Consider the following 57,671-nt stretch of genomic DNA (forward strand, 5'->3'; position numbering starts at 1 on the left):
ACCGACTAAGTGATCAATGCGATAGGCTTCGGCTGCGTTAATCGATCCCATTTGAATTGCTGTCAAAGGGTCAACGCCATTGGCAATTGCCATACGAATTAATTTATCCATATGTCCATTATTCACAATATCCGACGCAATGACATCATCAGTGCAAAAGCTAACACGACGTGATAAACGTGGGTTTAAATGAGTGATAACTTTAACATTCTCTTCAAGAAAATGAGAAATGGATGATTCACGAATGATCACATTCATACCTTTGCGAATTTTTTCCATCATTTCGGTATGATCATAACTTTCGTGGTCAAGGCGAACTCCCGCGCATAGAATTGAGTTTAACTTATGGCCTCGCGTCATCGGTGCACAGCCAAAAATAGGTAAACGGTTAATGCGTGCATACTCAATTGCTTTCATCACATCACTATGCTGGTTCTCAATAAATTCACTTACCGTTTCCCAAACGCCAAATACTTCAGGCCATTTCTGCACTTCAGCATGGGTTTTAGCGGTAACATTAAAGCCGACGTTGCTTTGGGGTAGCGTATAAGGTGTTAAAAATGGTAATCCCCAAAATACTTTAAGTGGCGTGTTATCAATCTCTTGTAAAATCTCTTGAATACCGTCAAGACCAGCGGTAACAATATACTGATCTAAACCAGAAATAATACTAGTTGTGCCATGAGGCAATACCGCTTTAGCGAAGCTGGTCATGGATAATTTACTGCACTCAATATGTAAGTGACCATCAATTAAGCCGGGTACAATGTATTTACCTTTTGCATCGATGGTTTTAGTTTTCGCGCCAACATAACCCGATACATCGCCCGTTGCAACGATGCGTGATTTATAAATCGCGACGTCAGCTTGGTATATTTCGGCTGAATTTACATTCACTAGCTGACCATTAGTAATCACTAAATCAGCGGGAATTTTAGCCGCGCCAGCGTCAATCATTTCACAGATATCTTCTTTATACATCGAAGTCATAATAGTGTGTCCTATTGTTTATAAACTAAATTTTTAAAGTAAAATATAGCGGGCTAGAAATAAGATAGCCATCACGATCGTACATGCGGTTAACTCTTTGAATTTGCCTGTAAAAACTTTCATTGATACGAAAGTAATAAAGCCCGTTGCAATCCCTTCTGTGATAGTAAAAGTAAATGGCATCATGATAGTACAGACAAATGCTGGTACTGATTCGGTTAAATCATCCCATTTAACTCTAGCTAAATCAGACGCCATCAAGACGCCAATATAAGTTAATGCACCTGTTGTTGCATAAAGTGGTACCATTTTTTCCAGCGGAGATAAAAAAATTGAGCATAAAAATAAGATCCCCACACCAACGGCCATCATACCTGTTCGACCACCAACAGCCACACCTGAAGCGCTTTCAACATAAGCGGTGACCGCGGAGGTTCCCATGGCAGCACCGAGTGCTGAGCTGGTACTATCGACATAAAGTGAACGTTGTTGATTAGGATAACGGCCATTTTCATCCGCGAGCCCTGCTTTATCGGTAACTGCAATAAATGTACCTGATGATTCAAATAAATTAATTAGCATCACTGAAATGATAATGCCGACCAATGATATTTCAAAAATATTCTGAAAGTTTAGTTGCCCGACAACCCCTGAAATATCAGGGGGAATACTGATTACACCATGGTATATAACGTTAGGATCGATTGCCCAACCAATTAGCGTCACAACAATAAATGAGATTAAAATCGATGAGTTCCAACCGCGTTGAGCCAGTATAACTACCAGTAAAAAACTTAGGCAGCCAAGCATAAATGGAATTGACGTCGGGTTACCTAATTTAACCATAGTATTAGGTTCAGCGACAATAATGCCAGCATTATGTAATCCAATTAACGTAATAAGTAAGCCACAACCACTGCTTACACCGATACGAATAGAAAAAGGAATATTGGCAATCATCCAATAACGGAGGCGAAAGACGGAGAGTAAAAATAGTCCTGCCGCTCCAAGGAAAATAAGGGTCATACCTGTTTGCCAAGTTAACCCCATAGAGCCGACAAGAACATAAGCAAAATAAGCATTGATCCCCATGCCTGGTGCTAGTGCAATCGGTAATTTTGCAATAATTCCCATTGCCATACAGGCAACACCGGTAATTAATGCGGTGGTTACAAATACGGCTTGTGAGTCCATGCCTGTGTCACCAAGAATCTTAGGATTAACAAAGATGATATAAACCATGGTAATAAAAGTGGTAAAGCTAGCAACAAGTTCAGTTTTTAAAGAGGTTTTTTTTTCCTGAAATTGAAAATAGCGATCTAAAAACGATCGATTCTTGATCGACGTCGAATAAATTGTCTTCACGGAAAAACTCCAGATGATTGGATTAGAAATAAGTGTTGATAACTGTAAAGAGGTTTACAAATCATTTAATCTAATTGAGGTAGCATATAGGCACTTTGGCGCGGCGTACGCTAATAATAGTCGCTATAGCGGGATGAATTATAGCAATAGATCCGAAATATATTCAACCGCAATTATAAAAAATAATTTATTTTTATAATTGTAAAGGCTAAATAAGAATTAATACTTATTATATCAAATAGTTAGCAAGCTAAGTATTGACAGTAATTATAAAGATCTTTCAACAGCGCCAATTTTTTTGGTTGGTGCTGGTACTGTAGTGCTAAGTTTTCAAGGGTCACTAAATAATGGTGAATGACTTCGCTATTTAGTTTATCTCGACAATGATCCTGCCACTGAATTTTTTCATTATCACTTAATTGTTCAGGGTAATTGCGCCCTTTATATCTAAAAAAAAGCGCTTTTAATCGATTATCATGAGGATTAATCGTTAACGAATTTAACTGATCAAGATCCGTTTCGCGGATTTGCTCCGCTAGCGATTTATCATGTTGATCAAAAAAACCTTGATAGATCAGTCCGTCAACATCAAGATCTGTTTTATAAGTCGGTTGCTCAGAGAAAACGAGTTGAATTTTTTGTTGAAGAAGCTCTCTAGCTGCAATAATTTTGCTTAATGCTTGCTGGCAATTAGCTAAATTTATTGATAGACGGTTAGCATTTTCTGACGATAATGTATTTACTGGTGCGATAACTGGGCATTTATTGATATGAATTAATTTTAGTGGAATACGAGATTCACCATCGGTTAAATCTTCATTTTTTGTATATAGTTGATCTTTTATTTGCTCTACATCTAATGATAGAAGCAGATCAATATCGCCAGCCAAATCACATACAATAACGGCATTATTTTGACTAGGATGCCATAAAATAGGTACAACCAATGTGGTGTTACCTCGGTGAGCGCCTAGCATACCAGATACATGAACTAATGGTGTCATGTTTACAATATCAATTAAATTTATAATATTATTTTTATTGCGCAGTTGGAAAAAATAGTCAAATAATTTAGGCTGTTGTTGCTTAATGAGTTTAGCCATCTCAATTGTTGCATAAACATCAGACATCGCATCATGAGCTTGTTGATGACTGATATTATTGGCGGTAGTTAAGTGTTCCAAACGAAAACTAGCATAACCATCTTTATTGGTGGGCCAATTAATACCTTCAGGGCGTAAAGCATAGCAGGCTCTAACAATATCTAATAGATCCCATCTTGAATTACCATTTTTCCAGCTATACGCATAAGGATCATAAAAATTACGATAAAAAATATTCCGTGAAACCTCATCATCAAAGCGAATATTATTGTAGCCAATAATACAAGTATTTGGCTGACTAAATGCTGCATGAATTTTTTGTGCAAATTCAGATTCGCATATGCCTCTTTTAATCGTTTCTTGTGGCGTAATTCCTGTAATAAGTACCGCTTCTGGATTAGGTAAGTAATCTGTTGCCTGCTTACAATAAATGATTAATGGCTCTTCAATGATATTTAGCTCGTGATCAGTTCGTATTCCCGCAAACTGAGCAGGGCGATCAAAAGCAGGATCTGTCCCGAACGTTTCATAATCATGAAAGTAAAAGCTAGGTTGTGTAATATCGCTCATAAATGTATTTAATTGGGCTTGTTTATTTGTATAAACCTTTATTTATAAGGTTTGTTTCACTATTTTTGCTTTAAGTTTTTTTGCTATTTTGTACACATTGAGTACATAATTAACTTTTAGATTGTGTACAGATTATAATTATGGTTCTTAGCGATACTAAATTAAGAACGATATCAAATAAACCATACTCAGGATCACCAGAAATAATAGATGGCGATGGATTAAGCGTTAGAATAACACAAAAAGGAACTATTGCGTTTCAATTTCGTTATGATGTAATAAACTAACTAGATTAAAACTTTTAATAAAAAGTCAGATTGTTGACAAACCTCGATATTATTCGGGGTTTATTTTTTTATTTTAGCCATAAATACGATTTTTAATTGAAATTTTATTAAATCCATTCAAAAGTGACCTAAAATAGAGCAATAAAAATAGCTTTAGCGCTATTTTCTTTATATTTTGTGCTGTTGCGGCTAACAAACACTGCATTTGCACCTTAGCAAGCCCTCTAAATCTCGCATAACGATGTCCATGATGTTGTTTGGCGTCAGCAAAACTTCGTTCGACGGTCTCTTTTCGTCTCGCATAAACTTTTTTACCCCATTTACTTAGACGAATATCATTCGCTTTTTCTTTATCGGCTTCCCAGATATGGCGAGTGATTATTTTCAAACTATTTTTACTTTGTGTACACTGTGATAATAACGGACACTGCTTGCAAACACATGCTTTAGAATGATAATGACGGTAACCTTCTCGACTTGTTGTTTTATAAATCAGTGATTGCCCATTGGGGCAGGTATAGGTATCGCGTTGACTATCATAAATAAACTGCCGTTTTCGTATGGCATTCGCGCCATGATTCGGCCTGCGATAACCGATTACGGGATATATCTGCTCAGCTAACAATAAATGGCAAATAGGGGCGGTAAAATACCCCGCATCAAGACCCACACCAACAGGCGCAAAGTTAAACCGAGTGACCTGCCGTTTGAGCCGAGCAAGATAAGGTTGAGAATCATGAACATTTCCCGCCGTAACATGCGTATCGGTAATTAGATTATGTTTACCATCAACCGTTCGGTGGTCAAGATAAAAGAACCCTTTAGGTTTGCCTTCCCGATGCATAAAACCGCTTTCTCGGTCGGTGGTGCTGATTTTAACGGCTTTATACCGTGTTTCCGTCCTTGGCGCTAAGGCTTTTTTCCATGTGTAGCCCGCTCTTCCTCAATCGCGTTATTTAACTCATTAATATATTGGCTCGGCTCTATAATACGCTTTTCATTACATGCTTTTCCCTTATTGGCACTGGCTTTAAGATGCGTGCTATCCGAATATAAGATACGGCCGCTAATTAAGCCTTTCGCGATAGCTTGCTCGACAATATTATCAAAAATCTGTTGATAAATGTCACTATCATTAAATCGACGTCGACGATTTTGGCTTAGGGTTGACGCGTCAATCACTTTTTCGGTTAATCCCATCCCCAAAAACCAACGATAAGCTAAGTTAACCTGTATTTCTTGCACCAATCGCCGCTCACTGGGAATGCCGAAAAGATAACCTAATAACATAATTTTGAATAATCTGACGGGATCTTCTGCCGGGCGTCCATTATCCTTACAATAAAGGGACGCCACTGCATCACGAATAAATTCGAAATCAATAATCTTAGCAATTTTACGGACAAGGTGGTTTTGAGGAACAAGGGCTTCGAGCGATATTTTTTCTATTTTTTCAGGGGTTGCTGGTGTCGGTTTTCTAAGCATCGGGACATACCTTTGATAGTTACACACCACACTATTAGATCAAAAAACTCGCTAAAATGAAGTGACCCCCAATAGTTGGACAACCAATTACTGGGGGTCTTTTTATGTCAAAATACAGTCGAAATTTAAAAATTAGCATTGCTAATGAATTCTTATCAGGAGTATCATCGGAAATACTTTCGAAAAAATATTCTATATGTTCTAGCCAAATAAGGTATTGGGGGCAAGTGGTCGCGATTCATAGTAATGACTCTTTTCAACCAACATCGCATTTACGTGATGCGCAAGCAAGATTACAAGCGCTGGAGTTAATGTGGGCAAATGACTGGTCTCTCAGGTACACGAGTGCCATGCTTAATTTAGTCTCGCCAGGGATTTTGTCAGCTTGGCTTAATAGATACCGTGAAAAAGGATTCGTCGAGCTTGCACATCAATCTAGAGGAAGACTATCCATGAAGCCATCACGTATTGCATCGACTCATTGTAATGATGAAAAAACAGTTGAAGAATTAAAAGAAGAGATAACTTATTTACAAGCGGAAAACGCTGTTCTAAAAAAGTTGGAGGAGCTAAGACAAACAAAACGTCAACAAACAAAGAAAAAACGTTAGTTGTTTTAGCACTTAAATCTCAACATCCTTTAAAGTATTTGCTGTCAGTAACACAGCTGGCAAAAAGTGTATTTTATTATCATGTTAACAGGTTGAAAGAGCCATCTCCTTATGAGAAGGAATTAAAGCGTATTGAAGCGATTTACCATGAACATAAAGGACGTTATGGTTATCGCCGTGTTCATTTAGCTTTAATGAATGAAGGGAGTCAGCTCAATCATAAAACAGTACAGCGATTAATGGGAGAGCTTAATCTTAAATCGACAGTAAGGGTCAAAAAGTATCGCTCTTATCGTGGTGAGATAGGTAAAGCAGCCCCCAATCATCTTAAAAGAAAATTTAACGTTTCAAAACCGAATAAAAAATGGGTAACCGATGTCACAGAATTTAAAGTAAGTGAACAGAAAATTTATCTATCGCCCATTATTGATTTATACAACCAAGAAGTGATTGCTTATAGTATAGCTAAAAATGCACGGTTGACTTTAGTCACCGATATGCTTAAAAAAGGACTGTCACGATTAAAAAACAAACAAAGGCTCTTACTACATAGTGACCAAGGCTGGCAATATAGAAATCCCATTTATCAGAAGCAACTCGCTGATAATGGTATAAAGCAAAGTATGTCGAGAAAAGGAAATTGCTTAGATAATGCTGTTGCTGAAAACTTTTTTGGACTATTAAAATCAGAAATGTATCATGGGCAACATTTTAAAGATGCCGATGAATTGATTGAAAAAATAGAAGAATATATAGAATACTACAACACGAAACGGATTAAAGTTAAATTAAACGGCCTGACTCCGGTAGAATACCGAAACCAGGCCTTACGAGCTACTTAACCAAAGTGTCCAACTATTGGGGGTCACTTCAAAAAAGCGAGTTCTTTGTCAACAATCTGAAGCCTACTAAGTAGGCTTTAGCTAATTAATGTGACGGATAGTTGTAAAAAATGCTTCACAACAATTGGTATTACACCGTTAAATAGCATTGGTTTTAACCGTTAATAACGTTCACTAATCTATCTGATAGACTATTAAATACATTTACAAACATGTGAGAAACAACCCCGTCAGGTGCAAAAATAACCAATATGACGGCGGAGGAGGCTGCTGCCAGAATTGCATACTCAATAGCAGTAACGCCAGTTTCATTTTTTACAAATTTACGAATGAAATTACTTAATTTCATTTTTACTCCCTTCAATAATAATTGCTTAATTTTCTTTACGTAACTTAACGATTTAAAGTCATTAAGTCATAATTGATATTATATATAAAGCAAATTATTTCAATGGGTTATAGGTTATCAATAAATTGTTATTAGTCGTTAAACTTTATCAATGCGGATTATTGCTATAGATAATCTATTTTGTATAATTTAATTTTTTATTATTAAATTCATTTAGTTATAATTTTTCTATACAATAAATTACTAGTTTGGTTTTAGGATTTTACTTATTTATAAAATGATTTTGTATAAAATATTAAAATTAAATATTATATCTATTTGATAAATAAGTTGATTCTAATCAAAATAAATAAATCTCTATCATATAAGTTATAAATTATAAGCTACTCAATTACGATTTTTGTCTCTAAAATTCAATACATAAATCAAGTGCAAGAAATTGCATATCCAACACAAAATTATTAACTATCCAGCGAAAGTGACCAGCATAGTGTTCTTTGGTGCAGATTTAATTGATCTAAGACAATATTATCTAAAATTATTGAAATATATTAATAATATTTGCTTAACTTAATAATTAATATATAATTTTCGCGGATACATTGAATAGGAAATTGTAGTGTTTAAGAAATTATTTTTTATATTAATATTTGTTTTTATTTTGAATGGGTGTGAGAAGGGGAATGAAGTTACCGCTGATTATTTGGTTGGTAACTGGGTTTGTACTGAAACTTTGAACGATGTTGCTTACTACGATGGCGATAAGCTAGGCGAATTTGAGAATAATACGCAAGAAAGAAAACATGCTATATCTTATGCAAAAGATGGTGATATGATAACGCTTATTAATCTTGATGATAACGGCAGTAACTCAATCATTTTTAACTTCAAAGTTAAGCAGGAAGGTGAATTTAAGGCGTTTGATGGAACGGCCGGAAGTGATCACCGTAAAATGGAAGTTAAACCTCGACATGAATACGTTTTTATGGCAGATAATGAGCATAAGTCTATATCAGGATTAACTTTCCGTGATGCGTTATCACAAAAAAATATGATAGAGTCACATTACGAAGAAGTATGTAAAAGGGCTTCTAGCTAATGTACATCGAGCCTACAAAAATTGTCAAACCACTTTCGAGTGGTTTTTTTACGTTTAAATTATTTGACGCAATAAAGCGCAAGTGATTTTATAGATATGGCGTAAGCAGTTTTATAATTTATTTAACATTAGTTAATCGACCAAGTTGTTAAGTGCTGTCAAGATTAACTAGCGGTAACATACCATTTATTGCCTTAATACGGTTGGAGATATTCCAATAATAAATAATAATGCTATGATATGATTAATTTTTTTATTAGGGGAAACGTTATGAAGTGTAATTTATGTTTGGTTTCTGTACAGCATTTATCTAAGGCAACCATCGCTTTTTTTGTAGGGTTTTTCTGTTTATTAGTCGGTTATGACAATATTATTGATTTCAATACTAACTATCAATTTGTCAATAGTGTTTTATCTATGGACAAAATGGAGCCTTTTTTTTCAGATAATCCCACTCTAGAAGCCAGAGCGATTGTCAATCCTACATTTCATTTATTTGCTTATTGGGTGATTATTATTGGTGAGCTTTTTACTGGTTTAATTTGTATGAGTGCTTCACTCTATATGTTTGCTTCAATTAATAAACCTCGATTTGTTACAGGGCAAGTTATTTATTTAGTCGGTGCAACATTTGCCGTTTTATTATGGTATTTTGGTTTTGCTGTAATAGGCGGGGAATATTTTTCAATGTGGGCAAATAAAATGAATGGGCAAATGAAAGCGTACACATTTTCGATGTTCATTTTAATTACCGCAATTTATGTTTATATGCCTGAACTAAAGAAAATAGCAAAAAATGATTTACCAAATGGCTAGTCTATTAAGTAAAGCTATAGCAAAAATAAAAAAACTCGCATTAAACGAGTTTTTTTAAATACTTTATTTGCTACCGTACTCTTTAATAATTTCTTCTGCTGTTTTGCCACCTAACTTCGATTTTAATAACTGAAGAAGTTTCTCCTCGTCATTATTTGAATCTAAGCTAGCAACAAAAGCAACTTTTACTATTGATTGTTGAAATACATTTCTTTCTTGGCTATCTAACTTTTCAGACATCTCTTTTATTGACTGTTGCATAGCCGATTTAGATGAAAAATCAATAGTCTTACCTGAATCACCACAACCAACTAAAACAAAGCTAACAACGAGTACTGCAAGTAATTTCTTAAACATTTACCACTCCAGAGTAAATTTTCATTATGCAAAATTGATTTTTACATTAAAACTGCCTATTTTGCAATTATTTTACATGATTTATATAAATATTTTTTACTGATAAAATAAATAACATAAACTAAAAACAACAAAATTTTTTATTTGGATTACCCAGAATGTCATATTAATTGATACTTCTACTACTTCAGTAAACTAATATAAATTTCAACGCGACCATCTGGATAATATTTTTCAAAATCAACATCATAAGCTCGTATAATTTTATGGTCTTGCTCTAAGGCCCAGATATGCTGCCATGTTTGGTAAATTTTATCTTCATGATTGCTATTTACTTCAAAAACTGCATAACTATCAATAGGATTTGGATTAATTATTGCAGAAAAATGCTTTATTGGATGATCTACTGCAATCGATAAGGTATAGTCTCCGCGATAATCATTTTGGTAGTGATGATAAATACCATAGACGCAACCGCTATTATCGGTGAGTTTAGCTTGGGCATCTTGCCACAGGGCTTTAATTTTATTAATCATATTTTCATCAGTAAAATTATTAGTGACAACCGAATTTACAGCAAAAAACATAATATTCTCCAATAAAATAAATAGTTAATTATTATGGCATAGCCATAGTTGATTACCTTTTAGTAAATTGTGTGATTCATCTTTACAATTTAATGTCTATTACGGTAATTAACTGACCAAAATTGCCTAATTTGCCAATTGCCAGAATGAAGCAATCAACTTTTCATTAAGGCGCCGTTTTTGAGCGCAGATCCCAATATCAAAAGGTTCAATTAAACTTGAAGACCATTCAATCACTCGTTCACGTATTCTTTCTGGACTATTTTCCATTACAACTTTAGGTAATAAAGCGACACCACAACCTAATGCCACCATTGATACAATCGCTTCATGTCCTGCTACCGTTGCATAAATTTTAGGCGATTGTATCTTATTTTGTTTAAACCATTGATCGGTGCGATGACGGCTTGGTCCGTGCTCTGGTAAAATAAATGGAATATTACGCCAATCAGGCTGTTTTTTATGTAATTTATCACTAAATGCGCTTCGCAAGCGAGGAATTAATAGCACCATTTCTATTTCCCCCAATTTGGCAAAATCAACACTTAACGGTAGTTGTTTCGGGTGACCAGCAATCGCTAAATCCGCTTCATTTGATTGTATTTTACTCACAGCATCAGCCGCGTCGCCAGTAGTAAGCTTGATTTCCACTAATGGATACAGCACTCTAAATTTATCTAAAATATCAGGCAAATGGCTATATGCCGCGGTGACGGAACAAAAAATACTAAGCTCTCCCGTTAATTGTTGATTTGAATGATTCAAATTTTGTTGTAATTGCTGGTAACTGAGTAACATTTGTTTGGCAAATAACTTTAGCTGTTGACCTGCATCGGTAATTTGTACCGACCTGTTATCACGAATAAATAGTTGTTGGCCTATACTCTCCTCTAAGCGTTGAATTATCCTTGATAGAGTTGAAGGGGTAATATGCATCATTTTAGCCGTTAAACCAAAATGGTTACTTTCACATAGGTTTAAAAATATTTTTAAATCACGAATTTCCATGTTATTAGCTTAGTTATGTTGCAATATTTGCAATGTATTATTCTGAATATATCAATTTTAGCAATAAAAAAAATAAAGTATAGTAGAACTACATTAATCAGTTGATTAACTCAGCAATATTCAATTTTTATTTTAAGGAAAAAAAATGTCAAATTATTTTAATACATTAAGCTGGCGCGAAAAGTTGGCACAATTAGGTAAATGCCGTTTTATGGAACGTAACGAGTTTGCACAAGAAGCTGATTTTTTAAAAGGTAAAAAAATTGTGATAGTTGGTTGTGGTGCGCAAGGATTAAATCAAGGTCTTAATATGCGTGACTCAGGGCTTGATATTTCTTATGCGCTACGTAAAGAAGCGATTGCTGAAAAACGTGCATCATGGAAAAAAGCGACAGAGAATGGCTTCAAAGTCGGTTCATATGAAGAGTTAATTCCAACCGCAGATCTCGTTATAAATTTGACACCAGATAAACAACATTCTGCAGTTGTAAAAGCCGTTCAACCATTGATGAAACAAGGTGCGGCATTTGGATATTCGCATGGTTTTAATATTGTTGAAGTCGGTGAGCAGATTAGACCTGATATCACAGTTATCATGGTGGCACCAAAATGTCCAGGAACAGAAGTTCGTGAGGAATATAAACGTGGCTTTGGTGTGCCAACACTTATTGCTGTTCACCCAGCTAATGACCCTAAAGGTGAAGGTCTTGCTATTGCAAAAGCCTGGGCTGCGGCAACGGGTGGTCACCGCGCTGGTGTATTAGAATCTTCATTTGTTGCTGAAGTTAAATCTGACTTAATGGGTGAGCAGACAATCCTATGCGGTATGTTACAGACGGGTTCACTATTATGTTTTGATAAATTAGTTGCAGAGGGAGTTGATCCTGCTTATGCTTGCAAATTATTGCAATTTGGTTGGGAAACGATCACCGAAGCGTTAAAGCAAGGTGGTATCACCTTAATGATGGATCGTTTATCCAATCCAGCTAAATTACGTGCTAACGTTTTAGCTGAAGAGTTAAAAGTATTAATGTCTGATCTCTATCGTAAACATATGGATGATATTATTTCAGGTCACTTTTCTGCAACGATGATGGCTGATTGGAATAATGATGATGCTAATTTATTAAAATGGCGCAAAGAGACAGGTGATACTGGTTTTGAAAAAGCAGCAGAGTACCACGGTAAGATCGATGAACAAACTTATTTTGATCAAGGTGTTGTTATGGTTGCAATGGTGAAAGCAGGTGTGGAGCTCGCCTTTGAAGCAATGGTTGAAGCGGGCATTCTTGAAGAGTCAGCCTATTATGAATCATTACATGAGTTACCATTAATTGCCAACACCATTGCACGTAAACGCTTGTATGAAATGAATGTGGTTATTTCAGATACGGCAGAGTATGGTAATTATCTATTTTCCAATGTTGCCGTACCACTATTAAGTGAAAAGTTTATGCCACTATTACAAACAGGTGATTTAGGTAAAGCGATCCCAGAAGGTAGCGTAGACAATTCACAATTACGTGATGTTAATGAAGCTATTCGTAATCACCCAATTGAAAAAATTGGTCATAAACTTCGTAGTTATATGAAAGATATGAAAAAAATTAACGTTGCAGGCTAAAAATAGAGCCATTGTCGTTAATGCCAATAAAATAATTAAAAGAGCCTAATACGCTCTTTTTTATTATTGCTAAACAGCCATGAAGCGATGGGTAAAGCCCATTTAATTATCATCGATAGCCAATCAATTTTATTGACATAAGATTTCGATCTAATCGATCACTGCACAGCTATTCACCAAATTTTCTATTCATATATAGATCCCTTTTTATATTTATTTAGCAAAGATTTTACTTACCAATAAAAATGCTACTTTTTTATACTCAATTATAGACTGAGTATTTCGGGTTGCGTGTTGTAGCAAGACGTCAATTAATATTTTCATTTATAAAAAAGAGATTTTATTTAATCGATTATTGAAGATCTTTCATTATTTAAAAATGATCCTAAAAATTAAATTTAGATCTATTTTTAATTTTATTATATTTTTTAGATCTAATATTAATTCTTTTAAAAATTAGATGATTATAAAAAAATAATTTACTAAATTTATTTATTTTTTTTTTTTAAATGTTATATTAATTATTAGACACAACAGTGTTAAAGGACAGTAGTATGAAAAATAAAATAACGATTAGACCAAGTGATAATTGGCGCTGGTATTTTGATAGTCAATATGATTGCTTGATGTTAGAAATCGCGAGTGATATGGTTTTTCGTTCCCGTTATCCCGCAAAAATGTTAACGCCTGATGCATTTAATTCCTGCCAATTTTCGGTTGATGATGCCAGCGCGTATTATCAATTTTATGAAAACTGTTCAGAGCTTAATTTGAGTGAGCCGCAAAAAGTTGAATTAGTCTTAAATGCTATTGTTGCGACTAATTTTTTAAAGCCACAAATGCCAAAAAGTTGGTATTTTATTCAACAACCCATACTATTCACCCCGACTTTCGCTGAAGTGGTTGAAGCTCAGACCCAAGACAGTGGGCAACGAATTAACCTTTTAGTCGTTGAAACGGGAAGCTGTGCATCAGTCTGCTTAATTGCACAAGATGACATTAAAATGGTTGGAAAAACATTTAATATGACTGATATTGTCAAAGTAATGAATGACCGCTTAGTATCAAAAAATAGCACCTTAGTCGAAGGTGAACATGATAATGACGATGAAAGCGAATCAGTAGTTAATCTATTTCATAAAGCGTGTTCCTAATCTTATTTTCAATAAAAATGATTCCATTATAATCAGTATCGATTATTCAACGGGTTATACCGTTTATGTTATACTCACCCCAACTATCTATATAATTCCTGCAATGTAATCTATTTTTTAAATTAAAAATGGGAAATTGAAATTAAATGAAAAACTATATTAGTTTTAATGATAATGGTATTTTCTTGATTACAGCGATCATCAATTCAGCTATTTGCTATAGCTTATTTGGTTTAGTCGGTCTAACATTCGGAATTCTTACTGTCTTGTTTGCAAATATTGTTTATCAAGCTAAAGATGATAGCGGTAATATTTTTTATATGGCTTTTTTATTAACACTGATTATTATTGGTGGCGCAATTGGCTTTATTTTAAAATTATCGGTCCCTTTTTACTTATTTCTATTTTTATTTTCATGTTTTTATTATGTTAGTTTTAACAAAGATGCGTACATTGATCGTATCATTCCCTTTTTTGTGATTTTTTCTTGTATGGGTACAACATTGCCTGCCGTAAGTATAGAGTTGCCTCTCGCTTATTTGACTGGTGTTATCGTTAGTTTATCAATCTTAACTATACTTAAGCATAAAAAATATGATAGCGATGCGTTTAAAAATGGCCTATTTGCTAAAGGTTTATATTCCAGTTCTAATCGACTTGGATTACGAGCCTTTATCTATAGCTTATTTTTATTTCTTAGTTTAGCAATACCGGATTATTTAGATTTGTACCGAGCATATTGGGCCCCTCTAACATTTATTGTATTACTTCGTCCGAAAGAAGTTGAAATTATAAAAAAGACCTTATCTCGTTTTCTAGGTAGTTTTTTGGGCGCATTATTTATCTTTTTAATGTTTCATTTTGTACTGTTTAAAAGCACGTATTTTGATATCGCACTCTTGCTTTTTATTATTTTTTTATTACCCACTTTTTTGAAATTAAATTATGCAGTTAAAACTTTTGCTATAACTATTTTTATTCTACTCCTGCTGGAAGAAGCAGAGTTTTGGCATGACCCAACTTATTTATTACCATACTCGCGAGTCTATGAAACCTTAATTGGCGGGGGAGTTGCGATTTGTGCTAGTTTGACTTTAAACTTAGTCCGAAAGTGAATGAGTCTATCACGCTTTACGTACGAATTTTAATTTGATCTGCTTAGTTTTAGGAATGCAGCTGCATGCCAAGATACGATTGTTTCGCCTAATAGCTGATTGCGTCATCGGCGTCACGTCACCTTCGGTGAGGATCATTTGGCAACGACCACAAACGCCAGTACGGCAAGAGTAGGGGAGATTAATACCATTTTGTTCTAGCTGTTCAAGAAGAGGTTGTTGATTATTTCCGACAAAGGATGTTGATTCTACTATAATTATGCAGGGTTTTGCTTGGCTAATATCGTCTAATGGAAATGATTTGATATAATTTTTAGCGGTTTGTCGCTGCAGTACCTCAACAGGATCATTGATTGATACCTTACCGCTATTGCGGGCGATCATATTGATGCCAAAATCAATTTCACCTTGTTCGTCTAATCTAAAATAACGCAAAGTTTTAAGTGGCTCATTATCAGCAAAAAATTGATGATTACTTAGATCAACGCGAGTCATCACACATCGAGCACAAGGTTTGACCAAATCAAAAATAATGTCGCCAATTTTTATTGTTTTCCATCCATCTTCAGCAAACGGCAGTGCTCCATCGATAATAATATTCCCACGAAATTGTTCAATAGCTAGTTTTTGTGGGCATTGCTGTTGTAAGTAATTAAATGAAGCTTGATTGATAAGTAAAAATGGGTAGCCGTCAGCAAACGCGAGTGGAGTATTAGGGTAACGCTTCACCGTTCGGTCGCTTTGTTTACCAATCCAACGTAGTTGCACATCTTTTTGTAAAAATTCGCTTAGAAAACGGTTAACATTAATTGATGCAATATAGGCAGTAAAGTGACATCCCCAGACTTCAGTTGGTTCACTCGTTGCTGAAAAATCAGCATAATTGACTTGCACCTTTTTTTTCTGATTGTCGCTAATTAAAATCCCATCATTATTTATGGTGACATTTAATTGTAAGAGTTGTGGAGCTTCACGCGCAGTAACAAATGAACCATCGGGCTCACTTACCATAAAAATACGGTCATACTTAAGCCCTGCTAAAAGCACATCACTCTCTTTTAATGCAATGCTTTGCATGGACTTAACAGGATGAATATAGAGTTGATTTACAAAAATCATGATGCCCACAAAAGACTAAATTAAACCGCTATTATAGATCGAATTAATAGTAAGATACATCAACAATGTTAAGGTTTAAGCGAAGTCGTTTTATTTGTTGCGTTATTATTGTATGGCGACAAATTGATATGGTTTTATATCTTTTTTGATTAAGTCATAGACATGACATTTATTTTAGTGTAAATTACCTGCATCTCATAGAAGACTCCTCTCTATTTATCCACATAGTTGAATATTTTAGTGCTCAGCATCAGTGGAAAATATAATGTTATTAGTAAATAATCTCAGCGTTTATTGTGCTTTTTCTTACATTAAAGAGATGACATGCAAAATTATTCAGTGTGCTTATTCGTATATTATTGATTAGCACGTACATAAACAAAAATAAACTATACATACCAACATCATCCTCAAGAACTTATTAAATTATGAATCTAACTGAACTGAAAACAAAATCTGTATCTGAGCTTATCGCGCTCGGTGAAAAAACGATGGGTCTGGAAAATTTAGCTCGTCTACGTAAACAAGATATTATTTTTGCAATTTTAAAACAACATGCGAAAAGTGGTGAAGACATTTTTGGCGATGGTGTATTAGAGATTTTGCAAGATGGCTTTGGCTTTTTGCGCTCGGCAGATAGCTCTTATTTAGCTGGTCCTGATGATATTTATGTCTCGCCAAGCCAAATTAGACGATTTAATTTAAGAACAGGTGATACGATATCAGGCAAGATAAGGCCACCCAAAGAAGGTGAACGTTATTTTGCTTTACTAAAAGTTAATGAAGTTAACCATGATAAACCTGAAGATGCCCGCAATAAAATTCTCTTTGAAAACTTAACCCCTTTACATGCTAATTCAAGACTTCGAATGGAACGAGGTAACGGCTCTACTGAAGATTTAACCACTCGAGTATTAGATTTAGCCTCACCAATAGGTAAAGGTCAACGTGGTTTAATCGTTGCACCGCCTAAAGCCGGTAAGACGATGTTGCTACAAAATATAGCGCAAAGCTTAGCAACTAACTATCCTGAATGTGAGTTGATGGTATTACTAATTGATGAACGTCCAGAAGAAGTTACTGAAATGCAGCGTTTGGTTAAAGGTGAAGTTATTGCTTCAACATTTGATGAACCTGCGGCTCGTCATGTACAAGTGGCTGAAATGGTGATTGAACGCGCTAAGCGTTTAGTTGAACATAAAAAAGATGTGATTATTTTGCTGGATTCAATCACGCGTTTAGCTCGTGCTTACAACACTGTGGTGCCTGCTTCGGGTAAAATCTTAACGGGTGGGGTTGATGCTAATGCACTACACCGACCAAAACGCTTCTTTGGGGCAGCGCGTAATGTTGAAGAAGGCGGCAGTCTAACTATTATTGCAACAGCATTAGTTGATACTGGTTCAAAAATGGATGAAGTCATTTACGAAGAGTTTAAAGGTACCGGTAATATGGAACTGCAACTTTCACGTAAAATTGCCGAACGCCGCGTATTCCCTGCGATCGATTTTAACCGTTCTGGTACACGTAAAGAAGAGCTCATGACATCCCCTGACGAATTACAAAAAATGTGGATTTTACGTAAAATTCTTAATCCAATGGGTGAGATTGATGCGATGGAGTTCTTAATTGATAAATTATCAATGACCAAAACCAATGAAGAGTTCTTTGATATGATGAAGCGTTCATAAACATGGTTAATTAAAAACGCATTAATCTTCTAATGAATTGATTGTTAAGAATAAAGAAAAGCTGCTCAAATTAAGCAGCTTTTTTTATTTGTTTAAATATGGTTTAATAACCAAGTTAGTTTATCAACTATTGGCTATATTGGGCTAAAAGGAAGAGGTTTAAAATGTCTAAACAAGAAATTGGTGTCATTGGCATGGCTGTTATGGGGCGTAATTTAGCATTAAATATCGAAAGTAGAGGTTATACCGTTTCGATTTATAATCGTTCTAAAGATAAAACCACTGAAGTGATGACTGAACATCCGGATAAAAAATTAGTACCTTATTATACTTTACAAGATTTTGTTGATTCGCTTGAAAAACCTCGTCGGGTTTTAATTATGGTGCAAGCAGGTAAAGGTACTGATGCGGTTATTGATGAGCTTCGACCTTTATTGGACAAAGGTGATATTATTATTGATGGTGGTAATGCGTATTTTGAAGATACTATTCGTCGTAATAAAGCGCTATCTGATGCTGGATTTAATTTTATTGGCACAGGTGTGTCTGGCGGTGAAGAAGGGGCATTAAAAGGACCTTCAATTATGCCAGGAGGCCAAAAAGAAGCCTATCAATTAGTTGCCCCGATTTTAGAGAAAATTGCAGCTAAAGTAAATGGCGAATCATGTGTTGCCTATATTGGTCCTAATGGTGCCGGGCATTACGTTAAAATGGCACATAACGGCATTGAATATGGTGATATGCAACTTATTGCTGAAAGCTACTCATTATTAAAACATGCTGTAGGACTCTCTAATGATGAACTCGCCAATGTCTTTACTCAATGGAATGAGGGTGAACTTAACAGTTATCTTATTGAAATTACTGCTGATATTTTTAAATACAAAGAGCCATCAGGGCAGCATTTAGTTGATGTAATTTTAGATGCTGCGGGTAATAAAGGCACAGGTAAGTGGACCAGCCAAAGTGCATTAGATTTAGGTGAACCATTATCATTAATTACTGAATCAGTTTTTGCGCGTTATTTATCGGCAATTAAAGATCAGCGTGTTGCTGCCTCAAAAGTTCTCAGCGGGCCTAAAGCTAAAGTGGAAGGTGACAAAACGGCGCTAATTGAAAAAATCCGTAAAGCACTTTACATGGGTAAAATCATCTCTTATGCACAAGGTTTTGCTCAATTAAAAGCCGCTTCTGAGCATTATAGCTGGGATCTGAATTACGGTGAAATTGCTAAGATTTTCAGAGCGGGTTGTATTATTCGTGCTCAATTCTTACAAAAAATTACTGATGCGTATGCAGATAACCAACATATCGATAACTTACTATTAACGCCATACTTTAAGACAACCGTTGAAGCTTATCAGCAATCATTGCGTGATGTTGTTTCACTGGCAGTTCAAAATGGTATTGCGGTGCCAACATTATCAGCAGCTATTGCCTATTACGATAGCTACCGCAGTGCTGTCTTGCCAGCTAATTTGATTCAGGCTCAGCGTGATTACTTTGGCGCACATACTTATAAGCGTACTGACAAAGAAGGTGTATTCCATACAGATTGGATGGGTATTGAAGGTAAAAAATAATTAATATTTTTATGCGAAAAGGCGGTAATTTGAAGTGACCCCATAAAGTTGGACACTTTGGTTAAGTAGCTCGTAAGGCCTGGTTTCGGTATTCTACCGGAGTCAGGCCGTTTAATTTAACTTTAATCCGTTTCGTGTTGTAGTATTCTATATATTCTTCTATTTTTTCAATCAATTCATCGGCATCTTTAAAATGTTGCCCATGATACATTTCTGATTTTAATAGTCCAAAAAAGTTTTCAGCAACAGCATTATCTAAGCAATTTCCTTTTCTCGACATACTTTGCTTTATACCATTATCAGCGAGTTGCTTCTGATAAATGGGATTTCTATATTGCCAGCCTTGGTCACTATGTAGTAAGAGCCTTTGTTTGTTTTTTAATCGTGACAGTCCTTTTTTAAGCATATCGGTGACTAAAGTCAACCGTGCATTTTTAGCTATACTATAAGCAATCACTTCTTGGTTGTATAAATCAATAATGGGCGATAGATAAATTTTCTGTTCACTTACTTTAAATTCTGTGACATCGGTTACCCATTTTTTATTCGGTTTTGAAACGTTAAATTTTCTTTTAAGATGATTGGGGGCTGCTTTACCTATCTCACCACGATAAGAGCGATACTTTTTGACCCTTACTGTCGATTTAAGATTAAGCTCTCCCATTAATCGCTGTACTGTTTTATGATTGAGCTGACTCCCTTCATTCATTAAAGCTAAATGAACACGGCGATAACCATAACGTCCTTTATGTTCATGGTAAATCGCTTCAATACGCTTTAATTCCTTCTCATAAGGAGATGGCTCTTTCAACCTGTTAACATGATAATAAAATACACTTTTTGCCAGCTGTGTTACTGACAGCAAATACTTTAAAGGATGTTGAGATTTAAGTGCTAAAACAACTAACGTTTTTTCTTTGTTTGTTGACGTTTTGTTTGTCTTAGCTCCTCCAACTTTTTTAGAACAGCGTTTTCCGCTTGTAAATAAGTTATCTCTTCTTTTAATTCTTCAACTGTTTTTTCATCATTACAATGAGTCGATGCAATACGTGATGGCTTCATGGATAGTCTTCCTCTAGATTGATGTGCAAGCTCGACGAATCCTTTTTCACGGTATCTATTAAGCCAAGCTGACAAAATCCCTGGCGAGACTAAATTAAGCATGGCACTCGTGTACCTGAGAGACCAGTCATTTGCCCACATTAACTCCAGCGCTTGTAATCTTGCTTGCGCATCACGTAAATGCGATGTTGGTTGAAAAGAGTCATTACTATGAATCGCGACCACTTGCCCCCAATACCTTATTTGGCTAGAACATATAGAATATTTTTTCGAAAGTATTTCCGATGATACTCCTGATAAGAATTCATTAGCAATGCTAATTTTTAAATTTCGACTGTATTTTGACATAAAAAGACCCCCAGTAATTGGTTGTCCAACTATTGGGGGTCACTTCAAATTACCGCCTTTTTTATACTAAAGATTAGCGTTATAACTAGTAATAAAGAACATGGTGGCTAATTTAGCCAAATAGTGTTTCTAGCCACTGTATTCCAAAAGCGCCCGGTGCAAGCATCGCAAATGCCCAGACGGGGGCTGATGTGATATTGCCAATATTAAACTTTAACGTTGGCATATGCATTGCGCCAGCAATTAATGGCACGACTGCTCGTAATGGTCCAAAAAACCGTCCAACAAATACACCAGTTACACCATAACGATGAAAAAATTGCTCAGCGCGATAAACGGTTTTAGGGTGTTTATTTAGCGGCCACGAAGAAATGATGTTTTGATGGTAGTGTTTACCTAGCCAAAAAGAGACCCAATCGCCCATAATCGCGCCTGCTGAGGCGGCTAAAAATGTTGGCATAAATGGAATTAAATCGGCACCGATTAGCGCGCCACAAGCAAGCAACATTGCCGTTGCAGGAATAAGCAGTGACACGATAGCTAACGATTCACCAAACGCTAATAAAAAGATAATTGGGATCGCCCAGACTTGATGAGCCTTAATAAAATCCATAATTATCTGGGTAATTTCTTGTATCGACATCATTATACTCACTGAGAGATTTTATTGCATAATTTGAATCATCTATTTTACAATAAGCAGGCTAGAACACATAAAAGAATGTTTCAATAATTTATCAAACAAAGGCTAATCTTATGGTTGACGTTATCAAAACAATTGCCGTGAATAAATTTAATGCAGCAACCATTGCATCGCTTCAGACTGATATGATTGCAATTGAAATGCCTGTTGCGCTGATTTACAACGGTATTTCGCACGTGGTGATGATGGCGACGCCTAAGGATTTAGACTACTTTGCGATTGGTTTTTCATTAACCGAAGGTATCATCCAATCCCCTAATGAAATCTATGGTATTGAAATTCAAACATCACCAAAAGGTATTGAGGTCCATATTGAATTATCTTCACGTCGTTTTATGGCACTAAAAGAAAAGCGTCGTAACCTAACGGGACGAACAGGCTGTGGCATTTGTGGTACCGAACAAATTGATGAAGTGTGCAAGCTATTACCTCAGCTCCCCTTACTAGCACATATTTCTCTAGTTGATTTTACTGATAGTCTAAAATACCTTAAACAAGTACAAATCGTTGGCGAGCAAACCGGCTGCACCCATGCTGCAGTTTGGCTGAGTTTAAGCGGGGAATTTATTGCTGGTTTTGAAGACGTCGGTCGTCATGTGGCGCTTGATAAACTATTAGGTTATCGTGCCAAACAAACCAATCAACAAGGTATCATTCTAGTCTCAAGTCGAGCTAGTTACGAAATGGTCCAAAAAGTCGCCAGTTGTGGCATTGAAATTTTACTGGCAGTATCGGCCGCAACCTCAATGGCCGTCGATATGGCACAACAATGTAACCTAACCTTGGTTGGTTTTTTTCGTGGTGAAAAGGGCGTGATTTATAACGCTAAAGAGCGATTAAATGGTTAAAGCGATTTTTTCGTTATTATTTTGTTTAACGTATCATTATAATAAAAATTCGCTAAAGCATGAATAATTAACTTGATCAAGCGCAAAAAAATTAAAGCAAAACCTTAACAAACTTATTAACCATGTTACAGTAATCGCCATCACTGCAGTTTTAGCGTAGACATGTACATTATATGATTAAAGACCTGCACCTACATCCAAAAAAGTTAAAATTAATACTATGGAGCCTTGTTAGTTCACTCTATGGTCGTTTTTTGACATTCATAAACAAAAAAAATTATCATTCACGCATTGTAAGTTATAAATTTAGTCTAATTTTTCCAATAAGTTGTCGAAAACAAGGTGCTGTACATTAAACGCCTGCATTTAAAAAGAGTATTTTAGAGTTGTTAAAATAATCTGTACAAAATTGTATTTATAACAAATTGATTCATTAAAAATAAAATTACATTTAGGAGATGATTATGACCACCCCCCATATTAATGCTACCGACGATGCTTTTGCTGAAACCGTTTTAATGCCTGGAGATCCTTTAAGGGCTAAATTTATCGCAGATGCTTTTTTAGATAATGCAGTAGAAGTAACCAATGTTAGAGGTATGTTAGGGTTTACTGGTTTTTATAAAAATAGAAAAATATCCGTTATGGGTCATGGTATGGGGATCCCATCTTGCTCTATTTATACCACAGAGTTGATTAAATTTTATGGCGTTAAACAGATTATTCGCGTAGGTTCATGCGGGGCAATAAGTGCTGATGTCAATGTGGGCGATGTTATTGTCGCCATGGGTGCGTGCACGGACTCAAAAGTGAACCGCAACCGTTTTAATGGTCATGATTTTGCTGCGATCGCCGATTTTAATTTAGCTCGTAATGCAGTCGATGCGGCGAATAAGTTAAACGTACCAGTCAAGGTGGGAAGTATCTTCTCAGGTGACCTGTTTTATAATCCCAATCCGGCCATGTTTGATATTATGGAAAAATATAACATTCTGGGTGTTGAGATGGAAGCCGCGGGTATTTATGGGGTTGCTGCCGAGTTTGGTGCTAAAGCATTAGCGATTTGTACGGTTTCTGACCATATTCGAACTGGCGTTGAAATGACATCAGAAGAGCGACAGCTCGGTTTTAAAGATATGATAACCGTGGCATTAGAATCCGTATTACTCAGTAACGCATAATTATCGCGAAATAACTATTTAGATCTTGGTTTAATTATTCAAATAACCATTTTGATAGTTATTTCGTTGCCATCTAAAAGTATTAATAAATTTAAGAGAACATATCGCGTCTATTTCGAAAAATAGGAATATAAAAATATTAATTTAATATATTGAAATAAATATTTTAAAATTGAATAGGGATTACAGTAGATGAATATTAAGTCTAAGCTAAAGATCGTACTATTTTTACAATTTTTTATATGGGGTAGTTGGTTAATTACATTTGGTTCTTATATGATCAATGTGCTGCACTTTACTGGTATTGAAGTTGGAGCAGTATACGGCACTATGGGAATTGCATCATTAATAATGCCAAGCTTACTTGGGATCATTGCAGATAAATGGATACCGGCAAACTATTTGTATATTTTATGCCACTTTATTAGTGCCATCACATTATTTTTAGCCGCCTCAATTACTAGTCCACTCATGATGATGTTTGTCATACTTATCAATTCTTTTGTGTATATGCCAACCATTGCAATGTCAAACTCCATCTCTTATTTTAGTCTTGAGTCTAATAAGTACGATATTATCAATGATTTTCCTGGCATAAGAGTATTTGGCACGATTGGTTTTATCATTGCGATGTGGTTTGTTAGTTTACTAAAACTCGAGTTGAGTAATATTCAGTTGTATATCAGTGCGGTAGCGTCACTTTTGCTTTGTGCTTGTACATTATTATTACCAAAAGTTCCTGTTAGCAAAAAGCAAGCAGGCAAGCAGTCGCTGGGTAGCTTACTTGGTTTAGATGCATTTGTATTGTTTAAGCAGCCAAGAATGGCAATATTCTTCCTTTTTTCCGTTTTATTAGGTGCGGTATTACAAGTAACAAATACATTTGGTAGTCCATTCTTGCATGATTTTGCTTTAAACCCACAATTTAAAGATAGCCTGGTTGTGCAGTATCCTTCTATATTATTATCAATTTCACAAATATCTGAAGTGGTGTTTATTCTATTTGTACCTTTTTTCCTAAAACGATTAGGCATCAAATATGTCATGTTAATTAGTATGATTGCTTGGGCAATTCGGTTTGGTCTATTTATCTATGGCGATCCATCACCAATTGGGTTTATTTGGCTATTTTTATCAATGATAGTGTATGGATGCGCATTCGACTTTTTTAATATTTCTGGTTCTATTTACGTTGAAAAATCAGTTGAACCAAAAGTTCGCAATAGTGCTCAAGGTCTGTTTATGACCATGACTAATGGGTTAGGTGCATATTTAGGGTCGATGGGAAGCGGCTTTGTAGTCGACTATTTCACTCATGATGGCATCAAAGATTGGCCAAATATTTGGTTAGTATTTGCACTATATTCCTTGATCCTTGCGACCGTGTTTATGTTTGTATTTAAAAATGACCAAGATGAATTTAATCTTAAGTCAAATGGCTAATTAAATTTATAGGCGATTAGTCATTACTGTGACATTGAATTATTTAATACAGGGCAGAGAGATGAAGAAAAATAAAATAAAACTAGCCTTAATCATGTTGCTGATTTCTAGCGCGCTTGATGCAGCGACAGTTGATTTACGTGTTATCGAAACAACCGACTTACATGGCAATATCGTTAACTTTGATTATTATCAAGATCAATATGTTGATACATTTGGATTAGTAAAAACCGCTAATTTGATTCATCAAGCTAGAAATGAAGTTAAAAATAGCGTACTAGTTGATAATGGCGACCTTATTCAAGGCAGCCCAATGGCTGATTATGTTGTCAATAAAGGCTTAAAAGACAATGAAATTCACCCAGCCTATAAAGTGATGAATGAACTGGGCTATGTGGTGGGCAATTTTGGTAATCATGAATTTAACTTTGGCTTAGACTATTTAAAAAAGAGCTTTTCTGGCGCAAAATTTCCTTATGTTAACGCTAATATTTTTGATGCTAAAACAGATAAGCCTTATTTTCAACAGTATATTATTCTCGATACACCGGTTGTTGATCGTGATGGCTTAGAGCACATTATAAAAATAGGTTATATTGGCTTTGTTCCTCCACAAATTATGCTATGGGATAAACTCAATCTTGACGGTAAAGTTGTCGTAAAAGATATTACCGAAACAGCAAAACAACTCGTACCACAGATGAAAAAGGAGGGCGCCGATATTGTTATTGCGATTCCTCATTCTGGTGTTTCATCTGAGCCTTATAAAGCGTTAGCCGAGAATTCTGTTTACTACTTAAGTCAAGTCGATGGGATTGATGCCATCATGTTTGGACACTCTCATGATGTATTTCCTGGTGAGAATTTTAAATCATTACCGAATGCCGATCTTGAACAAGGAACGATTAATGGTATCCCAGCGGTGATGCCAGGGCAATGGGGGAGCTATTTAGGTGTTGTTGATCTTGTCGTTGAGGGTGATAACGACAATTGGCAGGTTATATCTAGTAAAGCACAAGCCCGTCCTATTTATGATAAAAAAACGAAAAAAGCAATCGTTGATGTCGATCAGCAGCTAGCCACGATAGTTGCTGAAGATCACCAAAATACTCGCCAATTTGTTGGTAAACCAATCGGTAAAGTATCTAACGATATCAATAGCTATCTCGCGCTAGTGCAAGATAATAATGCCTCACAAATTATTAGTGATGCGCAAATTGATTATGTAGAGCGTTATATTCAAGGTGATCCCGATCTTGATGGATTACCCGTTTTGTCTGCTATCGCACCGTTTAAAGCTGGTGGACGCAAAAATGACCCAACAGCTTATGTTGATGTGAGCAAAGGTGATTTAACGTTTCGTAATGTAGCGGATATTTATTTATATCCAAATTTACTAAGTGCATTAAAAGTCAAGGGTGCCGACATTAAAGAGTGGCTAGAGTGCTCAGCGGGTTTTTATAATCAGATTGATGTAAATAGCTCACTACCACAATATTTAATTAATTGGGATGGTTTTAGAGCCTATAATTTTGATACAATTGATGGTGTTGAATATCAAATCGATATTACTCAACCTCCTCGTTACAATGGTTCATGTCAATTGATTAATCCTGATTCGCAAAGAATCAAGAATCTGACTTATCAAGGTAAAGCAATTGACCCTGATAAAGCTTTTATTATCGCAACAAATAGTTATCGTGCTTATACCGGTAGTTTCCCGGGAACAGGAGAGCAAAATGTACTATTTTCATCACCTGACGATTTAAGGGTAATTTTATCTGCTTATATTGCTAGAAAAACGCAACAAGATGGCGTGGTTAATGCTATTGCGGATAATAATTGGACAATAGCACCGATTAGTAGCAATGCGGCATTAGATATACGCGTTGAAAGTTCTCCATCAGATAAAGCAAAAGCGTTTATTGAGCACAATGGGCATTATCCAATGTCGTATATTTCTAACGATGAGCAAGGATTTGGTGTATATAAAATTAATTTACAATCAGAATCTAAATAATCTAGGAGTTTAATTAATGAAGATAGAAAAACTGATAGAGCTCGCTAAAACAGCACGTTCAATGGCTTATATTCCTTATTCTAAATTTGGCGTTGGCGCGGTATTAATTACCGAGGATGATGAAGTTATTTTAGGTTGCAATATTGAAAATGCTTCTTATGGTTTGTCTAATTGTGCCGAAAGAACGGCAATATTCAAAGCTGTCTCTGAAGGCAAACGTCGTTTTAAAAAGCTAGTAGTTATTGGCGATACAGATGGACCAATAGCACCGTGTGGCGCATGCCGCCAAGTCATTTGTGAATTTTGTGCTAAAGATATGCCAGTTATTTTGACTAACCTAAAAGGGGATGTTTTAGATACGACCGTTGGCGAGCTACTGCCGTGGGCATTTTCACCTAGCGACTTAGATTAATATATTTGTAAGGAAAAAAAATGAGAATTGTTGATATTATTGAAAAAAAACGTGATGGCGGTGAGCTCTCAACCGATGAAATCGAGTTTTTTATCACGAATTATACCAATGGATCGATTCCTGACTATCAGGTGAGTGCATTGCTAATGGCGATCTATTTTCAAGGGATGACAGCAAAAGAGTGTGCCGATTTAACTACGGCGATGATCTATTCTGGCGATACTGTTGACCTGTCTGCAATTAAAGGGATTAAAGTCGACAAGCATTCAACTGGCGGTGTAGGCGATACGACAACAATTGTGCTGGCTCCATTAGTGGCAGCGTTAGATGTGCCCGTTGCCAAAATGTCCGGCAGAGGACTTGGTCATACGGGAGGAACGAATGATAAATTTGAAGCGATACCCGGCTTTAAAATCGAGTTAAGCAAGGAACAGTTTATCAACCAAGTTAATACTCAAGGGGTGGCTGTTATTGGCCAATCAGGGAATCTAACACCCGCAGATAAAAAATTATATGCGCTACGTGATGTGACAGGAACGGTTAATTCAATTCCATTAATTGCCAGCTCGATTATGAGTAAAAAATTAGCGGCAGGTGCGGATGCTATTGTTCTTGATGTTAAAACCGGTGACGGTGCATTTATGAAAACCGATGAAGATGCGGAGAAATTAGCGCAAGAAATGGTGAATATTGGTAATAATATTGGTCGACGTACCATGGCGATTATTTCAGACATGTCACAGCCGTTAGGCTTTGCAATCGGTAATGCACTTGAAGTTAAAGAAGCGATTGATACTCTCAAAGGCAAAGGCCCCGCCGATTTAACTGAGCTAGTTTTAACTCTAGGCAGCCAAATGGTGGTTTTAGCTGGAAAAGCGACAACGTTAGATGAGGCGAGAAGCAAATTACAAGACGTTATTGCAAACGGCAAAGCACTTGAAAAACTTAAAGTATTAATTAACGCACAAGGTGGTGATAGCTCGATTGTTGATCATCCTGAAAAATTAGCTAAAGCGCCTTATCAAATCGAGTTACCGGCAAAACAATCAGGTTATGTTGCTAAAATTATTGCCGATAAAGTCGGTATTATTGCGATGCAGCTTGGTGCAGGACGAGCCACTAAAGATGATATTATTGATCCGGCGGTTGGCATTGTATTGCATAAAAAAATTGGCGATAAGATAACTGAAGGGGAGTCATTGTTAACCATTCATGCTAATACTGATAAATTAGACGTCATAAAACAAAAACTCTATGACAGTATTCATATTAGTGCAGAAGCAAAAGCACCAAGATTAATTCATAAAGTGATAATTCACTAATTACGTGAGAATTTGCAATAATATTCGGTAGGATTAATGTGTCAGTGAAATATAATAAGGGCATGATGCATTGATAACTACCTTATATTTTTAGTTTTTATTTACAGTAAGTGATATTACTTGAAAAGTTAACATTTTAATTTATACGAATCATATGGTTATTGGGATTACGTTGAGAGGTTGTTATGCGTTGTTTAATAAGTAAACGTTATTGCTTGCTGATCAGTTCTGCATTGATTTATTTCTCTATTGGTGGGGCGCTAGCAAATGAAGCGCCCGTCGATTGGGAAAAAGATACGCCTTACTATATAACCATATTACATACCAATGACCACCATGGGCGATTTTGGCCAAATGCGATAGGTGAGTATGGCTTATCAGCGCAAAAAACAGTCGTTGATCAGATTCGGCAAGAGGTTGCATCAAAAGGTGGTCAGCTTCTTTTATTATCTGGTGGTGATATTAATACCGGAGTACCAGAGTCAGATACATTAAATGCTGAACCTGATTTTAAGGGGATGAACAAAATTGGTTATGATGCAATGGCGGTAGGTAACCATGAGTTTGATCATGAACTACCGATTATTCGTGAGCAACAAAAGTGGGTCGATTTTCCTTTTTTATCGGCTAACATTTACTTTAAACACAATAATCAACGAGTCTTTACCCCTTATAAAGTCTTTAACCAGCAAGGGATTAAAATTGCCGTCTTAGGTTTGACAACTGATGATACGATCTTCCTCGCTTCGCCAAAAAATACCCAAGGCATTGAATTCCGTGAAACATTACCCGAAGCTAAAAAAGTCATTGATGAAATAAAATCAGTTGAAAATCCAGATGTCATTATTGCCGTTACCCATATGGGACATTATCCAAATGGAGAGCATGGCTCAATGGCTCCCGGAGATGTCAGTTTAGCGAGAGGGTTGCCGACAGGTGATTTGGATATGATTGTTGGCGGGCATTCTCAAAATCCAGTTTGCATGGCAAGCCCTAATAAGAGAATCGCTGAATATGTACCAGGGACACCTTGTGCACCCGATCAGCAAAATGGCACATGGATTGTACAAGCCCATGAGTGGGGGAAATATGTTGGACGCGCTGATTTTACTTTTTTAAATGGTAAATTAACGCTGGATAACTATCAGCTTATTCCAATCAATTTAAAGAAAGAGGTCGATAATGGTAACGACACAAAACGACTCGAGTTTTATACCCAAGAAATTTTACCAAACCCAGAGATGCAAGATTTTTTAACGCCTTATCAAGAAAAAGGTCATCAGCAATTATTAACTGTTGTTGGTCAATTGCAAGGTCGGTTAGAAGGTGCACGAGATAAAGTCAGGTTTCAACAAACAAATCTAGGTCAACTATTGTTAAGTGCGTTTATTGAAAAAACCAATGCAGATGTGGGCGTTATGTCTGGTGGTATGATTAGAGATTCATTGCTCGAGGGCAATATTTCATATCGAGATATCTTAAAAGTTGAACCATTTGGCAATAGTGTGGTGTATTTTGAATTAAAAGGCGCGGATCTGCTTGCTTATTTAACCGCGGCGGTTAATAAAAAACCCGGAGCGGGTGCTTATGCGCATTTTCGTAATCTAACGCTCACTCTTCATGATGATAAAATTGTTGCGGTAAAAGTAAAGGGTAAACCATTGGAGTTAGATAAAAAATATCGTATTGCCACGCTCGATTTTTTAGCTGCAGGTGGGGATGGTTATCCGATTGTCAATAAATTATCTTCGTTTGTAGATACCGGTTATCGCGATGCTGATGTCATAAAACAGTATTTTGCAAGTCATTCACCAATTAATGCGGATGATTACAAACCCAAACAATTTATTATTAATCAATAAATTAAAAAATTTTTCTTTACGTTCTGATAAATCATATTTAATGGGGAAATTGTATGACAAACATGACCGCTTTTCAGCAACAGTGTTATCGGGTCGTTACTGATAGTAATTTATCGCCCAAGCAAAAGAGCAATAATTTAGCCCTACTTGCTGAAAACCATTTACCTTATGTTGAACTTGATCTTGAAACCAAGCACGCTTTAGAGCAGCGAGTTATTTGTGATATGTATGAAGGGCACGCGCCTTATAAGCCTCGTTATGTGTTGCCTGATTATCAACTATATTTAAAACAAGGCTCAGTATGGCTAGAATTAGAGCCAGCTAACGATTTTGACGATGCTTTAAACATGTTAACTATTATCTATCACCATGTCCCCTCAGTAACGGGAATGCCCGTTTATCTCGGACGTCTTGATGAGTTATTATTACCTTATGTTGGTTCACTTACCGAAAATGAATTGTACGCTAGATTAAAACGGTTTTGGATTATGTTAGATCGTAATCTACCTGATGCGTTTATGCACGCGAATATTGGTCCTAGCGATAATATTATCTGTCGATTACTCTTGCGTATTGATCGAGAGCTAAAACAGGTCGCGCCCAATCTGACCTTTTTTTATGATGAAAAAATAACGCCGGAATCGCTTCTTACTGTAGCTATAGCTTGTATTTGTGAAACAGGAAAACCACATATTGCGAACTATAATCTTATCGCTAAAGATTTTGATAAAATGGGTTTTGGTGTGGTTAGTTGTTATAATTCACTGCCGGTTGCTGGTGGGGGAAGCACGTTGTCTCGTATTAATTTAAAAGAAGTCGCACTGCGTAGTGAAGACCGTCATGATTTTTTAACCAACATGCTACCTTATTATTGCCGATTACAGTTAAATTTGATTAAAGAAAGATCACAGTTTCTTTATGAAAAATCCAATTTTTTTACCAATAGTTTTCTTGTTAATGAGGGGTTAATTAAGCCAGAGCGATTCGCCCCGATGTTCGGTATATTTGCGATGGCTGAAGCTGTGAATATTTTACAAGAGAAAGCCCATTTAAGCGGACGTTACGGACAAGATGAACAAGCAGACTTATTAGCATTAGAAATCAGCCAACAACTCGCCGATTTTGTTAACCAACATACCGTAACGTATGGCTGGCGTAATAAGGCGATGCTACATGCTCAATCTGGTATTAGTATTGATCATGGGTTAACGCCAGGGGTAAGAATTCCTTACGGTGAAGAGCCAGATCCCGTTAGTCATATTATGTCGGTATTTGTACATCACAAATATTATAGTTCAGGTATTAGCGATATATTAACAATTGATGAAACCATAAAAAATAATCAAGCAGCACTATTAAAAATTTGTCTAGCCGCATTTGAATTAGGCATGCGAGAATTTACCGCTAATATTAGTGGTAATGATTTAGTGCGTGTCACGGGTTATATGGTTAGATTATCAGATATTGCCAAATTTAAGCAGCAAGGTTCCCGCACGAATACTACTGTTTTAGGGAGTGAAGCCGCCTCGGATAGCAGCGGCTTTTTACATCGTCAGCCTAGGGTGATTAGCCATGAACAAAACATGGGCCATAGTTAATAAAATATTACCTTTTTCATGTGTTGATGGACCAGGTAACCGTTTAGTTATTTTTTTGCAGGGGTGCAATTTTCACTGCTTAAATTGTCATAACCCTTATACTATTCAATTATGCCAGAATTGTGGGCAATGTGTTGGTAATTGCCCAAACTTAGCACTATCATTTGATAAGGGTAAAACGGTATGGCAATCTGAGCAGTGTAAGCAATGTGATACCTGTATCCAAATATGTCCTAATCAATCGTCACCAATGACTTATCGTTATAGTGTTGAGGAGATGCTGACTGTAATTAGAAAATACCTTCCTTTTTTAAATGGCATTACATTTAGTGGTGGCGAAGCCACGTTGCAGCTTCCATTTATTCAACAACTATTTGCTCAGATAAAAAGTACCGCTGATTTAAAGCATTTAACCTGTTTTATTGATAGTAATGGTTATTTGCCTCGGCAGGGCTGGCAAAAAGTAATTCCGTTAATGGATGGCGCAATGATTGATCTTAAAGCTTGGGATAATCACGTTCATAAATATTTAACTGGGCGAGATAATCAGCGCGTTAAAGATTCAATTAATTATTTAGCGGCTAGAAATCAGCTATACGAAGTGCGTTTATTATTAATTCCCGAGCAGACAGACTTATTATTTAACGTTGCGAAAATTGCTGAATTTTTAAACTTATTACCCCACAAACCTCGTATTAGGATTAATGCATTTCATTCCCATGGTGTTACGGGCAATGCTAAAAATTGGCACAGCGCGACGCAACGTGACGTTGAAAATTTTGCCACTCAATTAAGTAAATATGGCTTAAATAAGCTAACATTGCCTGCGGTTTATTTAACGTAAACGCTAGTATGTGACTATAACAGCAGCAATAATAAATTTGGCTATAGTCATAATATAAATAATTATTAAACTATAGAACAGGGCATCAATTTAAAGCCCTTTATAATTTGTGCAAGTTGATTATTTAACTTGTTTTAGCGCTAGTTGGCTAGTCGGGCTATTTTTAACCCTAAATATGGTATCTGTATCTAAATCATTATTTAAAATAGCTTGCACCCAAATAGATTGATCATTAAGTCTTAAAGTCGCTGTTATGCGGCCCGTTTCACGCCAGTTTTCATCCATTTTCTGTTCTAAAGTATCGCCAATGACCGGCAATTTTTCGCTTTGACCAGCTAATAAGTAGAGTGCTCGTTTATTGATACCGCGATATTGTGCTCTAGCCACCATTTCTTGCCCACAATAGCAACCTTTATCAAAATTAATCGCATCAAAGTTTTGTAGGTTAAAAGCTTGGGGCAAATACTCGTTCGTTAATGGCATATCAATAATGGGATAATTTGCTTCTAAATCTAACAGTGCCCACTGTTCAGCAGATTGTACCTGACACTCTTTTACTAATGCTAATTGGTTAATATCATGTTCTTTGCCGATAATAATATAACGAGGGGTTGGAAAATTAATTCTTAAGTAAGTGAGATCATTTAAACTAGTGCAGTTTTGCGCATCATTGAATAATCCTGCAATCTCCGTCAATTGATGATGGTTACTATTGCCTGCAATACCGATAATAGTTAGATCAGTATCGATGTTGAAGGTAACTTTTGAAAAAACAGCATATTTTTTAAGCTCTTTAAGTTGAGTGTCAACAACACTTTCTCGCTCAATATAATAAATATCATCACCCTGTTTAAACAGTAACATATTACTCAACACTTTACCTTTAGGCTCGCATTGAGCGGCAAACAAAAAATTTTTATCAGTCAGCTTATTCATATCCGAGGTCAATTGACCTTGTAAAAATTTGCTATTATCGACGCCAGATACTTTAATCAGCTGCCAGTCTGTTAATGAAATTTTACTTAGCGGTAATACTTGTGATGTATGCAACATAAAAAGGTCCTTCAATATTTTTTATTCAATATAACATACAAGTAGTTTGGAATTAAGATAGCTATCATTATTAGATTAATAATTGTATCTATTTGTGATAGATCGCGCGAAATCATTATAAATTGTTATTTATCGGTTATTTCATAGCATAGAATTTCATTAAATAATAAGTAAAGGAGAGTCTTATGGTTGTCAATCGAGCAAAAATTAGCTGGTCATGTCGACGCGATAAGAAGGCGCTTGCTGCTTATTTATTCGCTTTTTTTGAAAAGGTTTATCATCTATTAAATGTACTGCAACAATTCCATTTTTCTCTATTGTTGATGTTAGATGATCTAACTTTATTTGAGTGCTTCTTTAAACAAAGAATTGGATACCACACTTGCCAGCATTAATTAATTTACTTCAACTATATCGACAACAACATGTGGCGAACTGAGCTAGTTAATTCAACAAAGCAATTTTGGCTGATTACTGTGTTTTATAGTATTTTTAGTATTGTTCTAATAATTCAATTGGCTGATACTTATTTAGATTTTTTAAGTCCGGCCGGCCTTCTTTTGCTTATTTTTGAATGGTGGCGAGGATGCTGCTATCATAAAACAATACGCCGAGAGCTAGCGATATTTTATGATAGTAATGAGCTATATTTTGCTCGGCAGCGTTGGGTTATTGTTAAAAGACCTCTATTTTTCCGTTATGCAGTTATTATTAATATAATATCAATACGCAGTGGCAAACAGCAGACGTTATGGTTAATGGATGATAGTTTTTCGCGCCAAGATTGGCGTAGTTTACACTATTTTCTTCGCCAGCTTATTACTATTTGATTTAATGTTACTGCGCTGTTCATGACAATTGGGAGCTGCAATAAAAAATAAGCCAAATTACGTATAGCCCTATTTTTAGTTTTGTTCACTCTTATTATCTAAACCAAGTTGGTAAAGCTGATTCTTTTTTAATCCATAAACGTCGGCAACAATAGCTGCCGCTTTTTTTAGTGGCAATTCTTGTTGTAGGCGGTTAAGTAATTTAATTGCAGTAGGGTCAAGCGCTTCATCGCTACTCTTTTTATAACCTTCAAGAATCAAAACAAACTCACCTTTTTGGCGATTTTCATCTTCGATTAACCACATTATCAACTCACTTATTGATAACTGGACAATAGTTTCCCATGATTTAGTCAACTCTTTTGCCAGTACGATTGATTTATCTTTACCAAAGACAGCAACCATATCATGAAGGCTATCAATAATACGATGAGTAGACTCATAAAAAACCAAAGTGCGAGTTTCTTGTTGTAATTGCGTCAAATAATCGATTCTTGCTTTGCTTTTAGCCGGCAAGAAACCTTCATAACAGAACTTATCGGTAGGCAACCCGCTAACACATAATGCCGCGATTGCAGCACAAGCTCCGGGAATGGGGACTACTTTGATGTTTTGTTCTCTACATGTCTTGACTAAATGGTAACCAGGATCATTAATTAATGGTGTGCCAGCGTCCGAAATTAGTGCAATCGATAATCCTGATTTTAGTTTTTCGACTAGCTGTTGTGCTTTTTGCTGTTCGTTATGGTCATGCAAAGGGTATAATTTTGCATGTATACTTAAGTGCTGCAATAGTAATCCACTATGCCGTGTGTCTTCTGCTGCAATGAGATCAACATGTTTTAATGTGTCGATGGCTCGTAATGTAATATCACCTAAATTACCAATCGGTGTGGCAACAATATAAAGTGTAGAGGGCTCAATGATAATCGATGATGTCATAATAGGCAGCCATTTTGGCGTATTCCGTTATAGTGTGATTTACTATAAATAGCACAAAAAATAAGTTATTTAGGGCAATTATTATATACAATATTTCAACAAATTTAATTAAATATTCACTAGGCGTAATTAAGAGTAAGTATTATCATTGTAGTTTGTATATTTTATGTATAATAATACTAATTTAAGCCCACTGACTATTAATTAGTTAAGCTTATTATCTTACTGATTCTTATGAATTAATTAATGAAAAAAATGTGTTTGGGAGTGTAGCCTTGATAATGTTAGACAATTTAAAAATAAATAATAAACTGATTAAAATTTTTTCGATAAGTTCGCTTGCTATAGCGATTTCCGCATGTACGCAGACAAATCCAGCTAAAATTGAAAATTTATCTGAGCCATCGCATTCTACCTCATCTAGAACGGTTATAGATAATTCGTCTTCTGCCTATATTGCGCCGCCAACAAATATATCTACTTCTAATAAAACAACTAGTATCGCTGCTACAAATATAACTAATGCGGCAAATAATACTTATTCTTCAACCGTTGATGGTAATGTCGTTACAACAACTCATGAACGAATGACCTATAATCGCAATTATGACGATATACCTAAAGGTGGTTATAAGGGCGATACTTATACGGTTAAACGTGGTGATACGCTCTTTTATATCGCTTGGATCACTGGTAATGACTTCCGTTCATTAGCGGCCAAAAATAATATTAAGGCACCTTATGATCTAAATGTTAATCAAGTCCTTGATGTCAGCGGAGGTACAACGGTTGTTGTTACCAAACAGACAACAACTAAGGTTGGCACACAAAAACCAACCGCGACTAAAACGACAACCACAACGACAACAACATCAAATAAGGTGAAACCGACTACTCGAGTCACGACAACTACGTCAACAGGGGCAGCAGCGGCTATAGTAAATAGACCATCAACTACAGTTGCGAATATCAAGTGGCAATGGCCAGTGAGAGGTAAATTAGTTGAAACCTTCTCTAATGCAACCAAAGGGATTGATATTGCAGGATCTCTAGGCGAAAAAATTACCGCAGCAGCCGATGGGCGTGTTGTTTATGCGGGCAATGCTTTACCTGGTTATGGAAATTTAATTATTATCAAACATAATGATGATTACTTAACGGCTTATGCACATAACCAGAGTATTTTAGTTAAAGAGCAGCAAGATGTGAAAGCTGGACAGCAGATCGCAACGATGGGTAATACAGGGACAAATTCAGTACGTTTGCATTTTGAAATCCGTTACCAAGCAAAATCTGTTGATCCATTAAAATATTTGCCTAAATAGTCAATAGAATAATAAAAAATAAGCTAAATGAAGCGTGAGCGTGTTTGTAATATTGTAAAAATTAATTAATAGAGGAGTTATCCATGGCAGTTAAAAAATTAGTTTTAATCAGACACGGCGAGAGTGAGTGGAATAAAGAAAATCGTTTTTGCGGTTGGACTGATGTTGATCTTTCAGAGAAAGGACATCAAGAAGCGAAAGAAGCGGGTAAATTACTAAAAGCAGAAGGATTTCAGTTTGATTACGCTTATACTTCGGTATTAACTCGTGCAATTCATACGCTATGGCATGTTTTAGATGGTGTCGAACAACCTTGGGTACCTGAAGAAAAAAGCTGGCGTTTAAATGAGCGCCACTATGGTGCTTTGCAAGGTTTAAATAAAGCAGAAACTGCCGCTAAATATGGTGATGAACAAGTCAAATTATGGCGTCGGGGTTTTGCAATTACCCCTCCAGCACTTGAAAAGTCAGATGATCGTTATCCTGGCCATGATAGCCGTTATAAAGGCTTAAATGATAAGGAACTACCATTGACCGAAAGTTTAGCCCTAACGATTGAGCGCGTTCTACCATATTGGCAAACCACTATTGCCCCCCGTATTGCAAAAGGTGAACGCGTTATTATTGCTGCGCATGGTAACTCATTACGCGCTTTAGTTAAGTATCTCGATAATATTAGTGATGATCAAATTATTGATTTAAATATACCGACAGGCGTACCATTGGTATATGAATTTGACGATAAGATGAAAGTCATTAAACACTATTATTTAGGTGATGCAGCAGCTATTGCCGCTAAAGCAGCAGCTGTTGCCAATCAAGGTAAAGCCAAATAATTTTTATTTCCTTTAATCACATAAGGTAGCCTGACTTTTAGTTGGGCTATTTTTTTATAAAAATGTGAATAAGCTCTCATTCTTATGTTTTATATTTGCCGAATTATTGCTCTTTATGCCATATTAGCTGAAACGATTCAGTTTAATTAAAATAGCACACTTTGTGGAGAATAATAGTATGAAAATAAAAATTATTTCGCTAGCGATGATATTAAGTTTTGCCTCAAGTAGCGCGTTTGCTAAAGAGTTTGTGTTAATTGATAGTGAGAATGGAATATCAACGGGTGATTGGTCAATTTCAAATAAAGATATTAATGCCCAAGCAACGCCATTTTCTGTCAAAAATACCGTATTAAAAGGTGGCAAACAAGAGGGTAGTGAAGTTATTACGATTACAAGTGATGGATTGGTAATAAAGCTTAGTCCAACCCGTGGTATGGGGATTTTGTCAGTTGAAGGTGATGGGGTCAGAATGGGCTGGGATTCGCCAGTTAATGAAGTCGTCAATCCCGTCAATATTAACCTAGAAAGCCGCGGTGGCATAGGTTGGCTGGAAGGCTTTAATGAAATGATGGTACGTTGTGGTTTTGAATGGACGGGACATGCGGTTGCTGCCGACGGAATGATGTATACTTTGCATGGTAATGCGGGTAATACGCCAGTATCCAAATTAGTTGTTGATGTTGCCGATACAGCGCCATACACCATTACGGTAAAAGGACTGATTAAAGAAAAAGCCTTTAAGAAAAGCAATTTAGAAACATGGGCTTCATTAAGCTATGTACCAGGTAGCAAATCATTCACTGTTCATGATGTGGTCACTAATCAAGGCGATTATACACGAGATTATCAAATCATCTATCATAGCAATTTTGGTACGCCAATCTTAGAACAAGATGCCCAGTTTGTTGCACCAGTCAAAGAAATTTCACCGTTTAATGATTATGCCAAAGAGGGGCTGGCAACATGGCAAACCTATTTAGGCCCAACTAAAGGCTTTGATGAAATGGTATTTAATATCTATCCTTACGGTGATAATAATGACCAAACTAAAGTCATGGTTGCTAATAAAGCCGGTGATAAAGGCGCTGGCATTGAATTTAATCTTAAACAGCTACCTTATTTATCATTATGGAAAAATACCGATACCTTAAAACAAGGTTATGTCACCGGCTTAGAGCCCGGCACTAGCTTTGCTTATCCCGTTACGATAGAAAGGGAACAACAGCGCGTTCGTCAATTACAACCCGGCGAGAGTGCCGAATTCACATTAACTTATCGTTTACTCGCTGGTAAAGCATCAGTTGATAATTATAAAAATCAAATTAAATCGATTCAAGGTGATAGAGAAACGCATGTTGAAACGCAGCCGATGGCTTATGAATAACGCTTAAAATCTGAATAATGGTGCTTAGAGCATCATTATTCTATTAAATTTTATTTTTAATGATGTACTTTTGGCTTTACTGGCAAAAATATCTATAATACTGGCTGGTTTTATTTTTATAGTAATGAGATGACATGGACAAAGCCGCCATTGGGTCAGTAAAAGCACAACTTCATAGCCGTAATCGACATCGCCTTGGTTATGATTTTTTACAGCTAGCACAAACACTGCCTGAACTTGCTCCGTTTATTTATGAAAATCAATATGGCAATTTGTCGGTGGATTTTTCCAATCCTATTGCGGTTAAAATGCTAAATAAGGCACTATTATTACATTTTTATAAACTAATCTATTGGGATATTCCTGATAGCTATTTATGCCCACCCGTACCTGGCCGCGCAGACTATATTCATTATTTAGCTGATTTATTGGCTGACGAGAATCACGGACTTATTCCACAAAGTAAGCCGATACGAGTACTTGATATTGGTGTTGGAGCGAATGCCATTTATCCGATTGTTGGTCATGGCGAATATGGTTGGTCATTTGTCGGCAGTGATATTAATCCCGCAGCAATCAAAATCGCGACATTAATTGCGCAGAGTAATCCAAAATTAAAAGACGCACTACAATGCCGATTACAACCTGATAATAATGCGATTTTTAACAATATCATTAAAGCAAAAGAGTATTTTGCCCTTACGCTATGTAATCCACCATTTTATGCTTCTGCACAAGAAGCGCAGGCAAGTAATTATAAAAAAGTAACCAATTTAGCTAAGTCAACGTCATCAGCATCATATAGACCAACTATTCGCAACTTTTCAGGTCAAGATAATGAGCTTTGGTGCCAAGGCGGTGAAAGTGAATTTATTAGCAAGATGATCATTGAGAGTAAAGATTATCAGTCACAATGTTTATGGTTTAGTTCACTCGTTGCCAAGAAAGAGACATTAACCATTTTGACCAAGTTATTAAATAAAGTTGGTGTTGCTGACTTTAAAATTATTAATATGGCACAAGGTCAAAAAATAAGTCGTATGATTGCTTGGACCTTTATTGATAAAAGTGAACGACATCAATATTTACGAAATCATAGCATGATTTGAGCCTCAATTTTTGCACCATTACCCATCAGTTATACCTCCAAACCTGCTAGTTTATGCTAATCAACCTTTCATTCCTTTTTTGGAGATAAACTTAGCAGTATGATAAAACCTCAACTAAGAAGATATTCCAATGACATGATAATTAAGTAGCGAATTTAAACGAGAATGTGTAGAGCTTATCCTCAATTATGGTTATACCACATAAAGACGCAGCTAAAACAATGGGGGTAAGCTTATCGTCACTTCAGTGCAGGGTAACGCAATACCAACAAGAAAGACAAGGCATCACATTGAAAAAAACTACTCTTATACCTGAGCAATTGAGAATTCAAGCGTTGGAAAAGCAAGTTAAACAGCTACAAAGTGATAATCAGTTCTTAAAAAAGGCTTCAGCCGTTTTCGCAGTGGAAATGACAAACAACAACAAGTCGTATTGATGTTGAAAGGTAGGTAATGCAATTCATCAGATTTGTCGATGTTTATCCTTGTCATCGAGTACATTTTACTATCGAATGAAACCTAGATCATCTAAACTCGCTAATATTCGACTTGAAATAGCGATGAAAGCAGTTCATCAAGATATGGACGGTATCTATGGTAAACGCTGAATGTTAGTTGAGTTAATTAAAAAAGGGTTTAAGTTAGGGCTGGATAAAGTAAGGCGCGTCATGAAAAAGTTGGGGCTAGTTACCAAAATACCTAAATAGCATGCTTAAAAAGGCACCTAACGTGCCTTTTTTCTTATTAATTAGCCAATCAGAGTAAATTTTTTAATTTATATAATACTTCTAATGCTTGTTTTGGTGTCAATGAATCAGGCTCAATAGCGTGTAACGCCGCTTCGACCTCTGACACTTCGGGTTCAGTGATAAAGTTTAATTGTGAACTATCAACATGGCTATGTGATGAGTTTTTAGATAGCAGCTCCAACTCTTTAAGTTTTTGTTTAGCGCGCTTTAAAATACTATTTGGCACGCCCGCAAGTCCTGCAACGGCAATACCGAAACTTTTACTGGCGGCACCATCGGCAACGGCGTGCATAAAGGCAATGGTATTGTCATGTTCAATCGCATCAAAATGGACATTATAAACGCCGTTAATGCTTTCTGGCAGCTGCGTTAATTCAAAGTAATGAGTTGCAAAAAGCGTCATCGCTTTGGTTTGATTCGCTAATGCTTCAATACATGCCCAAGCTAGCGATAAACCATCGTAAGTGGAAGTGCCACGGCCTATCTCATCCATCAGTACGAGGCTATGTTCAGTCGAGTTATGCATAATATTGGCGGTTTCGGTCATTTCGACCATAAACGTCGAGCGGCCAGAGGCTAAATCATCTGATGCGCCGATCCGGGTGAATATACGGTCAATTGGACCAATTGAGGCATGTGACGCTGGCACAAAACTACCAATGTAAGCGAGTAAGGTAATTAGCGCGGCTTGCCGCATATAGGTACTTTTACCGCCCATATTGGGGCCGGTAATAATTAACATTCGCCGCTGATGTGATAAAGCCAACGAATTGGCGATAAACGGCTCGGATAATACCTTTTCAACCACCGGATGGCGGCCATTTTCAATATGGATCCCTTTTTCCGTAGTCAATTTAGGACAACTATAATTTAATGTCTCAGCCCGCTCTGCTAACGTTGCAAGTACATCAAGTTCGGCTAATGATTCTGCACTTTTTTGCATTTGACCTAATTGTGGCAATAATATTGCAAATAGCTCCTCATACAGGGATTTTTCAAGTGCCAGTGCTTTGCCCTTTGAGGTCAGTACTTTATCTTCATACTCTTTTAATTCGGGAATAATATAGCGCTCAGCATTTTTTAAGGTTTGTCTGCGCGTATAATGAATTGGCGCCAAATGGCTTTGGCCGCGGCTAATTTGAATATAATACCCATGAATAGCATTAAAACCGATTTTTAGCGTATCAATACCTAATGTTTGGCGCTCCCTAATTTCTAGCTGGTCAAGGTAACTGGTCGCGCCAGCCGCTAAAGCACGAAGTTCATCAAGCTCGGCATTATAACCTTCGGCAATCACCCCTCCATCACGGATCAACACTGGCGGCGCCTCGATAATAGCGTGATTAAGTAAATCGGCAATATCATCAAAGGTGTTGATGTATTGGCTAAGCGCAATTAAATAAGAGTTATCAATATGCTTAAGACTTTGTTGTAACACCGGTAAGATATTATAAGCGTCGCGCAATCTAGCAAAATCTCGCGGTCTTGCTGAGTGCAGGGCAAGCCTTGCTAAAATGCGCTCAATATCACCAATTTGTTTTAATAGCGGCTGAATCTCTTGATAATGATTTTGCAGCTCGCTAATTGATGTTTGCCGTTGGTTTAGTACCATTAGGTCGCGAATTGGCGCATGTAGCCAACGCTTTAGCATGCGGCTACCCATCGCGGTTTGGGTTTTGTCCAATATTTTTGCTAACGTATTTTCGGTACTACCCGATAAGTTTTCGGTTATCTCTAAATTACGCCTTGTCGCGGCATCTAAAATAATGAAGTTGTCATGAGACTCTTTGATGATGGAACGAATATGTGGTAACGAGGTTTTTTGGGTATCTTTAACATATTGCAGTAAGCAGCCTGCTGCTTTTAACGCTTTAATTGATTGCTCAACCCCAAAGCCGATTAAATCTTTGGTGCCAAATTGCATATTAAGTTGCTGCCTGGCGGTATTTAAATCAAACTCCCAAAGTGGTCGACGGCGTAAACCGTGGCGATTTTCAATTAGCACCATCGATTTAAAATCTTCAGGATAGAGTATTTCAACCGGGCTTGTGCGCTGTAGCTCTGCTTGCATGGTTTCTTTATTATCGCACTCAAACACATGAAAACGGCCAGAACTAATATCCAGTGTTGCATAACCATAACCGCTCGGCTCTTGCCAAATAGCGGCTAATAAATTGTCTTTGCGATCTTCAAGTAATAACTCATCACTGACCGTACCAGGCGTAACAATGCGCACTACTTTGCGCTCAACCGGGCCTTTACTGATTGCGGGATCGCCAATTTGTTCACAAATCGCCACCGATTCACCGAGTGAAATTAATTTAGCCAAATAACCTTCAACCGCATGATAAGGAACGCCCGCCATTGGGATTGGTTCACCCGCCGAAGCGCCACGCTTAGTGAGGGAAATATCTAACAGTTGCGATGCTTTTTTAGCATCATCATAAAATAGCTCATAAAAATCACCCATTCGATAAAATAATAAAATATCGGGATTTTCAGCTTTCAACTTTAAATACTGCTGCATCATGGGGGTGTGGTTGGTATTTAGATTTTCATTCATAATAGCATTTCAACTTATTTTTTATTTTTGCAATGAGTTAATTGATTTTTAGTTATTATTACTAGGTCGTATAAATTAACAATACAATTATAACTGATTATTATTTTTAAGCAGAGCGCTATTTTTATTACCTATAATGAATAAAAGAGTATATTTTAAACTATTTGTTTATTTCTTCGCTTATCTGTAAACATGCCACAAATAAATTATCTAAATATGCACAGTCTTTATAGAGCGGGATCTTTCAATCAAAAATATTGGCAGCTGTGAGGATGAATTTTTATTCAAATAATTTTGCATAATAAATGATTAATCAAGTATATTTCAAGCTTATTTATTTTGAGAGGATTATTATGAATAAAATTGAATAGAATCTCTTTAGCAAATTAAATTGGATTAATGGCACCAGTGTGACTAGAGTTTTATCCTCTTTAGAAAATAATGAGTTAATTAACAAAAAAATTAATATTAGTGACGCTAGGGAAGGCGTTGTATCGCTTAACAATACAGTTAAAGAAATGCTAAAAAATACTCTGATAACAGTGGGCAGACGATAAAAAATATTTTTTGCTATTAAGCGATGCTGCGCTATTAGGCTTAAATCATTATTAAATAAATTAAAAGGTTAGTGGGGATTAAATCATGTATGCTTTGAAAATGTTAATTGCTTTACAAGAGATATGACTCTATTCGTATTTAGGTTATCATTAAATTTAAAAAATTTATTAAATTTAAGACAATCATTCTCTTGAAGGTGTGTACTTTTCATTATGTTTTCTAATTCATTAATTACATCTTGAAATCTAAAGCAAAGCTTTCTTTCAAAGACATCATGCAAATCATATAAAAATCCCCGCTCTTTGTTATTATATTTAATATAGTCAAATGAAAAACTAATACATGGTTTTCTTAAAAAAAGGAAATCAAAATAACAACTAGAATAGTCTGTAATAAGTAATGATGCTTTTTTTAATAAGACTTCAATGTTTGTGAATTCTCTATTATCAAGATTTATTGCACCTATAGAGGATAATTGATTATAATACGAGTTGTTTTTGTGATGAAAATGTTCTCTTATTCCAATAATGCAATTAAATTTTATTAAAAAATTTGAGAGATTAATAAGTTCATCATTACTAAATTGATAATAGCTATTATTGTCATCTCGCCATGTTGGAGCAAAAAGGATTAATTTTTTATTTATGGTCAACTCATTAATTTTTTTTTCTTCCTCTTTCATACAATCAAAAGTTGAAAATAGAAAGTCAATTCTTGGCAATCCAGTGATATGTACTTTAGATTTAGGAATGCCAAAAGATTTTCCCATAGAGATTGCATCAGACTCAGAACTTGCAATTATATGAAAATTAAAGTCCTCATGTTGTAAGAATGGATTAGAGTTTTGAATAGATGTTCGAAACATATTTTTGATTGGAATACCATGCCAAACATTGACAATTGGCTTTTTTTTCAGATCAATATATTTAAAAAATCGATATATTGAGAGCATTTGATCGCAAATAATGACACTTGATTCGAAAAAATATTTATTAATTGCTGAATTAATAATAATTGAATGCTCTTGGTATTTTATAAATGATATTGAGCTTGTTAATATTACTATTTTTATGTTTTCTTTTTTAGCTTGTTCAAAAACAGCTTTTATGTTGCCTGTAAAATCATCTCCATATGGAACAAAACACCAAGTATTTTGTTCTTGTTTTATCATATTTTGTTTTAGTGTATTTATTTTTTTCCGAATTAATTTAAATGGATTCATAATATTTTTTTGATTAAAGATGTAGAGATTTTAGGTGTTCTTGGTACATAAACTATATCACAATATTTTTTGAGATAATCAAATTTCATACTCCAGTCAGATCCCATAAATAAAATATCTATGTTATGGTTTTTTATATCTCCTATTTTTTGTTCCCAAGAATTTTCAGTGATAATTAAATCAATAAAGTTGAATGACTCTAATACTTCTTTTCTTTTGTCAAAACTCAACAATGATTGTTTATTTTTTTTTGTGTTAAACTCATCACTAGATAAGCCAACAATTAATGAGTCTCCTAAATCAGCGGCTCTTTTTAATAACATAAAATGACCATAATGAAAGTAGTCAAACGTGCCATAAGTAATGACTTTTTTCATACTATATACTTCTTATTTACATAAATTATATTCTTGTTCACATCATACCAATATTTAATGGAAATACAAAATACTCATTAAAATAGTTCATAAAATTTAGGCTACTATATAAAATAGCCTATAGGATTTTAATAGTATGGTCGCTGGAATAAGTTTTCTTTTAATCACCACATTAACTATTTTTTGAAGGTATGCCAGTAATAAAGTAAAAATTACTATTAGCCATATCAATATGTTAAATATGTGTCACAGCTTTTAAATTGCTATCATTAAATTTAGCGCTTAATCACCCTCCCTCCAGAAATACACCTAAAATTCACTATCAGACGGTTTTTTACTTTGCGGTATTAAAAATTCTTATAAGCCTTGCTTAATAGTATTTTTTAGTGAGCTTTCAGTTTTATAAACAAGCAAACTTTAAATTTTATTATTTTTAACGTTTAAATTGCTTATTTATAAGCGTACAATCAATTGTCGATAATAAATGTTTAAGGTGGGTTAAATGATTAATTTATTTGCAATGTCAGACAAAAAATATCGCCACGTATGTGGGATGTTTTACATTGGTATTATTGCCGGTATATTTTCAGCATTAGTTAAATCAGGTTTTGAAACACTTATTCCACCAAGGACTGTCGAAACTATGCCGCCTCCAATGGTTTTATTAGAAAAACTCGGCTTTGATGTGTCGACAATGAATTATGAGTGGCTAGGCATTGCTATAAATTGGGGTGGCAACGGTGTACATATTTTATTTTCAATAGTTATGGCGATAATATACTGCATCTCATCTGAATATTTTCCTAAAGCAAAAATGCTACACGGTGTTGTTTTTGGGGTAGGTGTTTCGGTATTTGCTCATGGTTTAGTGGTGCCGTTACTTGGTTTATCGGGTTGGTTATGGTTAGCAGGCCCTCAAGCGTTAATATCAGAATTTGTCGGCACCGCATTTTGGATTTGGTCTATTGAAGCGATTAGACTTGATTTAAGGTATCGATTTTTTAAACACAGTTAAGCTGTAATGCAGCGTGTCATATGTTATGACACGCTGGTCAAGTCACTAATAAAATAAGCTTAATGTAAAAATTAAGCTTCAGGTTGTTGACAAACCTCGATATTATTTGGGGTTTATTTTTTTATTTTAGCCATAAATACGATTTTTAATTAAAATTTTATTAAATCCATTCAAAAGTGACCTAAAATAGAGCAATAAAAATAGCTTTAGCGCTATTTTCTTTATATTTTGTGCTGTTGCGGCTAACAAACACTGCATTTGAACCTTAGCAAGCCCTCTAAATCTCGCATAACGATGTCCATGATGTTGTTTGGCGTCAGCAAAACTTCGCTCGACGGTCTCTTTTCGTCTCGCATAAACTTTTTTACCCCATTTACTTAGACGAATATTATTCGCTTTTTCTTTATCGGCTTCCCAGATATGGCGAGTAATGATTTTCAGACTATTTTTACTTTGTGTACACTGTGATAATAACGGACACTGCTTGCAAACACATGCTTTAGAATGATAATGACGGTAACCTTCTCGACTTGTCGTTTTATAAATCAGTGATTGCCCATTGGGGCAGATATAGGTATCGCGTTGACTATCATAAATAAACTGCCGTTTTCGTATGGCATTCGCACCATGATTCGGCCTGCGATAACCGATTACGGGATATATCTGCTCAGCTAACAATAAATGGCAAATAGGGGCGGTAAAATACCCCGCATCAAGACCCACACCAACAGGCGCAAAGTTAAACCGAGTGACCTGCCGTTTGAGCCGAGCAAGATAAGGTTGAGAATCATGAACATTTCCCGCCGTAACATGCGTATCGGTAATTAGATTATGTTTACCATCAACCGTTCGGTGGTCAAGATAAAAGAACCCTTTAGGTTTGCCTTCCCGATGCATAAAACCGCTTTCTCGGTCGGTGGTGCTGATTTTAACGGCTTTATACCGTGTTTCCGTCCTTGGCGCTAAGGCTTTTTTCCATGTGTAGCCCGCTCTTCCTCAATCGCGTTATTTAACTCATTAATATATTGGCTCGGCTCTATAATACGCTTTTCATTACATGCTTTTCCCTTATTGGCACTGGCTTTAAGATGCGTGCTATCCGAATATAAGATACGGCCGCTAATTAAGCCTTTCGCGATAGCTTGCTCGACAATATTATCAAAAATCTGTTGATAAATGTCACTATCATTAAATCGACGTCGACGATTTTGGCTTAGGGTTGACGCGTCAATCACTTTTTCGGTTAATCCCATCCCCAAAAACCAACGATAAGCTAAGTTAACCTGTATTTCTTGCACCAATCGCCGCTCACTGGGAATGCCGAAAAGATAACCTAATAACATAATTTTGAATAATCTGACGGGATCTTCTGCCGGGCGTCCATTATCCTTACAATAAAGGGATGCCACTGCATCACGAATAAATTCGAAATCAATAATCTTAGCAATTTTACGGACAAGGTGGTTTTGAGGAACAAGGGCTTCGAGCGATATTTGTTCTATTTTTTCAGGGGTTGCTGGTGTCGGTTTTCTAAGCATCGGGACATACCTTTGATAGTTACACACCACACTATTAGATCAAAGAACTCGCTAAAAATGAAGTGACCCCATAAAGTTGGACACTTTGGTTAAGTAGCTCGTAAGGTCTGGTTTCGGTATTCTACCGGAGTCAGGCCGTTTAATTTAACTTTAATCCGTTTCGTGTTGTAGTATTCTATATATTCTTCTATTTTTTCAATCAATTCATCGGCATCTTTAAAATGTTGCCCATGATACATTTCTGATTTTAATAGTCCAAAAAAGTTTTCAGCAACAGCATTATCTAAGCAATTTCCTTTTCTCGACATACTTTGCTTTATACCATTATCAGCGAGTTGCTTCTGATAAATGGGATTTCTATATTGCCAGCCTTGGTCACTATGTAGTAAGAGCCTTTGTTTGTTTTTTAATCGTGACAGTCCTTTTTTAAGCATATCGGTGACTAAAGTCAACCGTGCATTTTTAGCTATACTATAAGCAATCACTTCTTGGTTGTATAAATCAATAATGGGCGATAGATAAATTTTCTGTTCACTTACTTTAAATTCTGTGACATCGGTTACCCATTTTTTATTCGGTTTTGAAACGTTAAATTTTCTTTTAAGATGATTGGGGGCTGCTTTACCTATCTCACCACGATAAGAGCGATACTTTTTGACCCTTACTGTCGATTTAAGATTAAGCTCTCCCATTAATCGCTGTACTGTTTTATGATTGAGCTGACTCCCTTCATTCATTAAAGCTAAATGAACACGGCGATAACCATAACGTCCTTTATGTTCATGGTAAATCGCTTCAATACGCTTTAATTCCTTCTCATAAGGAGATGGCTCTTTCAACCTGTTAACATGATAATAAAATACACTTTTTGCCAGCTGTGTTACTGACAGCAAATACTTTAAAGGATGTTGAGATTTAAGTGCTAAAACAACTAACGTTTTTTCTTTGTTTGTTGACGTTTTGTTTGTCTTAGCTCCTCCAACTTTTTTAGAACAGCGTTTTCCGCTTGTAAATAAGTTATCTCTTCTTTTAATTCTTCAACTGTTTTTTCATCATTACAATGAGTCGATGCAATACGTGATGGCTTCATGGATAGTCTTCCTCTAGATTGATGTGCAAGCCCGACGAATCCTTTTCACGGTATCTATTAAGCCAAGCTGACAAAATCCCTGGCGAGACTAAATTAAGCATGGCACTCGTGTACCCGAGAGACCAGTCATTTGCCCACATTAACTCCAGCGCTTGTAATCTTGCTTGCGCATCACGTAAATGCGATGTTGGTTGAAAAGAGTCATTACTATGAATCGCGACCACTTGCCCCCAATACCTTATTTGGCTAGAACATATAGAATATTTTTTCGAAAGTATTTCCGATGATACTCCTGATAAGAATTCATTAGCAATGCTAATTTTTAAATTTCGACTGTATTTTGACATAAAAAGACCCCCAGTAATTGGTTGTCCAACTATTGGGGGTCACTTCAAGTTGGCGAGTTTTTTATTATCGATATATTATTAAATATCTTGTAACACTTTTTCAACACTAGCTTTAGCGTCACCAAATAGCATATAACTATTTTCTTTGAAGAAAAGCGGGTTTTGTACGCCAGCATAACCTGTATTCATCGAACGTTTAGAAATAATCACGGTTTTTGCTTTCCATACTTCAAGGACCGGCATTCCCGCAATTGGACTATTAGGGTCTTCTTCGGCAGCAGGATTTACGGTATCGTTAGCGCCTATAACCCAAACAACATCGGTATCTGGGAAGTCTTCATTGATTTCATCCATTTCAAGTACAATATCATAAGGGACTTTAGCTTCAGCCAGTAATACGTTCATATGGCCAGGTAAACGCCCTGCGACAGGATGAATACCAAAACGAACCTCGATCCCCATGTCACGTAATTTTTCCGTAATATTACTAACAGCGCCTTGCGCTTGTGCGACCGCCATACCATAACCGGGTACGATAATAACAGAACGAGCCTCTTTGAGTACTTGAGCAACTTCAGGTGGTTGCATTTCTCGATACTCGCCCATTTCTTCATCACTGCTACTCGTGGTCGCGCCCTCATTACCAAATCCGCCAGCAATAACACTGATAAATGATCGGTTCATAGCTTTACACATGATATAAGAAAGAATCGCACCAGATGACCCTACTAATGCGCCCGTTACAATAAGTAAATCGTTACTTAGCATAAAACCAGCAGCCGCAGCAGCCCAACCTGAGTATGAGTTTAGCATTGATATAACAACTGGCATATCAGCACCACCAATTGAAGCAACTAAATGTATACCAAAAGCAAAGGCAATAAATGTCATAATGGCTAAACATATAAATGCAATAAACCCTGACTCAAGGTGTACAAAGGCAATCATTAAAATGATGGATACAATTATTGCGGCTAGGTTTAAATAGTGTTTACTCGGTAATGTTAATGCTTTTGAACTGATACGACCGTTTAGTTTACCAAATGCGACAATTGAGCCAGCAAATGTTACGGCACCGATAAAGACACCAATGAAAATTTCGACTAAATGAACAGTTAGATCACTACCGCTAAATAACTCAATATGTGGATCTAAAAAGCTATTAAAGCCAACTAATACCGCCGCCATACCAACAAAGCTATGTAGTAGCGCGACTAACTCAGGCATCTGCGTCATTTCTACTTTTTTAGCTAGATATAGACCAATTAATGCACCAAGAACCATGGCTGCAATGATCCAATGGAACCCATTGGTAATGCTAGATACTGTTGCAATAAGGGCAATTGCCATCCCAATAATACCGTAAATATTACCTGATTTGGCTGACTCTTGCTTAGATAAACCTTGTAAGCTGAAAATAAATAATAACGCTGCGATAACGTAAGCGGCTTGAATAATTCCTTGACTCAGCATGTTTATTCTCCTTTTCCTTTCTTGCCTTTGTTATCATTACCGCCACGCTGGAACATTTTAAGCATGCGATGAGTGACAAAGAATCCACCAAAAATATTGATACTAGCGATTAATATTGCAATAAAAGCAATCGCCGTAATTAAATTTTCGCCGGTACCAACTTGCAGTATTGCACCAACTAAAATAATTCCCGATATTGCATTAGTTACCGACATTAGCGGAGTATGCAGTGAGTGGCTTACATTCCAAACGACGTAATAGCCAACTACGCATGATAATGCAAATACAGTGAAATGTGATAAGAAGCTATCTGGAACAACAGACGCGAGCCAGAAAAATGCAATTAAAACTAATGCTAAAATGCTGTATTTTTTACTTGCAGGCATTGGTTTTGGTTCTGGTTTTGCAACCATTTTTGCTACCGGTTTTTGTTGTTGTGCCGATACTTTAATTGCAGGTGCTGGCCATGTAATTTCTTGGTCTTTTACTACCGTAACGCCACGAATAACGACATCTTCAAAGTTAACGTCAATTTGGCCATTTTTTTCTTTAGCAAGCAGTTTAAGCAAATTAACAATATTGGTACCATAAAGTTGTGATGCTTGTGCTGGCATACGATTAGCTAAATCAGTATAACCAATGATTTTGACTTTATTGTCGGTCTCGTAGACTTCACCTGGGCGAGTTAACTCGCAGTTACCACCAGTAAGCGCTGCTAAGTCGACAATTACGCTACCTGGTTTCATCGATTCAACCATCTCTTTAGAGATTAGTTTTGGTGCAGGCTTGCCTGGAATTAGCGCGGTAGTGATGATAATATCAACATCTTTAGCTTGAGCGGCAAATAATGCCATCTCTGCTTCAATAAATGCGGCTGACATTTGTTTTGCATAGCCATCTCCAGAACCCGCCTCTTCTTCAAAATCGAGTTCTAAAAATTCGGCCCCCATACTATGAATTTGTTCTGCTACTTCTGGGCGAGTATCGAAAGCTCGTACAATTGCACCTAAGCTGACAGCCGCTCCGATTGCTGCAAGTCCTGCTACACCAGCGCCAATAACCATAATTTTGGCTGGCGGGACTTTACCCGCGGCCGTTACTTGGCCAGTAAAGAAACGACCAAACTGGTTAGCCGCTTCAATCACTGATCGATAGCCTGAAATATTGGACATTGAACTTAATGCATCAAGCGACTGTGCTCTTGAAATTCGAGGTACACAATCCATCGCCATCACTGTTACATTCTTAGCGGCTAGTTTACCAAGGAGTTCTTGATGCTGCGCCGGGTAAATATAACTGATTAAATTAGCTCCGGATTTAATTAATTCAACTTCCTCATCAGTTGGAGCATGCAATTTTAAAATTAAATCATTTTGCCAAATATCATGGGTATTTTGAATTGATGCACCCGCATCAATAAAAGCCTCATTTGAAAAGTTTGCAGTTTGACCCGCCCCATCTTCCACCGAAACACTGAAACCAAGCTTTAGTAACTGTGCCACTGTTTGTGGTGTCGCAGCTAACCGGCCTTCGTTCGGTAACCGTTCTTTTGGGATACCTATATGCATTGTTATAAGTCCTTATGTGTTAGTAATCAAGATAATCGTTACTATTGTTTTAGTTGTGTAAATATTGCTATTAAATTTACCATGTAAGATAACTAAAAGCTATGTGCCAATATTATATAACTATTATGTGATAATTTAATTAATAAATGATAGTTATAAAAAACAATTATTTTAGCTAATTTAGCATAAATTTTGCTATATCATTTAACACTATTTTTTTATTATTAATAGATAATTTTTATGTATTATTTGGTATCAGTAACGATTCGATAAATCTATGTGAGTTAACAATATAAATCGACTATACTTAACAAGTAATTAAGCTAGTAAATAAAAGCCTATTGGAGTTAATATGGAAAACGTTGAATTAGAAAAAATTATTAATAATTTTCTACAAACACATTTATATAGAGATTTTTCCCCGAATGGGTTACAAGTTGAAGGCAAAAAAGAGATCAAAAAAATTGTAACAGGGGTCACAGCTTGCCAGCTGCTACTTGATGAGGCAGTTAAACTAAATGCAGATGCGATTTTGGTTCATCATGGTTATTTTTGGAAAAACGAACCTGTGACGATAACAGGCATTAAAGCGAAGCGTATTCGTACACTACTCGCTAATAATATAAATCTTTTTGCTTACCATCTGCCATTAGATGGACATGATGTATTAGGTAACAATGCATTATTAGCCGAAAATTTAGGTATTGTGGTCGATAAGCGAAATGATCTGACCGACTTGTTATTCCAAGGCGCTTTAATTGAGCCGATTAGCGCAATTCAATTTAAAGAAAATATTGAACAAAATCTTGGGCATAGTGTGCTATTTTGTAATGAAAATGCACCAAATATTATTAAACGAGTTGCTTGGTGCAGTGGAGGGGGACAAGATTATCTAGAAGAGGCTGCTTTACAAGGCGTTGATGCTTTTTTTACTGGGGAGGTCTCCGAACGAACTATCCATATTGCCCGAGAATATGGCATAAATTTTTATGCCGCCGGGCATCATGCCACAGAGCGTTATGGCATTAAAGCATTAGGGCTATGGTTAGCGAAGCATTATGATTTTGAAGTTTGCTTTATTGATATCGATAATCCAGCCTAGCTTAGTTAAATTTATGCTGCAATTATCATGCATAGTAAAACAACGAGAAACGATTAATCTAATTACTCATTAACTGGGAGTGCACAAACAACAGTGATAACTAGCCTCTGTTTTTCATCGCCTGTTGTCGCTTCCCAACGTTTAGGGAAATTATCCGTATCATATAACTTTCCAGTACCAAAAGGATTTTGATAAATTTTAGTTGAATTTTCCACATACTCTTTTTTATCACAATTAACAAACTCTTGGATAACTTTTGATTGATATGACAAGGGTACATCATTAATTTTTTGTGATAAGGCTGGAACATAATTAATTACGCGACTATAAGTTCGGATTAATTTGTTATAGGGATGGATTTTTACCGATGCTCTATCGATAAAAACATATCCTGTTGAGTGATCGGCGCTAATTTTTGTAATTGGCAAATATTGTGATGAAACAACGTTATCGCTAGCTATTTTTTGCTTTGTCATAGAGGGTTCATTAGCCAATGCTGAAAATGTAACGCTTGCTAAAGTGAGTCCTATAATAAATTTTAAAACAGAATTTGCTTGTTTCATTTTAAATATGTCCACTAGATTGGCTCTCATTAGCTATTGACGGTTCATCCTCTGCTGTACTGTTATGTTTTTGCTCAGCATCGAGTTCTTGATCAATATATTTCATATCTGGGTGAAGAGAATAAAGTAAATTTTTATCCATATCACCTTGTATTGAACAGACTAAATGAACTTGCTTTTCATTAATTGGTTCTAAATAAAGTGATTTTTCGATGGTATTCAAACGAGGGGCTACGCCGTCAATGATATAAGGATTAGATTGCCAGCCGATATTTTTTGCTAAATTATCAAATATTTTAGAATTAGCAGCATAACTTGCAACGTTATATGGTTGCCATACCAGTTGTTTGAGTGATTGTCTTACATCATCAACCGAATCATCTATAATAAAGCCCCAATAATAATATTGACCTAAAAATGGTGTTTTGATGGCAATGTTTTGGTAACCGCTGATGGTTAAACCTCGGTATATGATTGGTTTTATAAAATAGTGAGTATTACCTTCATTTTCAACAACACTATTAACAGGAATGTAGGCAATATCATCTTTAATTGCTAGATCGGTAATTTCTTTAAAATCATTAGCATTAGTCTTTAATTGATAAAAAAAGCTGCTATCACAGTTAGTAAACGCATCAATAACGCTTTGCATATTGCTATTATCAGCAAAAACCGAGTGTGATATTGATACCGAAAAAATTAGCAGAGACGCTTTTTTTATCATGACACTACCTTTATTAAACCTCTATTGTACTTAAACATCTTTAAAGAACATTTTAAGTTAATTAGAACATACTTTATGTGGAGTAAAACAATACTGTAAGGCAATGTAAATGTCAATCTTAAGGCAACTAAGGAAAAGCGATATTACCGTGAAATACAAATAAGGAGGTCACCATTTTTAAATTTAATTGTTACCTCTTCATTAAGAGCATAATTGCGTAGACTTGTTTGCCCTCCTAATTGTAAATCCGCATTAGCTAATGGATATTTAAACCCAGTAATAGTAAGGTTTTTTACCTTTGATAAGGGAATTAATGATATTGTTTTACCGCTCATTTTTTGTAATGTCATGTCAACTTTGGCAAAGAAAAAATAGCAATAGTTGTCATAAAATGTAAGATTGTATCGTTTATAATATTGCATTGCGACAGATAAATTACCTAAAAAATGGTCACTAGCATGACCTGAAGCACCGTAAATATCGAATGCTTTAATCCCTTTCCCCGCTAAGAATAGTAATGATTTTTCGAAATCGGTCTGATTTTGATCTGGTGTATGAATGATTTTAATCGTTTTATTTATCGGTTTGCTACCTAAACTGTCGAGATCGCCAATAATAAAATGAGGAATTATATCCGTTTGCTGTAAATAGTTATGGTATGCACCATCGGTACAAGCAATATAAAGATATTGCGTTAAATCGTGAGGATAATATTGAGGCGGTTCGCCATTGACAAAAAGTAATGCTTTTTCCATTTTATCTCGCAAACTATCATTTTATAATAAAATCGTATATGCCATAATAATGGCATCTTCTCTTCCCTGTGCGGTAGGGTAATAATTTTTTCTAATCGTTATTTCATTAAATCCCATATGCAAATAAAGAGCGATCGCAGCTCGGTTAGATGCTCTGACCTCTAACCATAATGTACGAATATTCTTATCTTCTAGCTCAGTGATTAATTGAGTCAGTAAAGCTGATGCTAAACCTTGTTTTTGTGCATCAGGATGAATAGCTATATTAAATAAAGTCGCTTCATCTAGCACCACCTGGCAAATTAGAAATCCGACCAAATGCTGTTTCAAGGTTATTTTTTTATTTAGGTAGCGCTCACCTTGATTAGTGGCAAAGGTCTCTTTACTCCAAGGAATAGGGTGGCAAAGTAGCTCAATTTGATAAGCTTCATTTACGTCATTATTGGTTAAAGTTGAAATAGTTTTCATATTGGCAAAGTGTTCGCCATAACTGGCGTTTTAAATTGGGTGATGATGCTAATTGCGATAGAGAGGTTGTTTCGATTATAGCCTTTTCATCTAGCGAGGACGAGCTGCACCAGCTATCAGGTAAATTTTCATTTATAAACCAAATAACATGATTTAATTGTTCTAGTGGCATAAATAACTGAGCCGGGGATAAAATCAAACAGTCTTCTTTTTTAACGCAGATTGCCTTCAAAATATCATCAAAAATTTTATCACTTGGTGATGATTGGCTAATCACAATAAGGCGAATATTATCCGCGATATTTATTGATGCTTCTCCCTTCATTACGGTTGGTTTACGTAATATATATTGGGTAACACCGAGCTGATTAAGGTACCAATCTTGATTATTCATAGGGTTTTATTAGTGATTATCGAAAGTTAATTGTATAATCTTCCCAATTTTTTTAAAAGGTTTTTATTTGAGGTTAAATAAATGTCGGTATTCACACCACCAAGTCAGGTTCTACAGCGCCATGAGTCACTATTTTTAGGAAAATACGTATTGGTAGCAGGTGATTTACATGATGATTACGTATTAAAGCTCAATACTGCCGATACTAAAGTACACTGTAATCAGTTTCACGTTTATTCACACTTACAATCCCGTAGTAAAAAATCACATATTGAATTCGGGTTA

Annotated in this window: 53 protein-coding genes and 2 pseudogenes (2 of these 55 running past the window's edge); 27 read left to right on the forward strand and 28 right to left on the reverse strand. The window is 36.0% G+C overall.

Features of this window, described 5'->3' with window-relative positions:
• The 4 genes from RHO12_00495 to RHO12_00510 form a co-directional block, all read right to left on the reverse strand.
• Positions 1 to 990, reverse strand: the 5' portion of a protein-coding gene (locus RHO12_00495; protein ID WVD66268.1) for an adenine deaminase C-terminal domain-containing protein. The gene continues 834 nt to the left of window position 1, outside the view; the window shows 990 of its 1,824 coding nt (coding positions 1-990); its start codon is at positions 988 to 990; its stop codon lies beyond the left edge, outside the window.
• A 33-nt stretch (positions 991 to 1,023) separates the two neighbouring features.
• Positions 1,024 to 2,355 carry an NCS2 family permease gene (locus RHO12_00500; GenBank protein ID WVD66269.1) on the reverse strand — a complete coding sequence of 444 codons (1,332 nt, stop codon included), beginning with the start codon at positions 2,353 to 2,355 and terminating at the stop codon, positions 1,024 to 1,026.
• A gap of 242 nt (positions 2,356 to 2,597) precedes the next feature.
• Positions 2,598 to 4,028, reverse strand: coding sequence for an exodeoxyribonuclease I (gene sbcB / locus RHO12_00505; GenBank protein ID WVD66270.1), 1,431 nt, complete (start codon positions 4,026 to 4,028; stop codon positions 2,598 to 2,600).
• A gap of 360 nt (positions 4,029 to 4,388) precedes the next feature.
• Positions 4,389 to 5,800 (reverse strand): IS1182 family transposase gene (locus RHO12_00510; GenBank protein ID WVD66271.1). Its coding sequence is split into 2 segments (ribosomal slippage): positions 4,389 to 5,227 and positions 5,227 to 5,800, totalling 1,413 coding nucleotides; the frame shifts between segments, so codons are not numbered across the junction.
• A 104-nt stretch (positions 5,801 to 5,904) separates the two neighbouring features.
• Between RHO12_00510 and RHO12_00515 the strand changes: the two genes are divergently transcribed.
• Both RHO12_00515 and RHO12_00520 read left to right on the forward strand, forming a co-directional pair.
• Positions 5,905 to 6,411, forward strand: coding sequence for a helix-turn-helix domain-containing protein (locus tag RHO12_00515; protein WVD66272.1), 507 nt, complete (start codon positions 5,905 to 5,907; stop codon positions 6,409 to 6,411).
• Positions 6,309 to 7,253: an IS3 family transposase gene (locus RHO12_00520; GenBank protein ID WVD67411.1), complete on the forward strand. Its 945-nt coding sequence runs from the start codon at positions 6,309 to 6,311 to the stop codon at positions 7,251 to 7,253. Before RHO12_00515 ends, RHO12_00520 begins: the two co-directional genes overlap by 103 nt.
• A gap of 154 nt (positions 7,254 to 7,407) precedes the next feature.
• Here the strand turns inward: RHO12_00520 and RHO12_00525 are convergent, their stop codons facing one another.
• On the reverse strand, positions 7,408 to 7,602 hold the full coding sequence (locus RHO12_00525) for a Flp family type IVb pilin (GenBank protein WVD66273.1): 195 nt from the start codon (positions 7,600 to 7,602) through the stop codon (positions 7,408 to 7,410).
• Positions 7,603 to 8,263: 661 nt separating this feature from the next.
• On the opposite strand from RHO12_00525, the gene RHO12_00530 reads away from it, so the two are divergent.
• Both RHO12_00530 and RHO12_00535 read left to right on the forward strand, forming a co-directional pair.
• Entirely contained in the window at positions 8,264 to 8,701 is a 438-nt protein-coding gene (locus tag RHO12_00530) for a hypothetical protein (protein ID WVD66274.1), read from the forward strand.
• A 270-nt stretch (positions 8,702 to 8,971) separates the two neighbouring features.
• On the forward strand, positions 8,972 to 9,517 hold the full coding sequence (locus tag RHO12_00535; protein ID WVD66275.1) for a DUF2165 domain-containing protein: 546 nt from the start codon (positions 8,972 to 8,974) through the stop codon (positions 9,515 to 9,517).
• Positions 9,518 to 9,580: 63 nt separating this feature from the next.
• Here the strand turns inward: RHO12_00535 and RHO12_00540 are convergent, their stop codons facing one another.
• From RHO12_00540 to ilvY, 3 genes are all read right to left on the reverse strand, one after another.
• Entirely contained in the window at positions 9,581 to 9,874 is a 294-nt protein-coding gene (locus tag RHO12_00540) for a hypothetical protein (GenBank protein WVD66276.1), read from the reverse strand.
• A 182-nt stretch (positions 9,875 to 10,056) separates the two neighbouring features.
• The gene (locus tag RHO12_00545) at positions 10,057 to 10,461 is read right to left on the reverse strand and encodes an effector binding domain-containing protein (GenBank protein ID WVD66277.1); all 405 of its coding nucleotides are present in this window, start codon (positions 10,459 to 10,461) and stop codon (positions 10,057 to 10,059) included.
• Between the two features lie 126 nt (positions 10,462 to 10,587).
• The gene (gene ilvY, locus RHO12_00550; GenBank protein ID WVD66278.1) at positions 10,588 to 11,469 is read right to left on the reverse strand and encodes an HTH-type transcriptional activator IlvY; all 882 of its coding nucleotides are present in this window, start codon (positions 11,467 to 11,469) and stop codon (positions 10,588 to 10,590) included.
• 145 nt (positions 11,470 to 11,614) lie between these two features.
• On the opposite strand from ilvY, the gene ilvC reads away from it, so the two are divergent.
• The 3 genes from ilvC (at position 11,615) to RHO12_00565 (ending at position 15,362) form a co-directional block, all read left to right on the forward strand.
• On the forward strand, positions 11,615 to 13,093 hold the full coding sequence (ilvC, locus tag RHO12_00555; protein ID WVD66279.1) for a ketol-acid reductoisomerase: 1,479 nt from the start codon (positions 11,615 to 11,617) through the stop codon (positions 13,091 to 13,093).
• 554 nt (positions 13,094 to 13,647) lie between these two features.
• Positions 13,648 to 14,247, forward strand: a complete 600-nt coding sequence (locus tag RHO12_00560; GenBank protein WVD66280.1) for a cell division protein ZapC — start codon at positions 13,648 to 13,650, stop codon at positions 14,245 to 14,247.
• A gap of 146 nt (positions 14,248 to 14,393) precedes the next feature.
• Entirely contained in the window at positions 14,394 to 15,362 is a 969-nt protein-coding gene (locus RHO12_00565; GenBank protein WVD66281.1) for an FUSC family protein, read from the forward strand.
• A 9-nt stretch (positions 15,363 to 15,371) separates the two neighbouring features.
• Here RHO12_00565 and RHO12_00570 read toward each other — a convergent pair whose 3' ends face one another.
• Positions 15,372 to 16,481 (reverse strand): YcbX family protein, encoded by a 1,110-nt coding sequence (locus RHO12_00570; GenBank protein ID WVD66282.1) that lies wholly within the window; start codon positions 16,479 to 16,481, stop codon positions 15,372 to 15,374.
• Between the two features lie 428 nt (positions 16,482 to 16,909).
• Here RHO12_00570 and rho point away from each other — a divergent pair, with 428 nt between their 5' ends.
• A complete protein-coding gene (gene rho, locus RHO12_00575; protein ID WVD66283.1) occupies positions 16,910 to 18,172 on the forward strand; it encodes a transcription termination factor Rho in 1,263 nt (420 codons plus the stop codon).
• A gap of 164 nt (positions 18,173 to 18,336) precedes the next feature.
• A complete protein-coding gene (gene gndA, locus RHO12_00580) occupies positions 18,337 to 19,755 on the forward strand; it encodes an NADP-dependent phosphogluconate dehydrogenase (GenBank protein ID WVD66284.1) in 1,419 nt (472 codons plus the stop codon).
• Between the two features lie 61 nt (positions 19,756 to 19,816).
• On the opposite strand, the gene RHO12_00585 is transcribed toward gndA, so the two are convergent.
• From RHO12_00585 to RHO12_00595, 3 genes are all read right to left on the reverse strand, one after another.
• Positions 19,817 to 20,761, reverse strand: a complete 945-nt coding sequence (locus RHO12_00585; GenBank protein ID WVD67412.1) for an IS3 family transposase — start codon at positions 20,759 to 20,761, stop codon at positions 19,817 to 19,819.
• The gene (locus tag RHO12_00590; GenBank protein WVD66285.1) at positions 20,659 to 21,165 is read right to left on the reverse strand and encodes a helix-turn-helix domain-containing protein; all 507 of its coding nucleotides are present in this window, start codon (positions 21,163 to 21,165) and stop codon (positions 20,659 to 20,661) included. The genes RHO12_00585 and RHO12_00590 overlap by 103 nt, the downstream gene beginning before the upstream one ends.
• Positions 21,166 to 21,277: 112 nt before the next feature.
• Positions 21,278 to 21,811 carry a DedA family protein gene (locus RHO12_00595; GenBank protein WVD66286.1) on the reverse strand — a complete coding sequence of 178 codons (534 nt, stop codon included), beginning with the start codon at positions 21,809 to 21,811 and terminating at the stop codon, positions 21,278 to 21,280.
• 110 nt (positions 21,812 to 21,921) lie between these two features.
• Here RHO12_00595 and fdhD point away from each other — a divergent pair, with 110 nt between their 5' ends.
• The 9 genes from fdhD (at position 21,922) to RHO12_00640 (ending at position 33,398) form a co-directional block, all read left to right on the forward strand.
• Positions 21,922 to 22,716, forward strand: a complete 795-nt coding sequence (gene fdhD / locus RHO12_00600) for a formate dehydrogenase accessory sulfurtransferase FdhD (GenBank protein WVD66287.1) — start codon at positions 21,922 to 21,924, stop codon at positions 22,714 to 22,716.
• A 464-nt stretch (positions 22,717 to 23,180) separates the two neighbouring features.
• The gene (deoD, locus tag RHO12_00605; GenBank protein WVD66288.1) at positions 23,181 to 23,897 is read left to right on the forward strand and encodes a purine-nucleoside phosphorylase; all 717 of its coding nucleotides are present in this window, start codon (positions 23,181 to 23,183) and stop codon (positions 23,895 to 23,897) included.
• A 192-nt stretch (positions 23,898 to 24,089) separates the two neighbouring features.
• Positions 24,090 to 25,340 (forward strand): nucleoside permease, encoded by a 1,251-nt coding sequence (locus RHO12_00610; protein ID WVD66289.1) that lies wholly within the window; start codon positions 24,090 to 24,092, stop codon positions 25,338 to 25,340.
• 61 nt (positions 25,341 to 25,401) lie between these two features.
• Complete coding sequence (locus RHO12_00615) at positions 25,402 to 27,360, forward strand: bifunctional 2',3'-cyclic-nucleotide 2'-phosphodiesterase/3'-nucleotidase (GenBank protein ID WVD66290.1); 1,959 nt, start codon at positions 25,402 to 25,404, stop codon at positions 27,358 to 27,360.
• Positions 27,361 to 27,376: 16 nt separating this feature from the next.
• Positions 27,377 to 27,772 (forward strand): cytidine deaminase, encoded by a 396-nt coding sequence (locus RHO12_00620; GenBank protein ID WVD66291.1) that lies wholly within the window; start codon positions 27,377 to 27,379, stop codon positions 27,770 to 27,772.
• A gap of 20 nt (positions 27,773 to 27,792) precedes the next feature.
• Complete coding sequence (locus RHO12_00625; protein WVD66292.1) at positions 27,793 to 29,094, forward strand: pyrimidine-nucleoside phosphorylase; 1,302 nt, start codon at positions 27,793 to 27,795, stop codon at positions 29,092 to 29,094.
• Positions 29,095 to 29,279: 185 nt separating this feature from the next.
• A complete protein-coding gene (gene ushA / locus RHO12_00630; GenBank protein WVD66293.1) occupies positions 29,280 to 30,956 on the forward strand; it encodes a bifunctional UDP-sugar hydrolase/5'-nucleotidase UshA in 1,677 nt (558 codons plus the stop codon).
• A 53-nt stretch (positions 30,957 to 31,009) separates the two neighbouring features.
• Positions 31,010 to 32,554, forward strand: coding sequence for a YjjI family glycine radical enzyme (locus tag RHO12_00635; protein WVD66294.1), 1,545 nt, complete (start codon positions 31,010 to 31,012; stop codon positions 32,552 to 32,554).
• On the forward strand, positions 32,529 to 33,398 hold the full coding sequence (locus tag RHO12_00640; GenBank protein WVD66295.1) for a YjjW family glycine radical enzyme activase: 870 nt from the start codon (positions 32,529 to 32,531) through the stop codon (positions 33,396 to 33,398). The genes RHO12_00635 and RHO12_00640 overlap by 26 nt, the downstream gene beginning before the upstream one ends.
• Before the next feature lie 120 nt (positions 33,399 to 33,518).
• Here the strand turns inward: RHO12_00640 and ygfZ are convergent, their stop codons facing one another.
• On the reverse strand, positions 33,519 to 34,451 hold the full coding sequence (gene ygfZ, locus RHO12_00645) for a tRNA-modifying protein YgfZ (GenBank protein ID WVD66296.1): 933 nt from the start codon (positions 34,449 to 34,451) through the stop codon (positions 33,519 to 33,521).
• Between the two features lie 185 nt (positions 34,452 to 34,636).
• On the opposite strand from ygfZ, the gene RHO12_00650 reads away from it, so the two are divergent.
• Entirely contained in the window at positions 34,637 to 34,846 is a 210-nt protein-coding gene (locus RHO12_00650; protein WVD66297.1) for a hypothetical protein, read from the forward strand.
• Between the two features lie 81 nt (positions 34,847 to 34,927).
• Positions 34,928 to 35,281 carry a protein YgfX gene (locus RHO12_00655; protein WVD66298.1) on the forward strand — a complete coding sequence of 118 codons (354 nt, stop codon included), beginning with the start codon at positions 34,928 to 34,930 and terminating at the stop codon, positions 35,279 to 35,281.
• A gap of 75 nt (positions 35,282 to 35,356) precedes the next feature.
• Here RHO12_00655 and rsmI read toward each other — a convergent pair whose 3' ends face one another.
• Positions 35,357 to 36,223, reverse strand: coding sequence for a 16S rRNA (cytidine(1402)-2'-O)-methyltransferase (rsmI, locus tag RHO12_00660; protein ID WVD66299.1), 867 nt, complete (start codon positions 36,221 to 36,223; stop codon positions 35,357 to 35,359).
• A gap of 281 nt (positions 36,224 to 36,504) precedes the next feature.
• Between rsmI and nlpD the strand changes: the two genes are divergently transcribed.
• The 4 genes and pseudogenes from nlpD (at position 36,505) to rlmF (ending at position 40,880) form a co-directional block, all read left to right on the forward strand.
• The gene (gene nlpD / locus RHO12_00665; protein WVD66300.1) at positions 36,505 to 37,548 is read left to right on the forward strand and encodes a murein hydrolase activator NlpD; all 1,044 of its coding nucleotides are present in this window, start codon (positions 36,505 to 36,507) and stop codon (positions 37,546 to 37,548) included.
• A gap of 83 nt (positions 37,549 to 37,631) precedes the next feature.
• Positions 37,632 to 38,321: pseudogene (gene gpmA / locus RHO12_00670) on the forward strand (2,3-diphosphoglycerate-dependent phosphoglycerate mutase).
• A gap of 241 nt (positions 38,322 to 38,562) precedes the next feature.
• On the forward strand, positions 38,563 to 39,771 hold the full coding sequence (locus tag RHO12_00675; protein WVD66301.1) for an aldose 1-epimerase family protein: 1,209 nt from the start codon (positions 38,563 to 38,565) through the stop codon (positions 39,769 to 39,771).
• 134 nt (positions 39,772 to 39,905) lie between these two features.
• The gene (gene rlmF / locus RHO12_00680) at positions 39,906 to 40,880 is read left to right on the forward strand and encodes a 23S rRNA (adenine(1618)-N(6))-methyltransferase RlmF (GenBank protein ID WVD66302.1); all 975 of its coding nucleotides are present in this window, start codon (positions 39,906 to 39,908) and stop codon (positions 40,878 to 40,880) included.
• Between the two features lie 756 nt (positions 40,881 to 41,636).
• On the opposite strand, the gene mutS is transcribed toward rlmF, so the two are convergent.
• The 3 genes from mutS to RHO12_00695 form a co-directional block, all read right to left on the reverse strand.
• Positions 41,637 to 44,192 carry a DNA mismatch repair protein MutS gene (gene mutS, locus RHO12_00685; protein ID WVD66303.1) on the reverse strand — a complete coding sequence of 852 codons (2,556 nt, stop codon included), beginning with the start codon at positions 44,190 to 44,192 and terminating at the stop codon, positions 41,637 to 41,639.
• Between the two features lie 640 nt (positions 44,193 to 44,832).
• Entirely contained in the window at positions 44,833 to 45,972 is a 1,140-nt protein-coding gene (locus RHO12_00690) for a CDP-glycerol glycerophosphotransferase family protein (GenBank protein ID WVD66304.1), read from the reverse strand.
• Positions 45,969 to 46,349 (reverse strand): adenylyltransferase/cytidyltransferase family protein, encoded by a 381-nt coding sequence (locus RHO12_00695; GenBank protein ID WVD66305.1) that lies wholly within the window; start codon positions 46,347 to 46,349, stop codon positions 45,969 to 45,971. The genes RHO12_00690 and RHO12_00695 overlap by 4 nt, the downstream gene beginning before the upstream one ends.
• A 502-nt stretch (positions 46,350 to 46,851) precedes the next feature.
• Between RHO12_00695 and RHO12_00700 the strand changes: the two genes are divergently transcribed.
• Entirely contained in the window at positions 46,852 to 47,364 is a 513-nt protein-coding gene (locus RHO12_00700) for a DUF1440 domain-containing protein (GenBank protein WVD66306.1), read from the forward strand.
• Between the two features lie 126 nt (positions 47,365 to 47,490).
• Here RHO12_00700 and RHO12_00705 read toward each other — a convergent pair.
• The 6 genes and pseudogenes from RHO12_00705 to pntA all read right to left on the reverse strand — a co-directional run bounded on the left by RHO12_00705 (position 47,491) and on the right by pntA (position 53,380).
• A protein-coding gene (locus tag RHO12_00705; GenBank protein ID WVD66307.1) for an IS1182 family transposase occupies positions 47,491 to 48,902 on the reverse strand; the annotation gives its coding sequence in 2 pieces (ribosomal slippage) (positions 47,491 to 48,329 and positions 48,329 to 48,902; 1,413 coding nt in all).
• Between the two features lie 89 nt (positions 48,903 to 48,991).
• Positions 48,992 to 49,807: pseudogene (locus tag RHO12_00710) on the reverse strand (IS3 family transposase).
• Between the two features lie 26 nt (positions 49,808 to 49,833).
• Complete coding sequence (locus RHO12_00715; protein WVD66308.1) at positions 49,834 to 49,992, reverse strand: hypothetical protein; 159 nt, start codon at positions 49,990 to 49,992, stop codon at positions 49,834 to 49,836.
• Positions 49,989 to 50,339 carry a transposase gene (locus RHO12_00720; GenBank protein ID WVD66309.1) on the reverse strand — a complete coding sequence of 117 codons (351 nt, stop codon included), beginning with the start codon at positions 50,337 to 50,339 and terminating at the stop codon, positions 49,989 to 49,991. Before RHO12_00720 ends, RHO12_00715 begins: the two co-directional genes overlap by 4 nt.
• Positions 50,340 to 50,417: 78 nt before the next feature.
• Positions 50,418 to 51,812: a Re/Si-specific NAD(P)(+) transhydrogenase subunit beta gene (pntB, locus tag RHO12_00725; GenBank protein ID WVD66310.1), complete on the reverse strand. Its 1,395-nt coding sequence runs from the start codon at positions 51,810 to 51,812 to the stop codon at positions 50,418 to 50,420.
• A gap of 2 nt (positions 51,813 to 51,814) precedes the next feature.
• Complete coding sequence (pntA, locus tag RHO12_00730; protein ID WVD66311.1) at positions 51,815 to 53,380, reverse strand: Re/Si-specific NAD(P)(+) transhydrogenase subunit alpha; 1,566 nt, start codon at positions 53,378 to 53,380, stop codon at positions 51,815 to 51,817.
• Between the two features lie 352 nt (positions 53,381 to 53,732).
• On the opposite strand from pntA, the gene RHO12_00735 reads away from it, so the two are divergent.
• Positions 53,733 to 54,482 (forward strand): Nif3-like dinuclear metal center hexameric protein, encoded by a 750-nt coding sequence (locus RHO12_00735; GenBank protein WVD66312.1) that lies wholly within the window; start codon positions 53,733 to 53,735, stop codon positions 54,480 to 54,482.
• A 62-nt stretch (positions 54,483 to 54,544) separates the two neighbouring features.
• On the opposite strand, the gene RHO12_00740 is transcribed toward RHO12_00735, so the two are convergent.
• From RHO12_00740 to RHO12_00760, 5 genes are all read right to left on the reverse strand, one after another.
• Entirely contained in the window at positions 54,545 to 55,045 is a 501-nt protein-coding gene (locus tag RHO12_00740; GenBank protein WVD66313.1) for a surface-adhesin E family protein, read from the reverse strand.
• A gap of 1 nt (position 55,046) precedes the next feature.
• Complete coding sequence (locus tag RHO12_00745; GenBank protein WVD66314.1) at positions 55,047 to 55,769, reverse strand: hypothetical protein; 723 nt, start codon at positions 55,767 to 55,769, stop codon at positions 55,047 to 55,049.
• 143 nt (positions 55,770 to 55,912) lie between these two features.
• The gene (locus RHO12_00750) at positions 55,913 to 56,524 is read right to left on the reverse strand and encodes a thiamine diphosphokinase (protein ID WVD66315.1); all 612 of its coding nucleotides are present in this window, start codon (positions 56,522 to 56,524) and stop codon (positions 55,913 to 55,915) included.
• A 21-nt stretch (positions 56,525 to 56,545) separates the two neighbouring features.
• A complete protein-coding gene (gene rimI / locus RHO12_00755; GenBank protein ID WVD66316.1) occupies positions 56,546 to 56,992 on the reverse strand; it encodes a ribosomal protein S18-alanine N-acetyltransferase in 447 nt (148 codons plus the stop codon).
• Positions 56,964 to 57,386: a DNA polymerase III subunit psi gene (locus RHO12_00760; GenBank protein WVD66317.1), complete on the reverse strand. Its 423-nt coding sequence runs from the start codon at positions 57,384 to 57,386 to the stop codon at positions 56,964 to 56,966. Before RHO12_00760 ends, rimI begins: the two co-directional genes overlap by 29 nt.
• 81 nt (positions 57,387 to 57,467) lie before the next feature.
• On the opposite strand from RHO12_00760, the gene rsmC reads away from it, so the two are divergent.
• Positions 57,468 to 57,671: the 5' end (the start) of a 16S rRNA (guanine(1207)-N(2))-methyltransferase RsmC gene (rsmC, locus tag RHO12_00765; GenBank protein WVD66318.1), read on the forward strand. The gene runs 828 nt beyond the window's last position; only the first 204 of its 1,032 coding nucleotides appear in the window; it begins with the start codon at positions 57,468 to 57,470; the stop codon falls past the right edge of the window.

Source organism: Orbaceae bacterium lpD02 (assembly GCA_036251875.1).
Lineage (GTDB): Bacteria > Pseudomonadota > Gammaproteobacteria > Enterobacterales > Orbaceae > Orbus > Orbus sturtevantii.

What these genes read in the sequence shown, in the direction of transcription:
- sbcB (WVD66270.1), bottom strand. Translation starts at nt 4,028, where the DNA reads ATGAGCGATATTACACAACCTAGCTTTTACTTTCATGATTATGAAACG.
- RHO12_00515 (WVD66272.1), top strand. Translation starts at nt 5,905, where the DNA reads ATGTCAAAATACAGTCGAAATTTAAAAATTAGCATTGCTAATGAATTC.
- RHO12_00525 (WVD66273.1), bottom strand. Translation starts at nt 7,602, where the DNA reads ATGAAATTAAGTAATTTCATTCGTAAATTTGTAAAAAATGAAACTGGC.
- RHO12_00535 (WVD66275.1), top strand. Translation starts at nt 8,972, where the DNA reads ATGAAGTGTAATTTATGTTTGGTTTCTGTACAGCATTTATCTAAGGCA.
- RHO12_00540 (WVD66276.1), bottom strand. Translation starts at nt 9,874, where the DNA reads ATGTTTAAGAAATTACTTGCAGTACTCGTTGTTAGCTTTGTTTTAGTT.
- RHO12_00545 (WVD66277.1), bottom strand. Translation starts at nt 10,461, where the DNA reads ATGTTTTTTGCTGTAAATTCGGTTGTCACTAATAATTTTACTGATGAA.
- ilvY (WVD66278.1), bottom strand. Translation starts at nt 11,469, where the DNA reads ATGGAAATTCGTGATTTAAAAATATTTTTAAACCTATGTGAAAGTAAC.
- ilvC (WVD66279.1), top strand. Translation starts at nt 11,615, where the DNA reads ATGTCAAATTATTTTAATACATTAAGCTGGCGCGAAAAGTTGGCACAA.
- RHO12_00560 (WVD66280.1), top strand. Translation starts at nt 13,648, where the DNA reads ATGAAAAATAAAATAACGATTAGACCAAGTGATAATTGGCGCTGGTAT.
- RHO12_00565 (WVD66281.1), top strand. Translation starts at nt 14,394, where the DNA reads ATGAAAAACTATATTAGTTTTAATGATAATGGTATTTTCTTGATTACA.
- RHO12_00570 (WVD66282.1), bottom strand. Translation starts at nt 16,481, where the DNA reads ATGATTTTTGTAAATCAACTCTATATTCATCCTGTTAAGTCCATGCAA.
- rho (WVD66283.1), top strand. Translation starts at nt 16,910, where the DNA reads ATGAATCTAACTGAACTGAAAACAAAATCTGTATCTGAGCTTATCGCG.
- gndA (WVD66284.1), top strand. Translation starts at nt 18,337, where the DNA reads ATGTCTAAACAAGAAATTGGTGTCATTGGCATGGCTGTTATGGGGCGT.
- RHO12_00590 (WVD66285.1), bottom strand. Translation starts at nt 21,165, where the DNA reads ATGTCAAAATACAGTCGAAATTTAAAAATTAGCATTGCTAATGAATTC.
- RHO12_00595 (WVD66286.1), bottom strand. Translation starts at nt 21,811, where the DNA reads ATGATGTCGATACAAGAAATTACCCAGATAATTATGGATTTTATTAAG.
- fdhD (WVD66287.1), top strand. Translation starts at nt 21,922, where the DNA reads ATGGTTGACGTTATCAAAACAATTGCCGTGAATAAATTTAATGCAGCA.
- deoD (WVD66288.1), top strand. Translation starts at nt 23,181, where the DNA reads ATGACCACCCCCCATATTAATGCTACCGACGATGCTTTTGCTGAAACC.
- RHO12_00610 (WVD66289.1), top strand. Translation starts at nt 24,090, where the DNA reads ATGAATATTAAGTCTAAGCTAAAGATCGTACTATTTTTACAATTTTTT.
- RHO12_00615 (WVD66290.1), top strand. Translation starts at nt 25,402, where the DNA reads ATGAAGAAAAATAAAATAAAACTAGCCTTAATCATGTTGCTGATTTCT.
- RHO12_00620 (WVD66291.1), top strand. Translation starts at nt 27,377, where the DNA reads ATGAAGATAGAAAAACTGATAGAGCTCGCTAAAACAGCACGTTCAATG.
- RHO12_00625 (WVD66292.1), top strand. Translation starts at nt 27,793, where the DNA reads ATGAGAATTGTTGATATTATTGAAAAAAAACGTGATGGCGGTGAGCTC.
- ushA (WVD66293.1), top strand. Translation starts at nt 29,280, where the DNA reads ATGCGTTGTTTAATAAGTAAACGTTATTGCTTGCTGATCAGTTCTGCA.
- RHO12_00635 (WVD66294.1), top strand. Translation starts at nt 31,010, where the DNA reads ATGACAAACATGACCGCTTTTCAGCAACAGTGTTATCGGGTCGTTACT.
- RHO12_00640 (WVD66295.1), top strand. Translation starts at nt 32,529, where the DNA reads ATGAACAAAACATGGGCCATAGTTAATAAAATATTACCTTTTTCATGT.
- ygfZ (WVD66296.1), bottom strand. Translation starts at nt 34,451, where the DNA reads ATGTTGCATACATCACAAGTATTACCGCTAAGTAAAATTTCATTAACA.
- RHO12_00650 (WVD66297.1), top strand. Translation starts at nt 34,637, where the DNA reads ATGGTTGTCAATCGAGCAAAAATTAGCTGGTCATGTCGACGCGATAAG.
- rsmI (WVD66299.1), bottom strand. Translation starts at nt 36,223, where the DNA reads ATGACATCATCGATTATCATTGAGCCCTCTACACTTTATATTGTTGCC.
- nlpD (WVD66300.1), top strand. Translation starts at nt 36,505, where the DNA reads ATGTTAGACAATTTAAAAATAAATAATAAACTGATTAAAATTTTTTCG.
- RHO12_00675 (WVD66301.1), top strand. Translation starts at nt 38,563, where the DNA reads ATGAAAATAAAAATTATTTCGCTAGCGATGATATTAAGTTTTGCCTCA.
- rlmF (WVD66302.1), top strand. Translation starts at nt 39,906, where the DNA reads ATGGACAAAGCCGCCATTGGGTCAGTAAAAGCACAACTTCATAGCCGT.
- mutS (WVD66303.1), bottom strand. Translation starts at nt 44,192, where the DNA reads ATGAATGAAAATCTAAATACCAACCACACCCCCATGATGCAGCAGTAT.
- RHO12_00690 (WVD66304.1), bottom strand. Translation starts at nt 45,972, where the DNA reads ATGAATCCATTTAAATTAATTCGGAAAAAAATAAATACACTAAAACAA.
- RHO12_00695 (WVD66305.1), bottom strand. Translation starts at nt 46,349, where the DNA reads ATGAAAAAAGTCATTACTTATGGCACGTTTGACTACTTTCATTATGGT.
- RHO12_00700 (WVD66306.1), top strand. Translation starts at nt 46,852, where the DNA reads ATGATTAATTTATTTGCAATGTCAGACAAAAAATATCGCCACGTATGT.
- RHO12_00715 (WVD66308.1), bottom strand. Translation starts at nt 49,992, where the DNA reads ATGAAGCCATCACGTATTGCATCGACTCATTGTAATGATGAAAAAACA.
- RHO12_00720 (WVD66309.1), bottom strand. Translation starts at nt 50,339, where the DNA reads ATGTCAAAATACAGTCGAAATTTAAAAATTAGCATTGCTAATGAATTC.
- pntB (WVD66310.1), bottom strand. Translation starts at nt 51,812, where the DNA reads ATGCTGAGTCAAGGAATTATTCAAGCCGCTTACGTTATCGCAGCGTTA.
- pntA (WVD66311.1), bottom strand. Translation starts at nt 53,380, where the DNA reads ATGCATATAGGTATCCCAAAAGAACGGTTACCGAACGAAGGCCGGTTA.
- RHO12_00735 (WVD66312.1), top strand. Translation starts at nt 53,733, where the DNA reads ATGGAAAACGTTGAATTAGAAAAAATTATTAATAATTTTCTACAAACA.
- RHO12_00740 (WVD66313.1), bottom strand. Translation starts at nt 55,045, where the DNA reads ATGAAACAAGCAAATTCTGTTTTAAAATTTATTATAGGACTCACTTTA.
- RHO12_00745 (WVD66314.1), bottom strand. Translation starts at nt 55,769, where the DNA reads ATGATAAAAAAAGCGTCTCTGCTAATTTTTTCGGTATCAATATCACAC.
- RHO12_00750 (WVD66315.1), bottom strand. Translation starts at nt 56,524, where the DNA reads ATGGAAAAAGCATTACTTTTTGTCAATGGCGAACCGCCTCAATATTAT.
- rimI (WVD66316.1), bottom strand. Translation starts at nt 56,992, where the DNA reads ATGAAAACTATTTCAACTTTAACCAATAATGACGTAAATGAAGCTTAT.
- RHO12_00760 (WVD66317.1), bottom strand. Translation starts at nt 57,386, where the DNA reads ATGAATAATCAAGATTGGTACCTTAATCAGCTCGGTGTTACCCAATAT.